The organism is Moorena sp. SIO4A1 (assembly GCF_010672065.1).
In the GTDB taxonomy this organism is placed as follows: domain Bacteria; phylum Cyanobacteriota; class Cyanobacteriia; order Cyanobacteriales; family Coleofasciculaceae; genus Moorena.
Genome location: NZ_JAAHHX010000047.1, coordinates 1 through 51,055, shown reverse-complemented (window position 1 = coordinate 51,055; position 51,055 = coordinate 1). Strand labels below are relative to the sequence as shown.

Sequence of the window (51,055 nt, the reverse complement as noted above, 5' to 3'; positions counted from 1 at the left end):
ATCCAACAAGAACGTCGAGGGAGTTTAGAGCGCATCCTTAAACTGCGATTTTCAGAGATTCCTGTCGAGATATCCGTCAGAATTCAAGCCTTAACTCTCGAACAATTAGAAGAGTTGATGGCCACAGCATTAACGGTTAACTCCCTAGATGAGTTTACTCAACATTTGCCCAATTAATTAAATAAGGCCACACCCCACCTCGACCGTGGGGTGGGCGTAACTCAAAAATTATTCTTGATTCGGTCAATTGTATTGTATGGCAAAACGTGCAGATATTGGTAGCAAACGCCTAATCAGTCTCGCTCCTAATGCTTGGGTGCAATGGGTAACCGGTAATCCCCAAGTGCGGGCATCTCAGTTACTCGATGCTGAGTTTCAATGGATTAGTCGCGAAAGCGATGTGATTGTGAAAGCAAAGAGTCCTCAACATCAAGAATTTCTGATTCTCAATGAATTACAACTACGCTATGACCAGAACATGCCTCAGCGAATGCGCAATTATGTCGCTTTAGCTGAGGAAAAATACAACCTATCCGCTTATCCGGTATTAATTAATATCTTGCCGCCCCCATCCACAGTAACCATTGAAAATTGCTACGACAAGGAATTCATGGGATTAAAAGCCCGTCAAGATTATCGGGTAATTAATCTCTGGGAAGTAGAGGCTGAATTAGTATTAGGACAACCTTTGCCTCCCTTATTTCCATTTGTCCCGATCTTATTTGGAGGTGGTAGTGAATCGAAATTGCGGTCAGCGGTGCAGGCGCTACGAGCGGATCAAACCTTAAATCAACTAGAACCGTTGTTAGCTTTTTTTGCTAGCTTTGTCCTAGAGATACCTTTAATTCAACAAATCATGAGGTGGGATATGACAGTATTACGAGAATCACCCTGGTATCAAGAGATTTTACAAGAGGGTCTTGCTCAAGGAATTCAACAAGGGATTGAACAAGGGATTGAACAAGGGATTGAACAAGGGATTGAACAAGGAATCAAACAAGAACGTCGAGGCAGTTTAGAGCGCATCCTTAAACTGCGATTTTCCGAGATTCCTGTCGAGATATCCGTCAGAATTCAAGCCTTAACTCTCGAACAATTAGAAGAGTTGATGGCCACAGCCTTAACGGTTAACTCCCTAGATGAGTTTACTCAACATTTGCCCAATTAATTAAATAAGGCCACACCCCACCTCGACCGTGGGGTGGGCGTAACTCAAAAATTAGTATTGATTCGATCAATTGTATTGTATGGCAAAACGTGCAGATATTGGTAGCAAACGCCTAATCAGTCTCGCTCCTAATGCTTGGGTGCAATGGGTAACCGGTAATCCCCAAGTGCGGGCATCTCAGTTACTTGATGCTGAGTTTCAATGGATTAGTCGCGAAAGTGATGTGATTCTAAAAGCGTCTAGTCCTGAACACTCGGAATTTCTGATTCTCAATGAATTACAACTACGGTATGACCAGAACATGCCTCAGAGAATGCGCAATTATGTCGCTTTAGCTGAGGAAAAATACAACCTATCCGCTTATCCGGTATTAATTAATATCTTGCCGCCCCCATCCACAGTCACCATTGAAAATTGCTACGACAAGGAATTCATGGGATTAAAAGCCCGTCAAGATTATCGGGTAATTAATCTCTGGGAAGTAGATGCTGAATTAGTATTAGAACAACCTTTGCCTCCCCTATTTCCATTTGTCCCAATCTTATTTGGAGGTGGTAGTGAATCGAAATTGCGGTCAGCGGTGCAGGCTTTACGAGCGGATCAAACCTTAAATCAACTAGAACCGCTCTTAGCGTTCTTTGCTAGTTTTGTATTAGCGATGCAGCGCGGTCTTGGGGGTTTCCCCCATGAGCGACTGCATCAAGAAGAAATACCCTTAATTCAACAAATCATGAGGTGGGATATGACAGTATTACGAGAATCACCCTGGTATCAAGAGATTTTACAAGAGGGTCTTGCTCAAGGGATTGAACAAGGGATTGAACAAGGGATTGAACAAGGGATTGAACAAGGAATCAAACAAGAACGTCGAGGCAGTTTAGAGCGCATCCTTAAACTGCGATTTTCCGAGATTCCTGTCGAGATATCCGTCAGAATTCAAGCCTTAACTCTCGAACAATTAGAAGAGTTGATGGCAACAGCATTAACGGTTAACTCCCTAGATGAGTTTAGTGAACATTTGCCAAATTAATTAAATAAGGCCACACCCCACCTCGACCGTGGGGTGGGTTTTCCTCTTGATTTTACAACTCCGATGGTCAGCGGTCAGTGGTCAGCTAACGTAACTCAGATTAAACTAATGCTTACCTGTTTTATTCAAAAGCTGATAGCTGTTCGCGAAGCGTGCGCGTAGCGCATAAGCTGATAGCTGTTCGCGAAGCGTGCGCGTAGCGCATAAGCTGATAGCTGTTCGCGAAGCGTGCGCGTAGCGCATAAGCTGATAGCTGATAGCTTACCTAAATTATAAATTTTTCCGTGATACTTATATCTCCCAATTTTAATCTGACACTGAATCGTTCCTCTGGTTGGCAACTGAAATCGATTTGGATCTTGTCGTTAGTTTTTCCAGCTTGAGCTTTCATACAAGACTTTCCCGATTCATCCAGTAAATTCACCTGCAAATCTGGTGGTAAATACATTGCATCCCCCGCAGGATATAGCCGCATAAAAATATCGATATCTTCAGTATCAGGAGGTTGGAAATTCACTTGCAGCAGCAAGACTACCCCTTGACCAGCTAAGTCCATTAGCTTGGCTCGCATCGTTGATCTGTCATTACCCCTTAAAGCCTGTATCCTCGGTTCTTGGTTGGAGCGCCGCTTGATACCTAACTCAGATCCTCTGAAGAAAGTAACGGTTTTGAAACTAGACCTGTACCTATACTCAGGTAGCAGTGAGGCTGGTGCTTGCCAATCTGCCTGAAATAGTTCCTCAAACCATTGGGTTACCCTCACCGATTTCTTAATCCAATCAATCTTGTCAATTAGTGTATCGAGAGATTCAAGCTGTTCTAGGGGTAAAGGGTCTAGGGATTTAGCGATCGCATGATACGGAGCAAATCCCAATAACTCTACCTGGTCTAATTGCTCACTGAACTGCACTGCCACATAGCCAATCCGGTCTTCGGTCACTTCTAGTGGCACGTTCAAGGCTGACTCACCTGGTAACACTGGACGACATTCCAATTTACCAATGTTGGGCAAAACCAGATCAGCTACATCAAACAATGCTCTTAAACCGGGATTCCAACAATCACTTTGAGCAAGATTACTGGGAATCTCGAGCCATTTAAGATAGTTGTTAACAGCATAAACTGCTAAAGTATTTAAATAGACGTGTTTTCCCTTCCGAGGGGTGGTTTGTTCAGCAGCAAACTGTGCTGCATAACTATGAGCGTATGGGCTAATAGAAACTTTAATATTAGTTGATTCTGTAATAGTCATGGTTGATATCCAAACGTTTTACCGATGTCTTGCAGCCTTGGCAGGCATTTTTTCTTCCAGTGAGAGTAGAGAGTTTGTTGGTTAGCGTTAAATTCTCTAGCAATGTCAGCAATTCTCTGGGGTGGTTCTTGTACTAGCAACCGCATTGCTAATAACTGACAATTACATTTGGGATATTTGCGGGGATGACAACCGATTAATTTCCGATCTGGATCGTTTTTAATTTCTTCGAGAATGGCTTTACTTAGACGCTGGCGTTCAGCTGTCTGGATTTCTTCAATGTAATCATCCAGTCTACTCAAGGAAGGTCTAGGGTCTGGCAACCGGTCTTCTAGAGTCCTTGAATCTCCCTCACTGTTACCGATCGGTTGATTAGTGCTAATCCCTGGATATCTACTATCTGAGATATATAAATCTCGGATGCGCCAGCGTAAATATCCGTTGATCCAGGTCACTAAGCTTTTTTCAAGGGAGGTTGAAGTTGGCTCAAACTGGTCTAGATTGCGAGTGACCCATTCCCAGGTTCGATTTAACGCCTCTAGAGAGTCTACGTGGGAAGATTTGTAAATGCCAGGTAGATTTTGAACAACGCTCAGGAGACGATTCAAGGCTTTCTGCCGCTCAGGACTTGGGTCTGGGTAGCGGGATACTTCTTCAATTAGGTTTCTTAGGATTTCATCCACAGGAGTCTTTTTCCCCAGCTGCCCTGCCTTTGGCTGCCATAGTTGAGCAACACCAATGCAGCGATCACAAACCAGGATACGAGAGTCTACATGGGTGAATTTTAACTGACTTTTAACTAACCAATTAAACTCCCAGTCGCTGGTATGACTGCTGATAAGCTGGATGCGCCCTGATACATTAACCACCATTGTTAATCCTCTCGATTGCTGACCCGCAGTTGTTGTACCAAGCCTAGATAACTCAGAGGCTGGCTTTGGGTCATTGACCAGTGGGGAAATGGGTAATGGTGGTTTAGGATCATGACTAGTTAGGATCATGACTAGTACTGTTTTGAACTCTCTATGTACTTATCAGCCCTAGCTGATCATTTTATGAATCCGATTTTTGGAATCCGAGCCGGTTGACTGAAAAAACTCTCCTGTGTGTTACTGCTATGTAAACAGCCCAAGAAGCCTTCTTGACTCAGGCTTCTCAAGCTTAGGCTGAGTTTGTGATAATATTGTGAATTTTTTATACTGTCAACTCTCTACTGTTAAGTCTCTAATAATATTTAGGATACTAGCTTTACAGACCATAAAGAATCAACTATACTCCGATTTAATAGTCTCGATTCAGAAGTCAAGATTCCTAATATAGCACTTATCATAGTCATGAGGTACAAAATTCTGGGTGTTAGGGAGCAGGGACTGAGGCCGTAGGCCACGCGGGGCGAGTTCGGAGCAGGGAGCAGGGAAGAGAGAAGAGGCAAGAGGCAAGAGGTAAAAAATCCTGTGTACCTCATAGCTATAATAAACGCTATATATAGCATTTATATCTCGGTTGTAAACACACTTATTGCCGAAAAATGCAAGAGGCAAAATGGGAAAGATATCATGATTTTTATTGGACATAAAAAAACATACAATTTTACATTTAAAATACCAACTATATTTTAGTAAACTCACAATTGGCTGCTATCTCTACACTTTTTACCAAATTTTAAAGTATTTAAAATCTTTGATTGCTGACCTTTAAAAATTGCTTAATTTACTATTCTATTCCCTATTATCCTTTTCCGATTCCCTATTTCCGTTTTCCCTACTCCCTCCTTTGCTCTGGTCACCAGGAAGTATGGTTATTCAACCGGATTTTAGATAATATAGCACTACGCATTAAGGTGTTTGACATTCCTAAACTCCGAAACTTAGTCATAGCTTACTTGCGGACTTGCGGACTTGCGCGTAGCGCTATACCTTTGGGTGGAAGAGCTGAGTTCACCCTGAACCAAACACTAGCGCTATATAAAAACCATGATTTTATCAGTAATTTTGCCCTTGCCATTAACACATTTTCTGTATAAGGTGCTATACTTTAATCTATGAAAACTGTTTTGGTGGTAGAAGATAGCGTAACAGAAAGACAGTACCTAACTCGCTGTTTGCAACAAGCGGGTTTGGGGGTTACTGGCGTGGCTAGCGTTGAGGAGGCTCGGGAAAAATTATCTCACCATACGCCAGATTTAGTGGTTTTAGATGTAATTTTGCCTGGTCAAAGTGGTTTTGAGTTTTGTCGAGCCCTGAAAGTTAATCCTCACACTAGCCAGATTCCTGTGGTGATTTGCTCCACCAAAGGTACTGAGGTGGACAAAATTTGGGGAAAGATGCTGGGGGCTGATGCCTACTTAGCTAAACCAGTGAATCCAGAAGAACTGCTGTGTACCCTAGAGGAGCTGATTCAATAGTTATTGTTTGTTGAGTGTTAACCGTTGAGTGTTAACCGTTGACCTAGGACAATTTTTGATTCCCCCTACCTCTAGACTCTTGCTTCACTTCCGGAGTCTTGCCTTTTTAAACTGGATCGGTCTTGCTGGGCGAGGTTGTATGATACTTGCGCACCTTTGCCACTACTTTCTGATTGTCGATGGGTTTGGTCAGGAAATCAGTCGCCCCAACGATTCTGGCTCGTACCCGGTCCACAATACCATCTTTAGCAGTCAGAATAATCACTGGTGTATTGGCAAACATTGACACCCGGCGGATCTGGGCGCACATTTCGTAGCCATTAACAATCGGCATCACCAAATCCAAGAATATTAAATCTGGCTTATGTTTGAGTAGCAACGGTAGAGCTTTGATAGAGTCTTGGATTCCTAAAAATCGATAACCTGCTGATTGAATCACGTCCTTCATAATTTTACAGGTTTGGGGGTGGTCATCAATACAGACTATTAATGGCTGATCAGACTTCTTGTGGGATTTTTGGGTTTGGGAGTTTTGGGTACTAATGTCTGCCTTGGCGGGGATATCTACAAAGAAAGGAGCTATCAAATCAGGCACTTCTACTAGTTCAATCAGTTGTTTCTGAATATAAGGATTTAGCGATCGCGTCAGCAGTAACAGATCTCGTTTGATCAGGGCTGCTATATCTCGAAGAGTGCGCTTACCGTTGATGAGGGTTACCAAATTTTTGTAGGTGGCCACTGAGGTTTGCTCTTGCAAAGCCGACTTTTGCAACAGCACCGGTGCTAAGTCAGGAGAAACATCCTCCAAACCCATTTCTGACCACTGCTGCCAGACCTGTTGAACTTGCTTGATAGTTGGTTCTACCTCTAACATCCACGTTTGTGGCAAAATCCCCTGGATAGAGGGACGTACTCCCAACTGGGCATTGAGCAAGAAATTGTCAGGCTTCTTGACCGTAGTTTCAATGGTGTTTGACGACACAGAATCATTACTGGGTTGAATTAGGGTTTTCTCCCGAGAAACTAAGGTTAGGCTCTGGAAGATATCAAACAATATTTCTGCTACAGTGCCTTTAATTACAACCACCGTCTGTTGGGGGTTAATCATTCGTTTCCGTGCTAACAGCACCATCAAGTGGTAGTCCCAACAGGACTCTGGCTCTATCTTTTTCAGGGCAATCCGATTAGGATTAACCTCAGGACAATGGTAGAGTATCTGCCGACACCAACGCCTAGTGGGATGAACACTGCCAGATGCCCATACCAAACGGCCATAGCTCAAGTAGAAGCTCCATTGCTGAGCAGTTGACACCTTCAGATCCAGTCGGCCAGTAAATTTTTCCTGACCGTAGCGTAATAGCTTAGCACTCAAGCTATTACAAGTAGATTCAACCCTGGTTTTCATTGGCCCATAAATTCACCCAATTTTAAAAACGTGAGCAATCACTCTAACCAAAATGAAAAATCATTACAAATCAAGCAATTAAATACCTTGGAATTGTATTTATCATAAATTTTTGATCATTTGGATAGTAACTTGGTGTGATGAGCAAAGAGCAGATTTCCAAGACCAGCAAAATTTTACAATTAGCTAAACAGGGAAACCCGAACGTCATCGCTGCCATACTGAATCACAAACTTCAGCACGAAGGTATTATAGCTAAAGTTAAACTTCACGATAGCTGTTTATTGGTTTTACTCGAAGCAGACCCCGCTCCAAAACCAGGAGCTGTGGTAAGATTTATCTACTACACCATCAGCAAGCTAAAACCAAACTCAATTGATACCGTCAAAATTTTGGGGCGTAGCCTAACCGAAAAACAACCAGCATGGCGCAAACAAATTAAAGTAGAAAGCATTCCGGTGGTGCTAGACTTGTCTACTTGGGTAGAGTCAGGCTCAACAGTGAGAACTAATCAAGCTCATTATCCTGTCTCCTGGCAGAACAATGAACATCATTTCCAGGGGAATCAAGCTCAATTACCTCTGGCTACCCCCGTTAAGGTCAGTGTTGATGGCCAACTTCCCCCCCAGGAGAAATTTTTGCGCTTCCAGGTAGGGTCTGGCAATGGGGCTTTGTTAGAGGTAAACTACATCCAAGCAATTCTGAATGTGTCGGTTGCTGAAATTTTGCCAATTCCCCATACTGCCGATAGTGTGATTGGGATTTACAACTGGCGTGGTGAAATGCTGTGGTTGTTAGATCTAAACTATCTCCTAGGATTTCCGGCTGTTTGGCAACCCAAAGACATCTCCAGGACAAAAATCATGGTGATTGTACTTCAACTCAACAGCAAACTTCTGGGACTGGTGGTTTCACAAGTGGAAGAAATAGAACAGCACCATTGGCAAAACTTACAACCCCCTGATCGATTATTGCCCCTCAGATTTGGGGAATTTGTCAAAGCCTATCTTCCCGAAGCCAGTAGTATTATCTTAGATGCCCAACGAATTGTTCAAGCAGCACTTGATATAAAGTATGAAGTATAATTAAAATTTACGACTCTAGGCAGATGTCAGAAGCACAATGGGATGATAACGATTCAGAACTGCTCTTAGAAAATCAAAATCTACTCAAGGAGAATACTCCACATTTTTTTAACTCTCCTCGCCCCAACCTAGAGGGATTTAACGCTAGCCTAGACAGGCTAAAAACTGATCTAGACCAACGCCGAAGGGTAGATAAACTAGAGCTGAAAAAAAGTTTGGAGCAATTTGAATCCTTTGGTCAGGAGGTTGAGCAGTTTACAGCAGGGGTAAATCTGGAAATTCAGCAATTGAAGCTTAGCTACGAAGAGGCACTCCAACAACAGTTCCAAGCCCAGCATGAAAAATTGTTAGAGGTTAGCAAATTAATGAATCAAGCTGGGAACTGGGAAACCTTACTGAACAATACAGTCAATGGGGTGCAACATCTCAGCCAAGCCGAGCGGGTGTTAATTTATCGCTTCAATTCTTCTCGCACCGGAATAGTTTTGGCAGAAGCAGTAGAACGGGGGTGGACTCCTGCGGTCGGGGAAAAGCTAGATGCTACTGCTTTTGGGGCTGACTTGTCCACAGACTATTTGCAGCAGTCAAGGGTAATTATCGATCAGGTCAGCAATGATTCGGTCACTCCCTACCAACTCCAGCTGCTGGAGAAATTTCAAGTTCAATCCAGTCTCAGCTTATGCTTGCCAGTATCGGGTAAAGCCTGGGGTTTGTTGGTCTTGCAGCGATGCCAGGTAAAGACAAACCAAGACAGGTCGGTTCCATCCTGGACTCCACAACAGATTAATTGCTTTCGGACTATTGCCACAGAACTATCCCTTCACCTAGCTACCGACGAGTTACGCACTCAGTTGCAACAGCAGCAGGCACGGGAGGCAACTGTGGCGAAAGTCATTAACAAAATTCGCCGTTCTCTGGATATCAAGACTATTTTCCAGACCACAACTCAAGAAGTGCGACAACTGCTCAAAACTGACCGAGCAGTTATCTATCGCTTTAATCCCGATTGGAGTGGTGAATTTGTAGCAGAGTCAGTGGCTGGAGGCTGGATTTCTCTGCTTCAGAGCCAGACTAATAGCCCACACCTAAGGGCTGATATCAGCGAATGCAGCATCCAAGAATTGGCCACTGAACCAATAATTAACCAGGTCGATACTTATCTTCAAGAAACCCAGGGGGGTGCCTATAGTAGGGGGGAAACCTACCGGGTGGTGGAAGATATCTACAATCAGGAGTTCACCCCTTGTTATCTGGAAGTTATAGAAAGTTATCAAGCCAGAGCTTATGTGATTGTAGCTATTTACCAGAATGAAAAACTCTGGGGATTATTGGCTACCTATCAAAACTCTGATATCAGGCAATGGCGGGAGTCAGAAGTTAGCTGGATGCTGGAGATTGCAGCTGAGTTAGAAGTAGCATTGCAACAAGCTCAGCTACTGGAGGCACAGCGGTTAAAGTCTGAGGAATTACGTCAAGGAGCAGAACGAGAACGAGTACTGAATAAGGTCACGGATAAAATTCAACAATCCCAAGACCTGCGCACTATTTTTAATGTTACCACCAACGAAGTTCGTCAACTCTTAGGGGTTGACCGTGTTACAATATATCGCTTCAATTCTGATTGGAGTGGCTCCTTTGTGGCTGAGTCTGTGGCTAGTGGCTGGACTTCCCTAATCCAGGAACAGACTAATAATCCCCTCATCAACAAAAATATTAGTGAATGTATCGTGAAAACGGTGGCTGGAAATACCCCTGAGCAGTTTAGCCAGCAAGCCCCAACCATCCGAGATACCTATCTGCAAAGCATCCAAGGCAATCTCTCTAGGGAAGAGAAACCCTTCTGGGTGGTTAGTGATATCTATAAAGGGGATTTTTCAAGTTGTTATATCGAGCAGCTAGAGCGATATCAGGCCAGAGCCTATACTATTGTGCCGATTTTCCAAGGGGATACACTGTGGGGTTTACTGGCTGCTTATCAAAATTCTGAAGCTAGGGATTGGCAAACGGAAGAGATTAATTGGATGCTTCAGATTGCCGCTCAGATGAGTGTACCGTTGCAGCGAGCTGAGTATTTGGAACAATTGCGATCGCAATCCCAACAATTAGCAGAATTAGCATCACGGGAAAAGGAGGCTAGGGAATTATTCCAACAACGTGCTATTGATTTGCTCACAGCTGTCCGACCTTCTCTAGACGGTGACTTGACCGTTAGAGCTCCGATTACCAATGATGAACTGGGAACTATTGCAGATGCCTACAATAACACCATTCAGAGTTTACGGCAAATTGTAATCCAGGTACTCTCAGCTTCTGTGAAAGTCGCTGAAACGGCTACAGAGAGTGAAGCAGCAATTACTAAACTTTCTGAAGAAGCCCAGCATCAGTGTCAGGAGTTGACCCAAGCGATGGATCAAATCCAGAGCATGGTTAACTCTACCCAAGCGGTAACTACTAGTGCCCAATCCATCGACCGAGCTGTGCAAGAGGCAAACCAAAAAGTAGCATCGGGGGAAACAGCTATGAACCGCACGGTGGAGGGAATTCTAGGAATTCGGGATAGTGTGGAGGAAGCCAGCCATCAAATTAGACAGTTAAGTCAATACTCTCAAAATGTTGACCGGGTCTTAAATTTGATTAGTGATTTTGCGACCCAAACCCAGCTACTCTCCCTCAATGCTGCTCTCGAAGCCACCAGGGCTGGGGAGTATGGTAAAGGTTTTGCGGTAGTAGCTGATGAGGTGCGCTCCTTAGCTCGACAGTCGGCCAAGGCAACTACGGAAATTTCTAATTTAGTTGCTGAAATCCGCACTCAGACCCGAGAAGTGATTAAAGTGACCGAAGTCGCGATCGCTCAGGTTAATACTGGCACAGAACTGGTAGAAGAAAGCAAGGGCAATCTAAATGCGATCGCATCAGCTACTGCTGAGATTAGCCAGTTAGTTGCAGACATTACCCAGGCAACCCTCGCCCAACTGGAACAATCACAATCCGTCACCCAAACCATGAAAGAAGTTGCCGCCATATCCACCAATACTTCTGAAGACTCTACCGAGCTTTGGGAGTCCTTCAAGGAATCCCTCACCACCATCAAAAACCTACAGGCAGCTGTTGAGCAGTTTACCGTGAACTAGTTATAGCGCTGTGGGTGGGGAGTGTGGAACCTGGGCGCGAGTAGTGTGGGGCCCGGGCGCGGGGAGGTTGGGGAGCAACTGGCGCTTTGAGATTGGTTTTAGGGATTATTATTCCCTTGAATTATATAGCGTTGATTATACTTATCAGGTACAGTCAAGTTTCTACTCCCTACTCCCTACTCCCTACTCCCTACTCCCTACTCCCTACTCCCTACTCCCTACTCCCTACTCCCTAAAAAAATGTCAACTATTGATCCAGAAACCTATCAATATTTTCTTGGGGAAGCCCAGGACTTGCTGCAAGTTATTGAACAAGACTTGCTGGCTTTGACACCGGACAAGCCAAAAAACCAACTTTATGACTTAATGCGAGCGACTCATACCCTGAAAGGCGCAGCTGCTAATGTCCAGCAAGACACCATAAAGAGTGTAGCACATTATCTCGAAGATGTCTTCCGGGCAATGTTAGCCCCTGAGGCAACCATTGATACAGAGCTAGAAACACTAATGTTTGAGGGATATCAGTGCCTCAGGATGGCACTGACCGCTGAAATGACCGGGGAGTTGAACAAGAATACTGAGATTATCAACCGAGCTGCAGGGGTGTTTGCTAAACTGCAAGCTAAATTAGGAAATTGTTTTGACTATCAAGCTTCTCTACCTACATCAGCAGAACTTGGGTTTGATATTGTCCAATCTATCTTTGAAGTAGGAGTTAAACAACGAATCGATCACCTAGCTTCGTTGTTACAGGTTGACAGGTTGGATGTTGAAAGTTCTCAAGGGTTACAGGTTGACAGGTTGGATGTTGAAAGTTCTGAAGGGTTACAGGTTGGCAGGTTGAATGTTGAAAGTTCTGAAGGGTTACAGGCTGGCAGGTTGGATGTTGAAAGTTCTGAAGGGTTACAGGTTGGCAGGTTGAATGTTGAAAGTTTTCCAGACAACCTTCACCCTTCCACCAACACTAACCTTCACCCTTCAACCAACACTAACCTTCAACCTTCAACCAACACTAACCTTCAACCTTCAACCAACACTAACCTTCAACCTTCAACCAACACTAACCTTCAACCTTCAACCAACACTAACCTTCAACCTGCTAACCTTCAACCTTCAACCCAAACTAACCTTCAACCTGCTAACCTTGAACCTCCAACCCCTGATCATGACAAGGCTACGTTGATAGAGATTGCTGAGACCTTGCGAGAACAAGGTGAAATATTTGTAGGGTTGGGGGAATCCTTGAACTTACCAGGGTTTAAAGCAATTGCCGAACATACCCTCAAAGCCCTTGACGCTAACCCTGAACAGGTGATGGAAATTGCCAAGATTGCTTTAACGAATTTCCAGGAAGCTCATACCGCTGTCTTAGCAGGCGATCGCACTCGTGGAGGAAACCCCAGCCTCGCCCTTCAACAATTAGCTGGGTCAGAAGAAGAGTTACAGGTTGTTCGCGAAGCGTGGCCAAAAGGCCAAGGTTGGAACGTTGAAGGTTGGAACGTTGAAGGTTGGAACGTTGAAGGTTGGAACGTTGAAGGTTCAAAACCTTGGCCAAAAGGCCACGCTACGCGAACAACCAACACTAACCTTGAACCTTCAACCAACAATAACCTTGAACCTTCAACCAACAATAACCTGGAACCTTCAACCAACAATAACCTGGAACCTTCAACCAACAATAACCTACAACCTTCAACCAACAATAACCTACAACCTTCAACCAACAATAACCTACAACCTTCAACCAACAATAACCTTCAACCTTCAACCCAAACTAACCTTCAACCTTCAACCCAAACTAACCTTCAACCTTCAACCCAAACTAACCTTCAACCTGCTAACCCTAAACCTTCACCACCTATCGATGAATTACTTGAGGAAACTTTTGGTAATATTTCTCTTGCACAAGAGCAAGCGAATCAAGTGTTTCCTGAAGAGGAATATCTTGAGCCAGATAGTATACTTCCAGATAGTATATTTCCAGATACTATCTTTCTGGATGAATCTTCAGAAACCGTAGCAACAGACAATCTTAACCAAGCTCAGACTGACCCTAAGCAAGAGTCGGAGTTAGCAGTTAACCCTGAATCAGCAAAAGAATTAAACCAAATATCAATATCTCCTCCCGATCGGGAGTCTGCAGAGGCTGGTGTGCCTTTATTAGCAGATGGCTCGATCAAGACATCGGCCACAGTGCGGGTTGATTTAGAAAGTCTGAAACACCTATCTCACCTAGTTGGGGAACTACTAATTAACCAAAACCAGTTAGGATGGCAGGATGAAAACTGTCAAGGGGTAGTTGAAAAACTTTCCAATTGGCTCAAGCAACATCGCCAAACCCTGACTCAACTGCGCACTCAGCTCAAGAAGCATTCCTCTAATCAGCAAATTTCCAAGCTGTGGGATTCCGCTTGGGAAGAAACCCTACAACTGACTCAAGCTACAGAAGACCTGAGCCTGTTAGCCACTACGGCTGCTGCTAGTGTGGAACGAGAACAGCGTTTATCAACTCAGCTCAGGGATACTCTTCAATCTGTTCGGACTATACCTCTGGAACATCTGCTTAAATCCTTTCCCTCCATGGTGCAGCAGTTGTCTAATGTCCATCACAAGTCAGCGAAATTAACCCTCAGTGTGACTAATGTCCTAGTTGATAAAACCATTGCTAATCATCTCTATGATGCTTTACTGCATCTAGTCCGCAATGGTTTCGACCATGGTATTGAATCCTCGGAGGTTCGCCAAGAAAGGGGTAAACCTGCTATCGGTAAGATTGAAATTCGTGCTTTCTATCAAGGAAATCGCACCATCATTGAAGTCACAGATGATGGTCAGGGACTGGACTTGGAAAAGATTTATCATCGTGCCGTGGAAACCAACCTGCTCAGTGTTGAGCACTTGGAAGCCCTGGGCGAATCACCGGAGCCAAATCAGCTATTAGACTTACTGTGTCAGCCAGGATTTTCCACTGTTTCTCAAATCAACGAGCTTTCTGGACGAGGTATTGGCCTAGATGTGGTGCGCTCCCAACTGCAACGGATTAACGGTCGGGTAAAGGTTCGCTTCCAGCCGGGTCTTGGCACGACCTTTTGCTTGCAGATCCAAGAAGCTCTCAGGAATGCCAGGGTGCTAGTGGTTCAAGCTAATGAGAGAGTGTATGGGTTTGTGGCTAATGACATTGAACAGATATTGTTGCCAGCATCTGAGCAAATCCAGATGGTGAGTGATCAAAAAATCCTGAATTGGCATCACAGGGGGAATGAGTATAGCACCCCTGTTTACCAACTCTTATCCTTACTGGAATACTCATCCCAACAGGGATCGACAGTACCAGCTTGGAATCCCTTGCTGACTAAACCTCAAGAGATTAATCCGATCCTATTGATGAATACTGGTGAAGGATGGGTGGGACTAGAAGTGGAACAAGTACTCGAAGAGCAAGAACTCGTGATCAAGCAGCTGTCTAATGCGATCGCATATCCTCCCTATGTTTATGGTTGCAGTATTTTGGCCGATGGTCGTTTGATTCTGGTAATTGACGGTACAGGGTTACTTAAGTATGTACAGCAGCTTCATCAATCTCAGCGATCATTGTTGAAGGTTGGGAGGTTGAAGGTTGAAGGTTCTGAAGAGTTGAAGGTTGGGAGGTTGAAGGTTGAAGGTTCTGAAGAGTTGAAGGTTAGCAGGTTGAAGGTTGAAGGTTCTGAAGAGTTGAAAGTTAGCAGGTTGAAGGTTGAAGGTTCTGAAGAGTTGAAAGTTAGCAGGTTGAAGGTTGAAGGTTCTGAAGAGTTGAAAGTTAGCAGGTTGAACGTTGTTCGCGTTCGCGCAGCGGAGGCCGAAGGCCACGCTACGCGAACGGCTTTGCCGAAAGCGTGGCCGAAAGGCCAAGGTTTTCCAGACAAGCTTCAACCTAATCATAGACAACCTGATAACCTACCCTACTCGAACGCCAAAGGCGAACAACCTGATAACCTTCAACCTAATAACCTTCAACCTGCCAACTTACCCTACTCGAACGCCAAAGGCGAACAACCGGGTAACCTTTATAAAACCTTTTTAGTTGTCGATGATTCCATTACTGAGCGACAAAATTTAAGCCTAATTCTGGAACGAAATGGTAACCAGGTGCTGCAAGCTAAAGATGGTTTAGAGGCGATAGAATTATTGCGCAAAAGTGATGGTGTTGATCTGATAATCTGCGATTTAGAAATGCCACGGTTAAACGGTATTGAGTTTTTGAGTCTTAGTCATCAAGACCCAGCTTTAACTGATATTCCTATTATTATGCTCACCTCCCGTAGTCAAGAAAAATACAAACAACTTGCTACCGAACTTGGAGCTATGGCTTATTTAACTAAACCGTATTTAGAGGAAGAGATTTTAGCAACAATTAATAAAGCCGTCAGCGGTCAGCAGTCAGCCGTCAGCCGTCAGTGATCAGTGGTCAGCCGTCAGTGGTCAGTGGTCAGCCGTCAGCGTTGCTGAATCAAAAAATGAATCGGAGTAGAGCGGGCATCCTGCCCGCCCGAAAATGAAACGGGCAAGATGCCCATTCCACGGCAAGATGCCCATTCCACGGCAAGATGCCCATTCCACGGCAAGATGCCCATTCCACGGCAAGATGCCCATTCCACGGCAAAATCACATTCCACTGCAAGATGCCCATTCCACGGCAAGATGCCCATTCCACGGCAAGATGCCCATTCCACGCAAGATGCCCATTCTACAGGTGCGACCCAAGGGCGCGAGGGATTGCTCGCGGCCTTGGAGGCACGCACCTACCCTTAAAATCATTCCATTATTAAGCAACGCCCAGCTGTCAGCTTTGTGGCACAGGCTTCGACGCTGTGACTTCACTCAGATTAAACCAATGTTTACCTGTTGTCTTGATGCAATAGCGAGTGGTTTGAAGTTACCGTAAGACAGGCTCGCCTTAATCAATAAGTTTTAACCATGCATCTGCATAGCCTACCAACCATAAAGGCTCAACGTAATCAGGTTTCGTCTCCGGGGGAAAACCCCAAGACCGTAATGGTGCGTTTTCCGTAGGCGAATTAAATTCGCCACGGGTCGCACCTCTGCATCGCTTATTCAAAAGCTGATAGCTGATAACTGATAACTGATAGCTGATAGCTTACAAAGCAGGGAGTAATAAAATGAAAAAAGTCCAAATTATTGTATTTAAAATCGCTAAGTATTGGTTAGCCTTACCAATGAAAGTGGTTTTGAAAGTTAGGGATTTTTCCAGCAACATTAGGGATAGTAGCCGGGATAACAGATTAATTCATCTAGACAATCGAACCTTTCCCCTGCTCCCTTTAAAACCAATACTAGTCAAACCTAGTAAAGCTAAGGTACCCCTAGGTCAAGGTTTAGGGTAAACCGCTGCTGTTAGACAATTCCCTATTGATTTATCCAATGTTGGGGAATTTTTGATCATCGTTCAAACTCCCGGGGGAGACGCCTGCGCCATACCGGTTTATCGGCTACCCACTATGATTGATTTGCCTTTATCAACAATTCGTAAATTGCCAGACTCTTACAGTCAAACCTATCTCCTTGGTATGGCTAATTATTTCGCGGTGTGGCAATCCGAAGCAGACAAATTAACCATTTTTTTGCTAGATTTAGAACGAGCATGGAGTGTGGTAATAGGTTATAGTTCAGGGAGTCGGGAGTCGGGAGTCGGGAGTCGGGAGTCGGGAGTTATAATAGGTCAATCTTGATCTAAAATATCAGACGTGAAAGGACAATTATGGGGTAAACTAACAGATGGATAATTCCTGGTAACCTTCTTCAGTGGATATCTGTAGCAATCGGAAAAGACTGATTCAAGATAAGGCTTGAGGCTAGGAGATTCAGACAACAGAATATTAATCTGTTCTCTCTGCTCTTCGATGGTATTTTCCCAGCTTCGATAATCATCTTCTGAATCCACATACTGCCTTTTAAGCAAGTGTTCCATCAAAACTTTAAGTCTGCTCTGAAGCTCTCGTCTATCGGTTCGCGTAGCGTCGGCGAAAGCCGAATCGTCCCAAGGATGTTATCTCCTCAATTAAATTCTCTATGTCCAACTCATCAAAGTTTCTTGTTTTGAGTTGCTGGCAAGTTGTCTCAGTCCACATAACGAAGTCCTGATCATACAAGTCACTATTACTCATTGCTTGCTCCTGCTTTTTGTTTTTTTTTATTGATTATATCATCTCACGTTTTTTTGTAAAGTTGTTGATAAAATTAACTATAATATTGATATTATTATAGAATAAATTAAAAGAAAAGCCTGAATATTCATAATAGCTTGTATAGCGGTTTTCAATTTGGTGAGGTACAAAGTTTATGGTTTTAGGGAACAGGGAACAGGGAACAGGGAACAGGGAACAGGGAATAGGGAAGAAAGAAGAGGGAACAGGGCAAAAATTATGTGTACCTCATTAGGCTAAAAACCGCTGTATCTTACATATATTCCGCAATGGGTAGTGCTATAATTCAGAAACAGCCATAAAAATCTCCCCATCTCCCCATCTCCCCATCTCCCCATCTCCCTATCTCCCCACTCTTTCCCTTTTCCCTTTTTCCCAGCCATGGATACAACTCAAACCCCTTTAACATTATTGCGCCTGTGGACGGTTGAGGAATACCACCGGATGGCTAAGGTGGGAATTTTGCAGCCGGATGAACCAGTTGAATTAATTGCAGGACAGATAATTAGACAAATGAGTCCCCAGGGAACTCCCCATGCTACTGCGATTCGGCTCACTCGCCGATTGTTGGATAATCGTTTAAGAGAGCAAGGGTTAGTTCAAACACAATTACCAATTCAGTTAAGTAATCACTCCGAACCCGAACCAGATCTAGCCGTAGTTATGCCAGATGAACTGCGATACCTAGACCATCATCCGACACCATCATAAATTTATTTAATTATTGAAGTTGCTGATACTACCTTGAAGAGGGATTGTGAACTGAAAGCTAACCATTATGCAGAGGCAAAAATTGCTGATTATTGGGTGATTGATTTAAGTAATCGTCAATTGCATGTTTTTCGAAAATCGACTGTTCAAGGGTATCAAAGTCACGTAATTCTGGCAGATAATCATACAATTTCACCGTTACAGTTTCCAGATTGTTTATTCAATGTATCTGAAATGTTGCCACCAGGGATTCCGGAGTTTGTTGAGGGTTGATACTCTCCAAAATTATCTTATCCTATTCCCCGTTTTTATTTTCCTGTGCTTTATGGGTCTGTATCAAACAAGATATATATAACGTTTATATAGCGTTGATAAATAGGTCATGAACAATCTTGATAATTTTTAATAACACAAAAAAATACTCCAAACTATTTCCTACTGCTCCCTGCTCCCTGCTGCCTGCTCCCTTTTCCAATAACTCCTATGTTCACAAATCAAATACAAACGCTATAATTAGCCCCAAAGATGTTAAACTAAGGGTGATATGCTGGCGATACCAAAGAAAATCAGATGGTATTCCAACTAAAGTTAATGGTCGCCATAGGTGATAAAATATGGATTTTGGAATGAAACTGCTGGAACTACACTTTTATCCCATTAAAGGCAAGCAAGACTATTTCAAAGTTAGTGGGTCGGGTTCCTTAGGAGAAGTCCATTACGAACCTGGTCTGCCTTTTCTCGACAGTAAGACTCCCGATGTCCAGGACAGACGTTTCACGGTAGTTAAGATATTAGAGTCAACTCACTTCAAAGAGGATAACTTTTCGGAAGATGAGCAGGCTTGGATGGTACGTGAGCAACTGCTACTACCGGAGCGCAATGCTTTTGAGCCTGACTACTTGGCTACTATTGGGCGTAGGCTCTATGAAATATTAGGTAAAGACATTCAGCAGGTAATAGAGGCAGCAGTAGCAGAGGCTAAACGCGATCGCATTTTCTTACATATTCGGTTGCGGTTTCCAGCAGAAGACCCCAAACCTGTGCGCATTACTGATTATCCTTGGGAATTACTCCATAACCAGTATGGGTTTCTAGCCCACCAAGGGGTGACCTTCTCGCGCTATATTGCCTATCGTAGTCCTCGTCCTAATTTACCTGGAGTTGAACGGCTCAATGTCCTGTTGATTTCCTCTGGGGCAGGGGATGAGAGAATCGGACTGAAATCGTTACCTGCTGTTGAAGCAGATGCGATCGCAAACGGATTGCAACGGGCTCAGGAACAAGGGAAAATTCAACTGGAAATTCTAGAATCTGCTACATTAAAAGCACTCCGCAGGCGATTGTCAAAGCGCCAAACCTCAGCAGTTCCTCAGGTTCTGCATTTTGATGGACATGGCTTTTTTGGCAAGCGCTGTAATGAAATAGGGTGCAAGAAAGTTTATAACCAGGGTGTAACTCAGTGTGAATGCGGTGCCCCATTGGCAAAAAAACCTCAAGGTTATTTGGTGTTTGAAGACTCAGATGCCAAAGCTGATTATGTCAGTGCCAAGGAACTGGGAGAACTCTTAGGTAATTTGCAGCTTCGAGAGCAACCCCATTCAGCATCGGGAATTGCTTTAGTTGTTTTGAGTGCTTGCAAAAGTGCCATGTCTGGTAAGAGTGAGTCTGTCTTCAATGGGGTGGCACAGAGTTTGATTGGTGCAGGTATTCCTGCTGTAGTAGCCATGACCTATTCCATCAGGGTGGATGCCGCTAGTGCGTTTGCGGAAGAGTTTTATCGTTCAGTGGGGGAACAAGAGTCATTAGCGATCGCATTGGGTCGGGGACAAAGTGCTATGGGTATTGAAGGGAATCAGTGGTATCGTCCGGTGCTGTATCTGCGTTGGGAGGATAATGAGGGAGGACAGTTGTTTAAATCCGTTGAACCTGATGTTTTGCCTCAAACTATGCCTACTCAGCCTCCCAGTCAATCCTCACGTCAACTAACTCGTCTTCAGGAAGACCTTGAAGATTTAGAAGAAGAATACGAAGCGTGTAGAATACAATACCGTGGAGTTATAGATGATGCTGAGCGCATTCGACTGAAAAGGAAACTTAATAATTTGTCTGAGCAAATAGCTGAGATACAAGAGCAGCTTGAACAACTTTGATTGAATAGGAGTTAATTGGAATAGTTGTTCTGCAAAATTATTATTTGATACTTTAAATTAATCCATAGATGTTTTCTGATTCTAATCGACGACGAGAGCTTATACAAGAGATTGCAGACTTAATGGAGGAAGAAGAAGCTTGCAGAAGACAATACCGTGCAGCCATAGATGAAGCTGAGCGCGTTCGCCTGAAAAGAAAACTTAATAATTTGTATCAGCAAATAACAGATAAAGACAATCAACTAAAGCAAAAGGACTCCATTCAAAATGCTAATCGCCGCTTTTTAGCTTTAGAAGACAAACTTTCCAAACTTGACTTTAAAGAGCAAATTAAACTTATAAAAAATATTTTTGATGAATTTGAAGAGAATGGACTAGCATTATTTTTTATCAATGAAAGTTTAAATATGGCAGGAGATTTATTATGTTTAGAAATTCAAAATTTATTAAAAGATGAGACAACCGACTTACAGCATTATGAGATAGCATTTTCGGTTGACAGAAGATTAGATGAAGTAGGGTTTTTACAAGGATTAGGAGGATACTTAGGAATTAATGAAATCAAAGGTAAAGATGAATATTTAAAAATCATTGAAAAATTTTCAGAGCTTATCAAAAATGGAAGTATTATTTTTATTGAATTAAAAAAAATTGATTTACTAGATAATCAAGCAAATTTCTTGGAATGGTTAGTCAATTTTTTTTGGAAATCATTAATTGAAAAAGTCCCTTTGATTTGCAAAAACCAAGATATCGAACAAGTAAAATTTATAATTGTTGTTGTTTCAGATGATAATATATCGGATGAATGTTCAAACTTGTCATTTTTTTGTAACGAAAGATGCTTTGATAAAACTAAATTTTTGGCAATTCCTTTGAAGGAGTGGACTGAGAAAGAAATAAGGCTTTGGTTAACCAAATACTCAAGATTATCTAAAAATATAATTTCTCCCATGGCTAAGAGTGTGTATAAGTCAAGCCGTGGTGGCACCCCTAAACTGATCTGTGATGCGCTAAGGAATAAGCTAAGTTAATTTTTTCATGGAGTAGCTTATGAAGTTACCGACTAAACTGACCTTTGAAAATCATCTTACTCGCAGACCTAAAAATGCTCATAAAGATTCCCCACAAAATCCAGAGCCTTATGTGGTATCTCCAGAATTAAAAAAAGCGGTAAATTTAGCAATTTATCTCAGGCGACCGTTACTATTAGAAGGGGATGCGGGGTGTGGTAAAACTCGTTTGGCTTCAGCGGTTGCCTATGAATTAGGACTGCCCCTTTATCGCTGGGATGTGCGTTCAACAACCAAAGCCGAAGATGGACTCTATGAATATGATGCTATTCTCCGATTACATGATGTACACACTCAAAAAGTAGCACCAGAGCCCACCGTTGCTCATGGACAACCGGAGCCAGAAGACTTGGATCAGGAAGACTTAGACCAGGAAGACTCGGAAGCAGTTAATCGCAATCCCGCTAATGCTAAACACTATCGTCAATTTGGTGCCTTAGGGAAAGCCTTTAGGTTGAAGGATTGTCCAGCTGTGGTATTAATTGATGAGATAGATAAGGCAGATTTAGATTTTCCCAATGACTTACTGACCGTATTAGATGAGCCTTGGGAATTTAAAATAAAAGAAACTGGAGAAACCATTACAGCAACACACAAACCCATTGTGTTCATTACTAGTAATAAGGAAAAAGGTAACCTGCCTGCACCATTTCTCCGTCGTTGCCTGTATCATTACTTAGACTTTCCTAACGACCCCAAGCAGTTACAGGAAATTGTTGATAAACACTACCAGGTTTGTGAGGAAGCACCACCCCCTGCGGATTTAGTCGATACTGCGATCGCCCGTTTCCTGAAGGTCTGGAACGAAGGGGGTCTCTTCAAGAAACCAGGAACTAGTGAATTTCTCGATTGGCTCAAAGCCCTTCATACCTTTGAGTCAAAGCCTTACAATCCAAAACAACTAGAAAAAAACAAGCTGCTCCCCTATCCAGAGTTACTGTTTAAGCTGCAACAAGACTGGAAAAAATATGCTAAAGCCTCATGAACTCCTTTAACCCCCAAGATTGGGTAACTCGTGCTTTCATTAGCCTGCGCCAAAACAGATTTCAGCTTGGCGTAGGGGAACTTTTCGCAGCACGGCAAGCGGTAAAAGGGGGATTTGGAGAGGATGAAACGGCACTGGCAGAGACATTAAAGCTTTTATGGTGTCACTCTCGCTCAGAACAAAGTCAGTTTGACTCCATCTGGGACTCCATCAGGGAGTCCTTGGGGGTTATTTCTCCCTCCAAACAGTCTGAAAGTAGTGTTTCAGAAAAACCCAAGCCTAAACCTGATCAGGAGCAGCTCAAGGTATCCCAGAAATTATTGCAGTCACCACCCCAGGAGGTTGTTACCGAGAGCAAACCAAAACCGGACTGGTCATCCTTACCGGTGCGGGCACCCTCTACCTTTGTAGAAAACGAAGATACTTCTAGCTTACAGACATACTATCCCATTTCCCGCCGTTCAATGGTCTATAACTGGAGGTATTTGCGCCGACCGATTGCCGATGGGTCAATGGATCAACTGGATGAAGCGGCAACCGTTAAGCAAGCAACTCGGCAAGGGTTTTATCTGGCTCCAGTCTACCGCAGACGTGAACAAAACCATGCCCATCTCCTACTAGTCTTGGATCAGAATGGTTCAATGACTCCGTTTCATCGCTTCACCAGTGAGTTGGTAGAAACGGCACAGTATGAAAGCACTCTGCAACCAGAAAAGGTCAATGTGTTCTATTTCCATAACGTACCTGCTGCTAGTGTCTACAAAGACCTCTACTTGACAGAACCCATCCCCCTGCAAACCCTATTCACAATCTGTGACCAGGAAACCAGCGTATTAATAGTCAGTGATGCTGGAGCAGCAAGGGGGTATCGTAAGTTAGAGAGGATTCGGGCAACTACCAGCTTTCTGTTTAAGCTAAAGCGGCACACCACCCTCTTGGCTTGGTTAAATCCAATGCCAGAAGACCGTTGGCTGGGTAGTTCCGCAGAAATTATTGCTAATTTGGTGCCAATGTACCAGATGGATAATGATGGATTAAGTAATGCCATCGACATTGTACGTGGACAACCCCTACAACACCTCCATTCCCCTTGATCATGACAACTGTGGCTGAGGAAGAACAATGGCACCAACAAGCAGCACAGCAAGCCGTCGAGCGGTTTGTAAAACGTTTTGATGAGTCCTATCGGGTCCTGGCCTATCATGCTGCTTTGCCTCTGGTGCTAACACCGGAGCTAGTGAACTACTTGCGCAATCAGTTTTTGCGCAATGAAAACGTTCCGTGGGTGGCAGAGGTTGATTTGTTACTGTCGGATTTGTGTTCTCAGGTGGGCTATGAGCTTTACGCCATGGATACTCATATCCGAGGCTATCTGCTAGAGCAAATGAAACAAGACCCCCGCTTTGGTAAGCCGCGAATGCAGCAAGTGGCTCAGGTTTTAATCAACTATGTCAAGTATCTGAGTCACCTTCATCCCGGTAGAAAGCAAAAGGAATTAGAGGCACAGCGTTGGGCAGCAATGGTGTATTTAGGGGATGAACAGTGCAAACAGGCAGCACGAGAGATTGCCCAGGGGCTCATAGAAACCAGTAGTGGAACCGATTCTGAAAATCTTACTGAATCAGGTATGCGGGCAGAATTAGCACGATTAACACGCATTACCGCAGAGCTATCCCCTCAGTTACAACAGGAACCAACCTTGGTGGAGTACGCCAGACTGATCCAGCGAGTCCTAAGACAGCCAGATACAGTTACTCCAGCTGAACTTAATCCCTATCAATTAGATGATTTGGAGTTGAGAGTCCCAGATTGGTTATTACCAGAAACACTGACAAATACGGTGTCAGTTTCTGGGCAGACAGTGACTGAGGTTGAAGGTTTACCACCCCTGCAAACCTTTCAATGTAAGGTGCTAACCATTGGGCTTAGAACAGGGAAAGAGATATCCTCAGAGATTGACTTAGAACCTTTTGACTTTGAAGTGGCAACGATACAGGTAAAAGACCCCATTCAAACCGCTGAAGAAGCAGTTTTTGGTTCAACAGGACCCTCGTTTACAGACCTGCAACGAAGCATCTTGAGAGGAGCATTAGACAATCAGACTTACCAAGAAATCGCCCATTCACTAGGCTACAGCTCAAAATATTTACAATCTGTTGGCTCTAAGTTATGGAAACTGCTTACAGAAGCCCTGGGTCAAAAAGTTACCAAAACTAATCTTAAGTCTGTATTAAATGCGGGATTAACGATCCACCGTCATCAGCACCAAGCTTATGGTTTTACCCAAGACTTAGGGAATGGAGTTGAGCTAGAGATGGTTGCTATCCCTGAAGGGAGCTTTATCATGGGTTCCCCAGAAACCGAAGAGGGGCATACTAATGATGAAAGTCCCCAGCATCGAGTCACTGTTACATCCTTCTTCATGGGCAAATACCCAGTGACCCAAGCCCAATGGCAAGCCGTCGCCGCCCTACCCCAAGTCAACAGAGAACTTGAACCCGATCCATCCCATTTTAAAGGGAAAAACCGACCTGTAGAGCAAGTCTCCTGGTATGATGCGGTAGAGTTTTGTGAGCGGCTGTCCCAGTATACGAAACGGCCTTATCGCTTGCCCAGTGAAGCCGAGTGGGAGTATGCTTGTCGAGCAGGTACAACTACTCCGTTTCATTTTGGCGAGACCATTACAACCGACCTAGCTAACTATGATGGCAACTATACTTATGGCTCTGGTTCTAAAGGCAAATATGTTCAGGAAACCACCCCAGTGGGGAGTTTTGGGGTAGCCAATGACTTTGGACTCTACGATATGCATGGGAATGTGTGGGAGTGGTGTGCAGACCATTGGCACTCAAACTATGAAGATGCACCAACAGATGGTAGTGTCTGGGAAGATTACAATGATAATGATAATCGCAATAATAAAAGGCGGCTGTTGCGGGGTGGTTCCTGGTACGACAACCCTGGGTACTGCCGTTCTGGGTCTCGCCTCAACTATCTTCCGGCTCTCAGGCACCTCTTCGACTATATTGGTTTTCGTGTGGTGTGTGGGTGTGCGTGGACTCTGTAACCCTTTACCCTTTTACCCTTTTGCCCTTTCCCCTGTTTTCCCTTTTCCCTCTTCCCCTTTCCCCGCCGTAGAACTGGCATCTTGCCAGTAGCCGGAATAGTCCCGCGTAGAACTGGCATCTTGCCAGTAGCCGGAATAGTCCCGCGTAGAACTGGCATCTTGCCAGTAGCCGGGGAATAGTTCCTGTGTAGAACTGGCATCTTGCCAGTGGCTGGGGAATAAGCCCTGTGTAGAACTGGCATCTTGCCAGTGGCTCCAGAATAGCCTTTATGAATGTGTCAATATCAATCAAATTAAATATTGGTCACTGGTAATATGCCATCATATTGGTCACTGGCAAGATGTAATAATCCTGGTCACTGGCAAGATGCCAGTTCTACTCTTATCACCACTGGCAAGATGCCAGTTCTACTTGTACAACCACTGGCAAGATGCCAGTTCTACTTCTATCACCACTGGCAAGATGCCAGTTCTACTTTGATCACCACTGGCAAGATGCCAGTTCTACTTTGATCACCACTGGCAAGATGCCAGTTCTACTTTGATCACCACTGGCAAGATGCCAGTTCTACTTTGATCACTGTGGAACAGCCTTTCAGCCTGTCTCAACGCACTAAAATAAAAAAATATACCCCATTAATGTCTTTAAAAATGTAACTAATGACTACCCCTAACTCTCCATCCTATGGGGCACAGGCTTCGAGGCGGTCTCAAACCAAGATTAATGATTATGACTGGCAGGATGCCAGTTCTACCAAGATTAATAATTATGACTGGCAGGATGCCAGTTCTACCAAGATTAATAATTATGACTGGCCAGATGCCAGTTCCGATTATCACAGGCCAGATGCCAGTTCTACGAATTATAGCAGTTTCAGAAAGTTCAAAAATCTTAAAATTAGCCAAAGGACTCTTCCTCACTGGGAATCAGCAGGAGCAATTTACTTTGTAACTTTTAATACGTTTAAAAAGCTAGAGTTGACCCCAGAAGCCAGACAAGTAGTTTTAGATTCCTGTTTATTCTTCAATAACCAAAGGTACAAAACGTATGCTGTTGTGATTATGCCAGATCATGTGCATTGGTTAATACAGCCTTTGCTAAAATCCGATCAGGAATATTGGAGCTTAGGTAGTATCATCCACAGCATTAAAAGCTATAGTTCTAAGCAAGTTCCTAAAGTAATGAATCATATCGGTATTGTTTGGCAATATGAGCGATATGATCGCATTATGCGAGATGAAATAGAATTTTTAGAAACCTGGCACTATATCCGACAAAATCCTGTAAAGGCTAATTTATCTGAGATGGCTGAAACATATCCTTTCTTCTGGCAAATGGATAGCGTAGAGAAATCTTCTGTAAAATAATCAATGGTAGAACTGGCATCTTGCCAGTGTTCAATGGTAGGTAGAACTGGCATCTTGCCAGTGGTCAATGGTAGGTAGAACTGGCATCTTGCCAGTGGTCAATGGTAGGTAGAACTGGCTAGAAGCCTGTTGCGGGAATAGCCTTCGAGCCTATGTCAATCTCAATCAAACAATAATCCTGGTCACGCGGCTTGATGCCAGTTCTACAATGGTTTTGTCTTAGATAACTTAATCACACCCAACCCAGCTGTCACGCGGCTTGATGCCAGTTCTACCATCTGATCATCTGAGTCACGCGGCTTGATGCCAGTTCTACCTACCATTGGCCACTGGCAAGATGCCAGTTCTACGAGATCAGCGCCAGTTCTACCATTTAATCATCTGGATCACTGGCTTGATGCCAGTTCTACACAAGATGCCAGTTCTACAGGATCAGTGCCATTTCTACATCAGTCAAACCCAACCATAGTGATGCCACCAACAAGTCAAGAAGAACAGCAATCAAACCTTATTATCAATCAGCATTGGCGAGAAATTCAGTACTTTCCTGAAGACTTGGGAAATGGTATCACCTTGGACATGGTTGCCATCCCTGATGGCACTTTCATGATGGGTTCCCCAGAAACAGAAGAGGGGCATAGTAATGATGAAAGTCCCCAGCATAAAGTTACGGTTCAATCCTTCTTTATGGGCAAATACCCAGTTACCCAAGCCCAATGGCAAGCCGTCGCCGCCCTACCCCAAGTCAAAACAGAACTTGAAAGCGATCCATCCGAATTTAAAGGGGAATACCTACCTGTAGAGCAAGTCTCGTGGTATGATGCAGTGGAGTTTTGTGAGCGGCTGTCCCAGTATACGAAACGCCCTTATCGCTTGCCCAGCGAAGCCGAGTGGGAGTACGCCTGTAGAGCCGGAACAACCACCCCGTTTCATTTTGGAGAGACGATTACGACAGACTATGCTAATTACGATGGAACAGATGATCAACAGGATCGTTGGAAAGGGTCTTATGGTAATGGGCCATCAGGGATTTATCGGCAAGAAACAACCCCAGTGGGGAGTTTTGGGGTAGGCAATGACTTTGGACTCTACGATATGCATGGGAATGTGTGGGAGTGGTGTGCAGACCATTGGCATGATAACTATATAGGTGCGCCGACGGATGGTAGTGTGTGGCTAGACGATAACCATAACGATAATCAAACTCAAGGCATAAAAAGGCTGTTGCGGGGTGGTTCCTGGGGCAACTACCCTGTTAACTGCCGTTCTGGGTCTCGCGGCTTCTATCTTCCGGCTCTCTGGCGCAACCTCGGCAATGTTGGTTTTCGTGTGGTGTGTGGGTGTGCGTGGACTCTGTAACCCTTTACCCTTTTGCCCTTTTGCCCTTTACCCTTTTGCCCTTTACCCTCTCCCTCCTGTAGAACTGGCATCAAGCAGCGTGACCGGAATTTCAAATGGGTAGAACTGGCATCAAGCAGCGTGACCAGCAATTTCAAATGGGTAGAACTGGCATCAAGCAGCGTGACCAACATTTCTGTGTTCCCCCTGTAAAACTGGCATCTTGCCAGTGACAACTACCCAGAACCCTGCCTATAGTTAAGCTGTTGCTTAAATAATAATACAACATTAATGTCTAACAACAATAACAGCCCCATTGGATTATCTGAATTTATCCAACAGGTTAAACACGATCTGCTCTCCGTAGCACCAGGTCAGGAAAAAGATGCTCCCTTGTTGTGTGTTGAGTCTGTGGAACTGGAACTACAAGTTAGTGTCAAGCGAACTGCAAAAGCAGGTGCCAAGGGAAATATCAAAATTAACGTACTAGGAACTGGAGGCGAAGTAGGAGGCGAACTGGGTGGCGACTTAGGACGGGATGAGATTCATAAAGTCAAAGTCAAATTATCTCCCCTCTTCGATAAAGAGCGTCTGCTGGAATTTTACCAGACCCTTCATAGAGACAAGGTGCCAACGACGGTCAATAATTCTTTAAGGGCACTGCTTAAAGGCAATGAAGAAAGCAATCTGAATGATGACCTGGGTGACTAACAGCATTCCCGATTCCCGATTCCCGATTCCCGATTCCCGACTCCCGACTCCCTATTCCCTCCCCACACATAACCTCTTCGCCACATGGAAACCAACCAGATAAGCTGTCATCTGAGTGCTAATCCGGGGCAAAGGCACAGAAGAAAGGTCAGCCACATAGACATTAGCTGACCCGTATACTTTCCCAGTATCTATTGCATTGTCAAGTCCTTTATCAATCGCCTTGCCGAATAGGCATCCCCCCGACAAGTGCTGCTCGGACAGTAAAAACCTACGACTGTAAACATCAACATACTCCTCAATCTGGTTCTCCTGGTAAGGCATCTTAGTTACCAGTCGCAAAAACCACTTAACTAACCAATGTGGCTGTTCTCCCAAACCGTTCAACAGTGCCATGTGCTTGGCAATCTCACTGTTAGCTACCACTTTATCCTGATTGAAATGGGATTGTTCCTCTTCTCCAAAGAAATCTAATTCAATCCGAGAGTCGTCCCTTGAATAGCAACCCTCTTTAGCAGCATTAAACTTAATCGCTGCAGTAATCAAGCTTGGGTCATCATGCCATCGTTTCCTTTGAAGTAAGTTATAAAGTCCCCATAACAGGTTAATGATGAAATTGACTGCCTGAAGAAACACCCTAATCACGTTCTTGATGATATTAAACAACCAAGGTAACCTGATCACGAACCTCTTGATTGAGTTTGGTAATAGGAACGCCAGATAAAGGTGGGCAATCATAAACCACAGCCTCTCAAAATTACCGGAAAAGAAATCGAAGCAGCAAACCGTTTCCTGTCCCGGTTGTTCTGGTTCTGGTTGCCATACTGTTGTCCCAAACACAGGGATGTACACATCCCGAGGGGTAACATCAATGCTCTTGTCCACGACATAGAGACCCAGGGGCATGACAATATGGTCATTAACATGCTGCCCGATCTGATCGTTTCCCAATTCCTCGCGGTGAGACCAGAGCAGCCGTGGCGTGGCACCCCCTGCGCACATAATCACCTTTCCACCATCCCTATCCAGAGACAAGTGCTCCGTCATCCCCGTGTCCAGGTACTTAACATGCACCCCCACGCACCGTGGTTTTTGCCCTTGATCCTTAGAAAACTCAAGTCTCTCAACCCTACACCTAGTCTTGATCTCCACGCCCTGGCCAAACCAATCGACAATGGATACTCCGCTGTGGGTTCGCTGCCCAAATGAGTTGAACTGGGTTGGAAAAAGGTGCAACAGGCCGGTATCGGTGACCTCCAAATTAGGAATATTGTCAATAGCGTCTGTGCTCACCACAAAACCAACCTTCTCAGCCGCCTGCAGTACTTGTTTAGTCACAGGTGACGGATCGGTTACCGGGTTTGGTCTAGCAAACTTCTGATTCAACTCTGCCTTCAGGCTGTCCCAATAGGCTGCCGTTTGACCAATATGTGTCGCCAGCCACTCCGAGGACTCATGCATCATGGTATAGTTAATCGAGCCGCCACCACCCATAGTGCAAGCCCGCCCCGATATAATCGGAATTCCCTTGGGGGTCAGGGCATTGTGCAACTTGAATACCTTTTCCTCTGCGTAGGACTTAGTCCAGTTGTTCTGGTGGGTAATGTCGCTAGTAGTGAAGAAATCATCCCCCTCCTCCAGCACTAACACCCGCTCCCGGATAGACCTGTCATTACCAGCTTCTAGGTAATAGCTCAGAAACCCACAGGCTCCATTACCAGAGCCAACCACGATCGTATCGTACATCATCGCAATGGTTTTTTAAGCAAATTATTTTATTGTATCTCTTTCTCGGGAGTCGGGAATCGGGAGTCGGGAGTCGGGAGTCGGGAGTCGGGAGTCGGGAGCAGGGGAAGTGTGGGGAAATGGGGAGATAGCCAGATGAAATTGATGTTTAATCGTGTGAGTGCTAAGAATTGGTATAACCTTAAACCTTAAACCTTAAACCTTAAACCTTAAACCTTCAACCTTCAACCTTCAACCACCCAACCTTCAACGGCCATGGCATCATAGCGACGCTCAAACTCAGCTTGAGTCAGCCTGTCACCGTTTTCCAGAGGAGGAATTGTTGGATTGAGTGCGTACGCATTTCGAGTCATAGTTTTTATAGCAGTTCTCAATTGGGTTAGGTACTGCGTCGGGGGATGTTAGGGAACAGGGAACAGGGAATAGGGAAAGAGAGGGGGGAGTGTGGGAAGTCTGGGAAGTGTAGCAAGTGTGGGGAGATGGGCAGATGAGGAGATGGGGAGATAGCTAGATGAAATTGATCTGTAGTCGTAATTTCCAGCAATTGATAACTATGATATAGCCTTTTCCATACTTATGAGGTGCATTCTACATAGTTACCCCGACTCCCGAGTCGGGAGTCGGGAGTAGCACTGCATCGCTATTCCTTATTCCCTAACATCCACAACTTGTTTACCTCATAAGGTAAACAAGATTTTTTCCCTCTTGCCTCTTGCCTTCCCCTCCTGGGAGGGGTTAGGGGTGGGTTCCTCTTGCCTTCCCCTCCTGGGAGGGGTTAGGGGTGGGTTCCTCTTGCCTGCTCCCTACTCCCTACTCCCTACTCCCTGCTCCCTTATCAGTAAAAAGGATTGATCAAGACTTCTGAACCGCTGCCATTAACCGCTGATTGTTAATCTCAGAAAAGAGTTCTTCGTAACGGTTGAGAGCTTGATCGAAGGAATAATATTGAAGAGCATGTTGTCTACTTCTGTTGCCCAGTAATGTAACTCTTGCCGGATCCTTATACAACTCTAGGATTGTTGCTGCTAGAGTTTCTGGATCCTCTGGGGGAACAACGATGCCACCGCCGCTTTTTTTGATAGCTCTGGCAGCGGTACCATTAGCAGGAACAGAAGCTAGGATGGGGCGACCACTAGCTAGCAGTACTTGGATTTTGGAGGGCATATTGAAAGAAATTACATTGTGCTTTTGTATGACCAAGCCCACATCCGCTGCTCCTAGCATTTCCGGTAGTTTTTCCCGAGGTTGAAATGGTATCAGCTTAACATTATTGGCTTCCCAAGTCTTACAGCACTGCTTTAGTCGCCCTAAGGCTTTCTGTTCTCCGACGATCACAATCACAATATCTCGAACGTGACGCACCCTAGATGCTGCCTTAATCAGAGTTTCTAAACCTTGAGTGAGGGCAATATTACCGGAGTAGAGTATAACGAACTTACCATTAAGGTGATGGGCAGTGCGAAAGGAGTTGTTTTCTTTTGGTAAGGGACGGATGAAATTAACATCAACCCAATTGGGAATCTTGACAATTTTAGAGCTTGGCACACCCTTGCTGCGCAGGTTATTGGCAAAGCCATCAGCAATAACACTGATTTTGGTGACTGTGCGGTAAGCAAACCTTTCTACAACCTCTAATGCACGGATTAGAGCTTGGTTGCTCAGTAAGCCTACTTTAATAGCAGCTTCTGGCAAAATGTCTTGGAGATTTAGAATTACTGGCGTTCGGTGTATCCACCCCAAAACCGCCGCTGGTAGGGAAACTAGCAGTGGTGGACTAGTTAAAATAATGATATCAGGGCGAGGAGAACTCAGAGCCTTGAGGAAGCTGCTAGCAACAAAGCTGGCCTCTAGCAATAATCGGTCGATCAAATTGGGTTTCGGGCGAATCCGCACATAACAGCGATCTACAATCACACCGTTGATGTGTTCGGTAAGATACAATTTCCCTCGATATCCCTCATAAATTTGACGTTGAGGATAGTTGGGCATGGCAGTAATGACCCGAACATCATGGCCTCTTTTGACCAACCCTTCTGCTAGTTCAGTCATCAATGGGGCAATCCCAATTGGCTCTGGATGATAGTTGTAAGAATATATTAGGATTCGCATAATCTGTAGTAGATGTTGCCAGCCGGGTGTAGACTCACCAAATTTGTGTATTGATGATTTATTGGCTTTAGCACTGAGAACTCACGACCATTGTCAAGTCAGGTTGGTGGTGCAAAATGCCCAATCAGGGATTTTAACCCTATAACTATTTATTCGGCTTCAATTCCATATTTTACGCCTGAATGACAGTTTTTGTAACAAAATTTAACATAAACTCCCTTGACCAAAATATCATTATTGTGCATTACTAAAGCGTCTTGAAGAGCTACAGCAAGAATCTTTATGCCAATTCTGATTATGGCTGCAACTAATAAATCCTCCCTTTTGGTAATTAGTAATTGGTAATTAGTAATTGGTAATTAGTAATTGGTAATTAGCGTCTGATTACCGAGCTATAACTAGTTTTTGAAATTAACTGATAATTGGATTTACCAATACTTCTATTAATATCGAAAAAATCACTGTTTTTTCATGGGTGCAATCCCGCTAATTTCAAGAAATAATTTTTTTTATTTCAGAATTTTTACGGATGGCAAAGGAAGTAATATCAAGTCAGGTTGAATACCCATAATTAGAGGGAGGGTGGGGAGATGGGGAGATGGGAGATGGGGAGATGGGGAAATGGGGAGATGGGGAGATGGGGAGATGGGGAGATGGGGAGATGGGGAGATGGGGAGATGGGGAGATTTTTATTAAGGGTAATTATCCCGACATGATATAAATATGTTCATTAAAATTCATTATGCAATCGACAAAGTAGATTTACAAAAAATAAGTAATCTCCTTTCCAAGCTGCGTCGAATTGTATAGCGTTGTTCATAGCTATGAGGTACACATAATTTTTTAACTATTCCGAGATCCGCTGTTCCCTGCTCCCTACTCCCTATTCCCTACTCCCTATTCCCTACTCCCTATTCCCTACTCCCTATTCCCTATTCCCTATTCCCCATTTTGCAGAGTATTGACTACAATTTTCTAGGATGGCTTTGGCAGGTGTTTCAGCTTTGGACTTCGTCTACAAAGCAGCGAGTACACCTTGGCAGAATGTTGTGACCAGTTGCTCAACACCAGAAGGAGGTAGTGGTTTTAGGCCGAGAGTGGGATATTGTTACCAAAAATTCTGGGTTTAAAGCCCCGTCCTTCTAGGACGGCTTTTAGTTGACACTTATCTAGCGCCAGGGTATAATTAAAACATGAGTACAGGCTGAAAAACCGTAGGCTGAGCCGGGAGAGAGACCCGTAACTTATCGACCTAGAAGAAGTAATGCTCGGAGGGTAGGGAAAGTCCTCCTTAAAAACCCAATCATCAATTAACCGTTGGTGTGTGAACCCAGCAAAAATCACGCTTTAAGATAACACGGTACGGTGGGGCACACCGGAACCCGACGAAAAGGAAGAGAAACGGACTTTTTAAGGCACTTCCTATTAAGTAGTCAAACGCCTAAGGAGAATTGCCCGCTGGGTCTGTTGTGAGCTGACTAGAAACTTGGTCTTGACGGGTTTTTGGTTTAGATATTGTCTAATTTTTGGCGGAGTCAAAGATTGGAACACAACGGTTTAAGGTGACTCGTTGATCTAGGAATCCCCGCGCCTTTCGGGCTTTGCCCGACGCTACGCGAACAGGCCGGGGAGTGTCAATGGTCACGTATTTGACGAAGCCATGGGGCACTTGGGAAATCTTTGTTAGGTGCGCTTTCCCCATTAAGAATTAAATTCGCCACGGGTCGCACCTGTAGATAGCTCTGGTAAGGTTTCCCCTAGATAGTCTCGCTAAGTAAGCAGCATACATCATTCAAGGAGAAAACGATGACCATGTCTCGTGTAAAGACAATTTTAGCGACCATGTTACTCAGCATATTATTGCTGGTAACATCCTGCGCTCAAAAAGCCCCCTCTCGTTTTGACCAGGCACAACAGGCCAGCAGCCAGGCTAGAAGTGGTCAGGCTGTTGCCAAGAATGCCACTCAAGGGTCTCAATTCAACAAGTTTTTCCCACCATCAGGGGGCGGTTATCAACGAGTCTATACCCAGGAGAAAAAAGGCTTTGCTCAAGCCAAGTTGAAGAAAAATGGCACTGAGGTGGCAGTGCTCTCAATTTCTGATACCAGCAGCACTCCTACCACTGCTGCCAAATATCAGCAAAGTGGTCAAACCATTGCTGGTTATCCAGCCCGGGAAATTGGTTCAACTCAAACCGCTATTTTGGTCGGTAAGCGCTACCAGGTAAAGATCCAATCCCGAAATCCGTCGTTTACTGCTAGCGATCGCAAAGCCTGGTTAGCAAAATTTAACCTGAGTGGTCTTTCCCGACTTAAGTAAATAAAATGCTACAAGGAAAAAGGTGAATGGGGAATAACCATCCTCAATCACAAGAATCACAAGAATTACAAGTAAGTAGGTCATTAGTCATCAGTCATTAGTTATCAGTAACTACCATCAGTAGCTACGATCAGACTCGGTGTTGGTCACTCAGGACTAATAACCAAGGACTAATAACCAAAGACTAATGACTCGAAGGTATCAGATTGTAAAGGAGTCTGAGTGTGAGCAAACCAATTTATGAAATCGTTGATGATCTGCCAACGAAGAATATGACCATCTCGGCGCTGAAGTCTCTAGACTTTGTTGTGCCTGGAGAGTGGGAAAATTTAGTGGGATTTGAAAATACCATTCGTGGGATCACTGGTGAAGAAGACGAAGAGGTAATTCAGGAAATTGGCGATCGCGCCGTCTATCTGTTCAATGACCGCTCCCAGGGCTACCAACGAGCGCTGTGGATTTACCAAACAATTGATAGCACTGGTACGGCGTTGGGGGCAGCAGCTTTAGCGAACAAGGTTGGTGAAAAAATTCCCTTGTTGGGTTTCTTGAACAGCTTGACTCCGAAAGCTGACAAAGCCCAAACCATTGATCTGTCGATCAAAGTGGTAGGGGAATTGATCGGCTTTTGCCAAATTAATGGTCTGCCTGGAGATAGCATTGGTGACTTTGTGGCTGCCTTAGGTGACTATGGTGGCGCATCTATAATGCGTATGGCAGCGCTGGTTTGTTTTGATGGCCTGATTCCCCTTGGTCCTGACTTTATCATGGGAGTACAGTCAACTCTAGAGCGTCTAACTCCCAACGAGTTGGAAGACAGTGGGAGTTTCAAAGGGATCCAGGATGCGATTCCTGGGGATGATTCCCAGAGCAAGCTCAGCTTTATTGGTGAAAGCTTTGAATCGGTGAAAGGATGGATGAGTGATTTCGTTACTGACCGAGGTGTGACCCCAGAACAAATCGCTAATAACTTGCAAAGTTTTATTGAGTTTTCTGATGACAAGTTAGACTATCTGGCCGCTTTTCTGGATATGTCTACTAACTATTACGAACACACTGGCATTCAAAGTCTGGCGCGTAGCTTAATTGAACGCGCCGCAGCGGAAATCTAGCACCATTTACGCATTAGTAGACAATTACGTTGGTCAGACAGACGTTGGTAGGAAACTTCGTCTGTCAGCTGATTCATAAACATCAACCCTCTACCTCCTTCTTTTTCTAAAGGGTCATACTCCTCTTGGTAGAGGGATTCCAGCTTGGATTGGAAATCAAAAGGCTGTCCATAGTCCCAAAGCCGCATTTCTAATCCATCAGTAAATAACTTTAGCTCCAGCTCTATTACTGTAGTTTTAGGTAAATGTCGATGAGCATGGCGTACTACATTAGTAAAGCCTTCCACCAAAGCAATTTGACACTGCTGCCAAAATTGCTGAGGCAGTAGGTCAGAAGTGAATTCCTCAAACCACTGTAATACATCTTTGACTTCACTCAAGTCTGTTTGGACCATTAGACGAGATTCTCGAAGCGGTTTGCCATTGCACATTAACCGACTGAGTTTCCAGGTTTTATTAATAAGCACCACTATTTTGTAAGATAAAAACAACAATGACTCTTCTGCAACACGGAGGTTACGATGATCATGTCGATGCAGATCGGTCTAGTGGGAACCACTATATTAGCCTAAATTGATCGAATTTGATGGTACTTTTAAAAATTCTGGTGTTTACACGGTCTATGGCATTACACTTGGCGGCAGTTGTCGGGAACTTCGGACAAGGTAACTTCGGATCAGCGGACAAGAATTGAGAAAGACAGCATCAGAAAAATACTTTGGCAAGAGGTCTATTGTGATAGTTTCTTAAAAAATAGTTTTCGATTCTAAGGTAAGCTAGGCTGGCATCTGATCAATTGCCATCACCTTCGCCACTAGGGGCGAAGGTGATTGGTCCAAACTCATCTAACCATAAAACTACATTCCATCTTTACGAACCACCACCAGGATAGTTTTGAAGATCAGTCTGATATCATGGGCTAAGCTCCAGTGATGTTGGTATTTTAAGTCCATTTCAATGATATCCTCAAAACTACGGATTTTTGAGCGTCCATTCACCTGCCACTCACCAGTGATACCCGGTTTTACGTTTAAACGTTGCCACTCCGGCACTTCATAGATTTCTACTTCATTGAGTGTTGGTGGTCTTGTACCTACTAAACTCATCTCCCCTTTCAGAACATTCCAGAACTGAGGCAGTTCATCCAAGCTGGTTTTCCGTAAAAAATGGCCCACTCTGGTGATTCTGGGGTCATTCTCATTCTTAAAAACTTTGCCATCAGCTTGATTGTTAACTTTCTCTTTTAGCTGTTCAGCGTTAGCACACATGGAGCGAAATTTCCAGATCCGAAACCGCTTTCCCATCCAACCACAACGGATTTGACCAAAAAAAATCGGACCAGGGCTATCTAGCTTAATCGCAAGGGCAATGGGAATAAACAAAATAGCAGTAATTCCCAAACCCAAGATTGCACCCACAATATCGATTAATCGCTTCACCGGAGATCTAACGGAGGGATGGGTTGTTGGTAAGTGATTTACTGATTTGTTGGTGCTTAGTGTGGTAATATTCTCTGATGGTTCTATAGCTAACCTTTGGTCTAGTCCTGTTATGACCAATACAGACATGACTTGGGGAGTGACATTTTTAAGCAACGTTTTAACCCCTTGCTCTAGGGCACTTTTGTGATTACTCACTAATGCACCGATACCACTGCTATCGATAAAATTAGTCTGGTGAAAATCAAATATGATTGTTTCAGGCAGAGGTATTTTTTGGAGAAGCTGCTGGAATAGTTGCTTAAACTCCACAGCTTCTAGTACACTGACACGAGTGGGTAATTCCACCACGGGAGTATCTTGTGAGAACACTACCTGGAAATTGTTGCTATTGACTGAATCAACCATCATAGAAAAAAAACCGCTAGATTCTAACCTATAGTATTGACCATTATTTTGTCCTAGAACCCTACGATTCTGCAAAAATTTAGTCATATATCATGAAATCTTTTAAAATGTGAATATGCTCTGTGGGAATCAAGCAACTGCCCGCCTGATCGAAGTTTTTTCTGCGATTCAAGGAGAAGGGCTAAATGTTGGCACTCGTCAGATCTTTATCCGGTTTGCCCTATGTGATCTAAGATGTCATTTCTGTGACAGTTTCCATACCTGGGCTGTCCCTCCTCAATGCCAGGTGGAACATACTCCCGGTAAGCGTGATTTTGAAACTTATCCAAATCCAGTCCCCTTGCGATCGCTACTGAAATGGGTTGACAGACAAAATAAACATCGATTGCACGATAGCATTAGCTTGACTGGGGGTGAACCTTTACTTCATACTCCTTTTCTGGTGGAATTTCTGCCTGAGCTACGACAGTTAACTGGATTGCCCATTTACCTAGAAACTGGCGGTCATCGTCCTCAAGAGATGGCAATGGTTTTGCCCTATTTGGACTCAGTGGGTATGGATATCAAGTTGCCCAGTGTGAGTGGAGAGAACAGATGGGCTGCTCACAAGGAATTTCTCAAGCTGTGCCACAATTCATCAGTGGAGGTATTTATCAAGTTAATTATTGATTGCCACACTGACCCCACGGAGTTGGAACAATCTGCCGATTTGGTAGCAGCGGTTAGCCCGGAAATTCCAGTATTTCTGCAACCAGTGACTCCGGTGGAGGGGTCTGGGCAACCAATAGTTGCTCCTACTCCGGAGCAGGTTCTGGCTTGGCAGGCTTTAATGAAGCTTTTTCTTAAGCAGGTACGGGTGCTCCCTCAGACCCATAAAATGATCGGTCAGCTTTAGGGGTTTGTTGAAGGTTATTTGGTTAAAGGTTATTTGGTTAAAGGTTATTTGGTTAAAGGTTATTTGGTTGAAGGTTATTTGGTTGAAAATTCTTTGGTTGAAGGTTATTTGGTTGAAGGTTATTTGGTTGAAGGTTGTTCGCCTTTGGGGTTCCCTTTGGGTAGGTTGTTTGTCAGAATGCAGAATGTAGAATGAAGAATGCAGAATGTAGAATTCTAAATTCTTAATTCTTAATTCTTAATTCTAAAATGTTGTTCGCCTTTGGCGTTCCCTTTGGGTAGGTTATTTGGGTTGAAGGTTATTTGGTTGAAGGTGAACAAACAACAGTTAACAATCAACAGTTAACCATCAACCATCAACCATCAACCATCAACCAACAGTTAAGTCTTGCCTAGACATCACACTACATTGTTGTGCCTTCTCGCTTGGCTTGGGCTTGGGCTTTGGCTTTAGCAGCACTGCGTTTGAGAGCAGAGAGCCGGTCTTCGTATCTGCGCCGTAGACGACGACTAGGGGTAATTTCAATTAAGGTTTTCAAGGCACTGCCTAGACTCTTGTAGGCATTGGGTAGGGTATAGCCGAAGCGAGTGGCAAGTGCGATCGCTTTTTCGTCAGCTTCGATGGCATATTTGAGGTTTTTCTCCCCATTGTTTTTTTGATACAGTCGCCAACCTGAGACTCCGCATAGGGCTAAGGCCAACAGCAGCAGTAAGCCATCTTGTACCCACAGTTCCCCGACAGCACCCCCTAAACCAATGGCTAGGGCTGCCATTTCCCAGCCTTCTTTAGGAATTGTGTCATTTTGAATCCGGGCAACTTCATGCCAAAACAGGAGGTTACGCTGGTCAAGGGCGAGCTGCTCCCATTTAGTTAGGTCAATTTGAATTTCCACCTCGTCTGAACCCAGTTCTTCACAACGAACCAAGGGGGGATTGACTTCTGTGGACCCTTCCACCATCACCCAGCTTTGTAGCTCTGGTGGTAGTAACGTTTTTAGTCGTCGGAGTTCACTCATTTCTGCTCTAGCAGAAGAGGCTGCATAGGATGTCATTCATATCCTCCTAGAAAAAACTTTTTCAAATTGAGATGTGTTTGACCGGACACTATCTACCGATTCGATTTACCCAAGTTTAAGATGTTGTGTACTCGACGAGAGTGAACTTCGAGGAACCCAATCATCAGTAGTACGTCAAACTAATCCCGTCAGCCGTCAGCCGTCAGCCGTCAGGTTATTTTATTCAAAAGTACCGATCTAGTAGCGTGGCACAGGCTTCTAGCCTGTGACCCATTAGCTGATAGCTGATAGCTGATAGCTGATAGCTGATAGCTGATAGCTGATAGCTGATAGCTGATAGCTGATAGCTTACCTAATCCCTAAGGGTACTACTGGGCACTAAGCGCGATCGCATGGTCTTGCGTTTCTGTATTTAAATTTATAGTAGCGTTTCAGGGCTAGCAGCTCAAAAACCCGATTAACCCATCATAAATTCTCCCCATTAGCCGATCACCCTATCTTCAGATTCCTATAAAATTTTAGCTACCCTGTATCAGTCAATTTCCGGAATATATTGCAGCTGATCTGGAATAATTTTCAGCAAATCCTCTAATCATCCTGATATTCGGATATGACCAAGCCTTCCCAAAATCCTCCCCCTGAACCAAAGGGAAATCAAAGCCGGAGTGCTGTAGCCACTGTACTGCAATGGGGAAAACGCCCCTCTACTATTACCTTTGCCATGATCTCCCTGACCATTGGTCTGGTGGGATATTTTGGGGTCAGGATGTGGCTATACCAAAACTTACCTGGCTGGATTGAAACTGAACTGAGTAAGGTTATCCAGCGAGATGTACGGGTTGGACAACTGAAAGCCCTATACCTGACTAGCCTAGAGTTGGGAGCATCCTCTATCCCAGCTACCACCACTGACCCTGACCATGTGGCTATCAAAAAGATCAAAGTAGGTTTTAATCCCTTGCCTTTGCTTCTAAAACGCCCTTTGCCTGTCACCATTAACTTGGTACATGTGGATGTGTATGCCCAACAAGAGGCGAATGGGGAATGGATTAATTTAAAAGACTTGAATTTCGATAATTCCTTCTCTCCTCCGATTGATTTTGATGCTAAGGTGCGGGTTTGGAATGGTAAAATTGCCCTCTTACCCTATGGTCAGACTAATCCATTCAAAGTCAGACTTGATGCTACTGCTGGGTTATCCGACAACAATAAGCGTCTCAGGTATAACATCACAACGGCTATTGCTGAGGGTAAGACCAAACTGAAGGGAAACACATTGCTGACAACTGGGCAAACTCAAGCTAGGGTCAACGTCCAAAACTTGGCATTGGCGGAGCTGATGCCATTAATCAAAGCGGTTATTCCCAATATCCCAGCTAATCTCCAATCTGGTGAATTAGATGCCAAACTCAATATTTCCCTGCCTTCGGTGAAGGAAATCCCTGATGTTAAGGGTAAGGCGGAATTTAAAGGGATTCAGGTGCAAGTCAACCCGTTGAAGGAACCGGTGAAGGCTAGCGCTAGACTGCGCTTCCAGGGAGACCTGGTGCGCTTGGAAAAAACTCAGGGGAGTTATGGCGCACTTGAGGCGTTGGTATCTGGTGAAGTTGGTTGGAAAAAAGGGTTTGACCTGAATGTTGAGGTCACGCCCTTTAGCTTGGCGAAACTGCTGAAAACTGTTCCGGTGAAATCCCCAGTGCCAGTAGATGGGGAAATGGCAGCAGACTTATCGATTACCGGTCCGATTGACATGCCAGAGGTCACTGGCAAACTAAGGAATACTAAAGTGACCACTATCGACAAGGTTAAGTTGGCTCAGATTCAGGCTGACTTCGCTGGGAATTTTTCCCAAGTGGTCTTGACGGATTTCTTAGTAAGACCTGAGGCCGGTGGGAAAATTACTGGGCGTGGTCAAGTAAGACTGGCTAGTGACCAGCAAGGGGAAACTAAACCTCAGGGAATGCCCCTAGCGTTCGATTTTATCGCTGCCCTTCCGGTGGATGCGATTGCATCTCCCTATAAGCTGCCATCTCAGATTACCCTGGGCAAGCTTAACGCCCAAGCTACCATTAGAGGAAACACTCAAAACCCCCAAGGGAGTCTAATTTGGGAAGCACCAGCCCTATCCACTTCATCTTCAAAGGATATCGGGGTTTCTGGTGCTGGAGAACTCCTGTTGCTCAATCAGAATATTTTGCTGCGTAACACCCAGGTCAAGGTCGGTAAAGGGACAATCACTGCTACGGGTACAGGAAACCTTAAAACCAGTAAGTGGGAAGCTACTGTAGTGGCTAACGCTGTGCCTCTAGACCCCTTCTTACCCCTGTCGGGACAGTTGACCCAAGGAAAAATCAACCTCTCTGGTAGTCTCAAATCCTTTTCTCCTAAATCTATTGAGGCAACCGGAGATATGCAGGTGGGGGTAGAAGGGGGTAAGGTTAAGGCTACAGGTCAGGTAAATCGAGGCATGGTGGAATTGGAGGCCAGAGCCTCTAAAATTCAACTGAATAAGGTAGTGCCCAAGTTGGGTTTACCGATTGGTTTAGATTCTGGCAAAATCAACCTTTCTGGTTCCCTGGAGTCTCTGCTCTCCTCTAGCTCAACTCCCAACCTCAATAGCCTGATGAATACTATCGATGGCAATTTTAATGGGTTGCTCGGGGTGGGTGGGGGTAAGGTGAATGCGACAGGTCAGTTAAATTCAGGGAATCTGGATGTTAATGCATTAGCTGGTCAAATTAAGCTCAATCCCTTAGTTCCCAAGTTGACCATACCAGTAGCGTTACAGTCAGGTCAACTTAATCTTTCCGTAACCCTGGCATCTCTGCTAGCCTCTGTCTTGAATCAGGACTTCAACAGCCTCAATACTATTAAGGCCAATTTTCAGGGAAACTTAGGGGTGGCTGATGGTCAAGTTAATGCCAAAGGCCAGTTAAATTCAGGAAATCTAGATGTCAATGCATTAGCTGGTCAAATTAAGCTCAATCCCTTAGTTCCTAATTTGACCATACCAGTAGCGCTACAGTCAGGTCAGCTTAATCTTTCCGGAAGCCTGGCATCTCTGCTCGCTTCTGGCTTGAATCAGGACTTCAACAGCCTCAATACTATTAAGGCCAATTTTCAGGGAAACTTAGGGGTGGCTGATGGTCAAGTTAAGGCGAAAGGCCAGTTAAATTCAGGAAATCTAGATGTTAATGCATTAGCTGGTCAAATTAACTTGAGTAATAGTATTCCTAATCTAACTCTACCGATAGCTCTCAAGTCAGGTAACGCTAAGCTTTCTAGTTCTTTAGAGTCTCTACTGGCTTTCGGCTCATCATTTAACCTCGACCTACTCAAGCCAATTCAGGCTAGCTTTGATGGAAACCTAGGTGTAGGTGGTGGTGACGTTAATGCTATCGGTCAGTTAAGCTCTGGGGTGCTGACTGCGGATGCGATCGCAAACAGCCTGGATGTAGGGGAAATCGCATCCCAAATGGCGTTGGCTAACTTTCCAAGCTCTATCGACACCCAAATCGGGGGGAAAGTTAAGTTAAAGAGCCGACTTAACACCCTAGACCCCCCAACTCTACTGAATCAGACTGACCTACAAGCAGACCTTAACGGAGTAATAGCCCAAGGCAAACTTAACCTAAATAGCACCCTCAGCAACGGTCTATGGCAAGCTGCCATCAATACTACTAATCTTGATTCCTCCTTACTGGTTAGTCAGTTATTACCGCAGCTGGGTAACCAAAAACTAGAGCTAGGACCGCTGAACAGTCAACTGAATTTATCCGGAAACCTCAATCCCTTGCTCAATCCTGGTGCTATTGCTACCATCAAAGCAAATACTTTATCGCTACAGTTGCCAAAACACTCATTTAATGCTAAAGGAGTAATCCTACTGTCCCATCTCACCAAAACTAATCCTAGTCAGATGCCATGGGAGATGGGCACTGATCTAAACCTAGAGGTTGATTCTGATCTCAGTAGATTACCCTATAACCTGCTATTGAGTCGGTTACCTTTGGAGCAAATTTCCCCAGGGTATCAAATTCAGGTCAACGGTCAAGCTGACTTGAACGGTCGCATCCAAGGAAAAAATTTACTCTCAGCCCCCTTTCTACCCGGAAATGTCAATCTGACCGGGAATCTACAGCTATCGAATTTGAAGGTTAACGACTTAACCTTTGAGCCAGTGTTAGCTGGGCCAGTAACCGTTGCGCCAGGACAAGAATTAGCCATAGATTTACGAGGAAAGAAAGATGCGATCGCAACTCGCCTCCAACCCTGTACTAGAGAAGACTGTCTTGCTCCCTACCTGCCCGCATCCTTTACACTCCAACAGGGAAAAGGGTCAAAATTCCCGATTCTGATCACAGGAGTACGCCGGGGAGATAACTTAAGGGCTCAGATCAAGAATTTATCCCTAGCTATCCTTAATCTCACTCCTGGTTTAAGCTACGGTATTCCCGGTAGATTAGAAGGTGACGTAACAGGGCAAGCAAACCTGAATCTTTTCACCCTAGAAACTTCTGGTCGTAATACTATCGACATTAAGCAACTTGCTGTAGGAGAAATCAACGCTAAACAAGTTAGTGCTAACTTCTCCTATCAAGATGACATTGCCCAGATCGCATCAGCTGCTTTAATCTTGGGTAACAGTCGATATTTATTCAAAAATGGTCGATTTAATCTCAAGTCTCAAGAAATAAACGGCAAGCTTACTATTCCAGAAGCCTATATTGAAGACATCCTGACTATTGTCAAACGTGTTGATATTATCGACATCGTCCAAAGATTCCAAACTACTAATTCCTCTACTACTAATTCCTCTAGTGATAACATTGGTAACAATAAATCTGGCAAAGCTGACCAATTACGACCATTCCCTACTATACCAGCAGGCTCCCTAGCTACTCTCCTACAACGGTTTGCTAAAATTAATGCCCAAGACGACGCTGTCGCTAACCAATTCGATCCTAATACACTCCTCACTAATTTTGATATTCGAGGTAAGTATACTGGGGAAATTGCTGTTGCTGGTATCTTGACTAATCCTAAAGTCAATTTTAATGTCGAGGGCAACAACTGGCAGTGGTATGCTAATTCCCCCAATCAAGTTATTGTGATCAACCAATTGGTTGCTAAAGGAAGTTACGACCAAGGTCTAATTACTGTGCAGCCAGCCCGAATGGAATTGGGCGAAACAGTCTTAGCATTTCAAGGAAAGCTTGCCCAAGAAACCAACTCAGGAGACTTCCTCCTCCAGAATTTATCTCTAGAGACAGTTAGCAACTTAGCAAGCAATTTTGTTACTATTCCCTTTGAGATTGCAGGTAACTTAAATGCCAAAGGCGAGCTGGGGGGTAGTCTCACCAATCCCGAAGTTACCAATGGCCAAGTCGCTGTTGTAGATGGCACTGTCAATGATACCTCTCTAGATGATATTGAGGTGACTTTCGACTATGTTGATTCTCGTCTTGACTTTGATACCAATAAACCAGATTATTTACAACTGTCTGGTAACGTCCCCTTTCCCCCCAAACCCAATAGCGATCGCATCGATATCAACCTCAAGCTGGCCACTCCAGCTATGGCACTCCTGAGTGTAGTGACTCAAGAACAAGTGGAATGGGTGAATGGAGAGGATAGAAGCGCTGATATAGAACTGGATGTTAGTGGACGTTTGCAGTTAGCAGATAGTATCAAAATTAAAGACTTATCAGGAACATCTGAGGTTAATATCCAGAATGGCACTATCAAAACTAAGCTCCTAGAAGATGACTTCACCCTCAATGTTGTAGGCAAGGTTAAGTTAGATCAGCAACGCTTGGAAGTAGTAAACTATCCAGATAAAGAAGGTCAAAAAACTCTCGAAGGTGACCTAGCAGGGATTGGATTCTCCCTGTCTGGAAAATTGCCGATAGTGTCAAATAGGATAGCGTCGAATACAACAAATTACTCCAATCCCCTAACCCTGAAAATTCCTAAAGATAACCTAAAGTTAGCAGGGCTATATGAAGGGGGAGTAGCCGGTAATGTCGTGATTACTGGTTCAGCATTGCGTCCAGTTATTGGAGGAAACATTAACTTAGACAATGGGCAAGCTTTTATCCCCAAAATACAGGAAACCAAAACCAAAACAAGTGACGAAAAAACTGTTAAGAATAGGTCTAATCAGACTCCCTCATTAGTACGTAGTAGAATCAATAATCTGTTTGTGCCTAGGTTAAATAACTTTCAGGTAAATTTGGTAAATGAGTTAAGAGTCCAACAGTTTCCCCTATATGATTTTCGACTAGCTGGTGATTTAACCCTCAACGGTCCTATCAATGGCAATCTCCAAAACTTAAAAGGATTGGGAACAATTAAGCTAGGACGTGGGGAAGTTGATGTATTAGAAACCGAATTTGTTGCAGACAGGCGGTACAATAACACCATTGTATTTGTACCAGAACAGGGATTACTCAATCCCAATTTAGATCTTAAGTTTAACACCATAGCGTTTGAGCCTTCTGGTGCCTTACGTCAAAGACGGATTGATAACGAAATCCTTGAAAATGTCTTGCGTTCTTCTCGACCCGACCAAGTGAAGATAACCCTCGCCATCAAAGGTCAAACTAGTCAAATCCTTGCCCTAGGAGGAGAGAAAGATTATTGTGCTGATCAACAAATTGTTACTAGTGGACAAGATAGTGGACTAGATAAACTTGGTTCAAAAACAACCATCTTGTCTCGGCAACAATTCCAACAGCTTGCTGAATGTGTTTATGGCGAAGCTATAGCTAATAGTGAAGACAAAGCGTTTCTATTTTCTCCCATTGTAACCTTAACCAGTACTCCTCCCCGGAGTGAAAGTGGAATTATCGCTCTGCTCGGTAACAGTTTTGTTACCCAATTTGAAACTATCGCTAACAGCAACGAACGAGAAATAGCTGAGTTAGTGATTACTCAGTATGTTCTTCGACCAATTATCAAAGATATTTTATTTACTGTTGAAGAAAAAGTCAGTAATGTCGGGAGATCCATCGGTTTAGCTGATTTACAGGTTTACCCAACCTTCGATGCCGTTTATGATTTGGGCGAAACTTCCTCAGTTGAATTGAGTTACGACTACGTGTTTAATGAGGTACAAGTTAGATATAAATTGCAATTTTGATTAGCTAAGGGAGTAGGGAGTAGGGAGTAGGGAGTAGGGAGTAGGGAGTAGGGAGTAGGGAGTAGGGAGTAGGGAGTAGGGAGTAGGGAGTAGGGAGTAGGGAGTCGAAAGATATCTTAACCTTTCCTTCGACTACTATAACAATCAATTTCAGTTCTGAAATAGTCAGCTATTATCACTGTTTCCTGTTCCCTATTCCCTATTCCCTGTTCCCTGTTCCCTTTCCTATAACTATTTTTTCAAAATACTACAGATAAGTTCCCCTGGACCATTGTGTTGAAATAGTACAACAGTTCTGTCTTTCTTAACTCTAATACGATTGCGACAATTATATATTTCTATAGGAGTAGCAACGCCATTGACACTAACTGATGCTCGATATTCCCATAGATACTTAGCACTCCGCTTGATGCTAAGGATACAAATCCGGTTGTTATTCTTAGTGCGGCAGTAGGAGAAAGCAACAGCGGGAGGAGCAAAGGCAAAGGATAATGTTAGCAACAGCAATAAAGTAGTGATGTATTTTCTCATTTTTGAAAGTTGTTATCGGAGGGAGTAGGGAGTAGGGAACAGGGAACAGGGAGTAGGGAATCGGGAACAGGGAACAGGGAACAGGGAATAGGGAATAGGGGAAGTGTGGGGAGATGGGGAGATGGGGAGATGGGGAGTAGGGAGTAGGGGAGATGGGGAGAATTTTATTAAGTAGATGTAGGGTGGGCAGTGCAACAGACAGATTGATGTGCTTGCCATCGGGTTGCTAGGCACTGCCCACCAAGGATTAATCACAATAGAACACTTGTTGATCACCTCAAGAGGTCTTGTGTTGATCAGCTGAGCCTGTTAATAACCTACAACATCATAACCTTAAACCTACCCTACTCGAACGCCAAAGGCGAACAACCATCTAACCTTCAAGCAAATAACCTTCAACTTACTAACCTTCAAGCAAATAACCTTCAACTTACTAACCTTCAACTTACTAACCTTCAACTTACTAACCTTCAACTTACTAACCTTCAACTTACTAACCCCAAAAAAAGTAGCCGCAGAACTATGTTCCACGGCTAGGAATTGTTACTTATGTCTCAACTTTGTAAACCCATCCGGATGTGATCCGATGTGATTGGCCTTTGGCCAGGGAGGGAAACCCCCCCAAAATTTAAGCCCTTAACCCAGCATTAAATACTTTGTCATTACCGTGATGAATTGGCCAGGAATGTCAGTCGGTTGAAGGGGCTCCACTCGTAAATTTGGGCGTAACCCCGTGCATAAAGGGTATACATGGTGTTGTTTATTGCCTGGCGGGAGCCTTTCAAAATGTGCTTAATCTGGTATTTTTTTTGGAATGTTAATGATGAGAATTACTAGGATTAATCTCATCAAGATTGTTTTATGGTTTAGGGCGTAAGTTGTAGGACATAGTTAACAATTAGTTGTTATTTTATAAAAATAAACATAACTATTATAATTTCAATTGTCAAGAAGTTTTAGATGTTTTTTCGGATAAGGTATTGAAAGAAAATGTACGGTTATGTAATAAAAAAACAAAAAACAGGTAAAAGGTAACAGTAAAAATAGGAAAGATTAGTTAGCGATCGCGTAGCGTGACCTATGGTCAATCGCGTTTTTTTGGAGTATTTTTATCGATAGCAACGGAAATATTAAATCGATAAAGTAATAAATTGTGATAATTTTTGCTCCCGACTCCCGACTCCCGATTCCCGATTCCCGATTCCCGACTCCCTTTATTTTTTTGTTAGACTAAATCGAAATAGGGTTTCAAGCATCTACTAGTTAATGCTATATAATTAACTGGAGGCTAATCCTTGAGTAATTTAACGGGCTTGATTGAAATCTCAAGCTATCAGGACTTATTGCCCAGTGCCGATGTGGTGTTTGTTCACGGGCTGGGAGGGGATGCTTTAAGCACGTGGCATTTGGGAAAACTCAAAAATGATGCACATGATCATGAGACTGTTATATGAAACCTGTTCTACATCAAGGAAAACTGATAACCTGGAAAGACGATAGAGGCTTTGGTTTCATCAAACCCAATGATGGTGGTAAAGACGTTTTCTTACATATCAGTGCTTTGAAAGGAGCAAGTCGTCGCCCAAAGGTTGGAGATAGGATTTTATACGAGCAAGTTGCTGAACCCGATGGCAAAATACGCGCTGCCAGAGCCTCCATTCAAGGTGTTGCACCTCGACCTTTGCCAACTAAAAGAAAACCGAGGAAAAGAAGTTTACTCGAAACCGTTCTTGGTCTCGTAATTTTAGCTGCTATGGCACTGTTTACAATCGAGTTCAGTCCTAGTCGTTCTCCCTCACCAATCACATCGAGTCCCTCACCAATCACATCGAGTACGAAGCCAAGATGTATGATAAAAGGCAATATTTCCGTCACAACAGGCAAAAAGTTGTATCATCTTCCAGCCATGGAAGATTATGAATCGACAGTTATCGATCCATCCAAGGGAGAAAGGTGGTTTTGCACGGAGTCAGAAGCGATCGCAAATGGTTGGCGTAAAGCACCAAGGTAACCACAGCCGCCCAACACTCCGTAAAATAGAGATACATTAAGGAAGCGATGGATATGGCTCCAGTTTCTAATAGAAACACAGCTATAGTAATACGCACAGAATGGGGATTAACCATTGCCGGAACACGCATCACCCTCTACGATGTGATGGATTATGTCACGGCTCAGTATCCACCCAAGTTTATTGGCGATGTTCTTAACCTAAGTAAGGAACAAGTAAGCGCTGCGCTGTCATACATTGAAGACAATCGTAGCCAAGTCGAAGCAGAGTATGAAACTATTTTGCAGGAGGAACAGGAAAACCGACAGTATTGGGAAGAGCGGAATCGAGAACACTTTGCTCGCATTGCAACAATGCCCCCTAAACCCGGTCGAGAAGCGTTGTGGGCAAAACTCCAGGAACAGAAAGCAAGACACGCAGAGAAAGCATGATTTTCTTGATTAGACTTCGCGGCAGTTGTCGGGAACAGGGAACAGCGGATCTGGGAACAGTGGACAAGAATTGACGTAAATACTATCAGAAAAATACTTTTGCAAGAGGTCTAATCAATAGCAGTAGAGTGGGCATCCTGCCCGCTGCGCGAATCAATAGCAGTAGAGTGGGCAGGATGCCCGCCCGGAAATGAAACAGGCAAGATGCCCATGCCACCAACATGCCCATTCCACCCTATGGTCCGTAGTCAGCATTGCGCCTTACCAGAATTTCATGGAAAATCTAGCTGTAACATCTCCAGAGCAACTGATCAAATAGAATCAAAGAAATGACCATCAGGAAAATTAATAAATTTATTTGTGCTATTTTAGCAGCAGCTTTATGCTTCAGTTTAATCGCCTGTGGAGCACAGACCCCAAATGGGAGTCAATCCACAGCAGGTAAAGGAGTAAAGGTCCGTTCTGCATCCTCCGTTTCCACCTATGCCTTATTTGTTTCCGAAATCATCAATATTGGATTGGAAAAAGTTGGTTATAAACCTGCAGCAATAAAACAACTTAGTATTCCCCTGGCACACATTTCTGTCAGCAATGGAGACGTGGATTTCTACAGTGTTCATTGGGAAAAACTACACACCAAATTCTTTTTAGAAAACGGTGGTGACCAAAAATTAGAAAAGGTGGGGGTAATTATTGCTGATGGTTTGCAAAGCTATCAGATAGATAAAAAAACTGCTGAACAATACAAAATCAATAATTTGGAACAACTAAAAGACCCCAAGATTGCCAAACTTTTTGACTCTGATGGAGATGGCAA

49 protein-coding genes and 3 pseudogenes are annotated in these 51,055 nt (G+C 44.0%); 33 read left to right on the top strand and 19 right to left on the bottom strand.

The genetic code is table 11. From position 1 onward, the window contains the following. The 3 genes from F6K53_RS25460 to F6K53_RS25450 all read left to right on the top strand — a co-directional run bounded on the left by F6K53_RS25460 (position 1) and on the right by F6K53_RS25450 (position 2,198). The gene (locus tag F6K53_RS25460; RefSeq protein WP_293082600.1) at positions 1–177 is read left to right on the top strand and encodes a DUF4351 domain-containing protein; all 177 of its coding nucleotides are present in this window, start codon (positions 1–3) and stop codon (positions 175–177) included. A gap of 79 nt (positions 178–256) precedes the next feature. Continuing rightward, positions 257–1,168 carry an Rpn family recombination-promoting nuclease/putative transposase gene (locus F6K53_RS25455; RefSeq protein ID WP_293070004.1) on the top strand — a complete coding sequence of 304 codons (912 nt, stop codon included), beginning with the start codon at positions 257–259 and terminating at the stop codon, positions 1,166–1,168. A 79-nt stretch (positions 1,169–1,247) separates the two neighbouring features. After that, on the top strand, positions 1,248–2,198 hold the full coding sequence (locus F6K53_RS25450; RefSeq protein ID WP_293070002.1) for an Rpn family recombination-promoting nuclease/putative transposase: 951 nt from the start codon (positions 1,248–1,250) through the stop codon (positions 2,196–2,198). 105 nt (positions 2,199–2,303) lie between these two features. Here the strand turns inward: F6K53_RS25450 and F6K53_RS25445 are convergent, their stop codons facing one another. The 4 genes from F6K53_RS25445 to F6K53_RS25430 all read right to left on the bottom strand — a co-directional run bounded on the left by F6K53_RS25445 (position 2,304) and on the right by F6K53_RS25430 (position 4,915). Further along, positions 2,304–2,441, bottom strand: a complete 138-nt coding sequence (locus F6K53_RS25445) for a hypothetical protein (protein ID WP_293027424.1) — start codon at positions 2,439–2,441, stop codon at positions 2,304–2,306. Between the two features lie 22 nt (positions 2,442–2,463). After that, positions 2,464–3,450 (bottom strand): DUF1822 family protein, encoded by a 987-nt coding sequence (locus tag F6K53_RS25440; RefSeq protein WP_293070001.1) that lies wholly within the window; start codon positions 3,448–3,450, stop codon positions 2,464–2,466. After that, positions 3,447–4,451 carry a hypothetical protein gene (locus tag F6K53_RS25435; protein WP_293070000.1) on the bottom strand — a complete coding sequence of 335 codons (1,005 nt, stop codon included), beginning with the start codon at positions 4,449–4,451 and terminating at the stop codon, positions 3,447–3,449. The genes F6K53_RS25440 and F6K53_RS25435 overlap by 4 nt, the downstream gene beginning before the upstream one ends. Positions 4,452–4,684: 233 nt before the next feature. Continuing rightward, on the bottom strand, positions 4,685–4,915 hold the full coding sequence (locus tag F6K53_RS25430; RefSeq protein ID WP_293082595.1) for a hypothetical protein: 231 nt from the start codon (positions 4,913–4,915) through the stop codon (positions 4,685–4,687). 219 nt (positions 4,916–5,134) lie between these two features. Between F6K53_RS25430 and F6K53_RS25425 the strand changes: the two genes are divergently transcribed. Further along, positions 5,135–5,473 carry a hypothetical protein gene (locus tag F6K53_RS25425; protein ID WP_293069997.1) on the top strand — a complete coding sequence of 113 codons (339 nt, stop codon included), beginning with the start codon at positions 5,135–5,137 and terminating at the stop codon, positions 5,471–5,473. Between the two features lie 18 nt (positions 5,474–5,491). Next, positions 5,492–5,854: a response regulator gene (locus tag F6K53_RS25420; RefSeq protein ID WP_293069995.1), complete on the top strand. Its 363-nt coding sequence runs from the start codon at positions 5,492–5,494 to the stop codon at positions 5,852–5,854. A gap of 106 nt (positions 5,855–5,960) precedes the next feature. Here F6K53_RS25420 and F6K53_RS25415 read toward each other — a convergent pair whose 3' ends face one another. Then, a complete protein-coding gene (locus tag F6K53_RS25415; RefSeq protein ID WP_293069993.1) occupies positions 5,961–7,259 on the bottom strand; it encodes a response regulator in 1,299 nt (432 codons plus the stop codon). Between the two features lie 140 nt (positions 7,260–7,399). Between F6K53_RS25415 and F6K53_RS25410 the strand changes: the two genes are divergently transcribed. The 4 genes from F6K53_RS25410 to F6K53_RS25395 all read left to right on the top strand — a co-directional run bounded on the left by F6K53_RS25410 (position 7,400) and on the right by F6K53_RS25395 (position 15,912). After that, positions 7,400–8,344, top strand: coding sequence for a chemotaxis protein CheW (locus F6K53_RS25410; RefSeq protein ID WP_293035850.1), 945 nt, complete (start codon positions 7,400–7,402; stop codon positions 8,342–8,344). Positions 8,345–8,367: 23 nt separating this feature from the next. Continuing rightward, a complete protein-coding gene (locus F6K53_RS25405; protein ID WP_293069991.1) occupies positions 8,368–11,475 on the top strand; it encodes a GAF domain-containing protein in 3,108 nt (1,035 codons plus the stop codon). Between the two features lie 86 nt (positions 11,476–11,561). Continuing rightward, positions 11,562–11,711, top strand: coding sequence for a hypothetical protein (locus F6K53_RS25400; RefSeq protein ID WP_293035846.1), 150 nt, complete (start codon positions 11,562–11,564; stop codon positions 11,709–11,711). Positions 11,712–11,715: 4 nt separating this feature from the next. After that, positions 11,716–15,912: a response regulator gene (locus tag F6K53_RS25395; RefSeq protein ID WP_293069989.1), complete on the top strand. Its 4,197-nt coding sequence runs from the start codon at positions 11,716–11,718 to the stop codon at positions 15,910–15,912. 35 nt (positions 15,913–15,947) lie between these two features. Here the strand turns inward: F6K53_RS25395 and F6K53_RS25390 are convergent, their stop codons facing one another. Further along, the gene (locus tag F6K53_RS25390) at positions 15,948–16,253 is read right to left on the bottom strand and encodes a hypothetical protein (protein WP_293069987.1); all 306 of its coding nucleotides are present in this window, start codon (positions 16,251–16,253) and stop codon (positions 15,948–15,950) included. A gap of 378 nt (positions 16,254–16,631) precedes the next feature. Here F6K53_RS25390 and F6K53_RS25385 point away from each other — a divergent pair, with 378 nt between their 5' ends. Together F6K53_RS25385 and F6K53_RS25380 are read left to right on the top strand one after the other, a co-directional pair. Further along, positions 16,632–16,856, top strand: a complete 225-nt coding sequence (locus F6K53_RS25385; RefSeq protein ID WP_293069985.1) for a hypothetical protein — start codon at positions 16,632–16,634, stop codon at positions 16,854–16,856. Positions 16,857–16,907: 51 nt separating this feature from the next. After that, positions 16,908–17,201, top strand: coding sequence for a hypothetical protein (locus F6K53_RS25380; protein WP_293069983.1), 294 nt, complete (start codon positions 16,908–16,910; stop codon positions 17,199–17,201). On the opposite strand, the gene F6K53_RS25375 is transcribed toward F6K53_RS25380, so the two are convergent. After that, positions 17,192–17,440 carry a DUF29 domain-containing protein gene (locus tag F6K53_RS25375; protein ID WP_293070021.1) on the bottom strand — a complete coding sequence of 83 codons (249 nt, stop codon included), beginning with the start codon at positions 17,438–17,440 and terminating at the stop codon, positions 17,192–17,194. The two genes, F6K53_RS25380 and F6K53_RS25375, sit on opposite strands and share 10 nt — an antisense overlap. 31 nt (positions 17,441–17,471) lie before the next feature. Next, on the bottom strand, positions 17,472–17,636 hold the full coding sequence (locus tag F6K53_RS25370) for a DUF29 family protein (RefSeq protein ID WP_293035832.1): 165 nt from the start codon (positions 17,634–17,636) through the stop codon (positions 17,472–17,474). A gap of 420 nt (positions 17,637–18,056) precedes the next feature. Here F6K53_RS25370 and F6K53_RS25365 point away from each other — a divergent pair. From F6K53_RS25365 to F6K53_RS25340, 6 genes and pseudogenes are all read left to right on the top strand, one after another. After that, positions 18,057–18,659, top strand: a pseudogene (locus F6K53_RS25365) (Uma2 family endonuclease). 341 nt (positions 18,660–19,000) lie between these two features. Further along, positions 19,001–20,536, top strand: coding sequence for a CHAT domain-containing protein (locus F6K53_RS25360; protein WP_293069981.1), 1,536 nt, complete (start codon positions 19,001–19,003; stop codon positions 20,534–20,536). Positions 20,537–20,604: 68 nt separating this feature from the next. Continuing rightward, a complete protein-coding gene (locus F6K53_RS25355) occupies positions 20,605–21,570 on the top strand; it encodes a hypothetical protein (RefSeq protein WP_293069979.1) in 966 nt (321 codons plus the stop codon). A gap of 19 nt (positions 21,571–21,589) precedes the next feature. Further along, positions 21,590–22,594 (top strand): MoxR family ATPase, encoded by a 1,005-nt coding sequence (locus tag F6K53_RS25350; protein WP_293069977.1) that lies wholly within the window; start codon positions 21,590–21,592, stop codon positions 22,592–22,594. After that, positions 22,591–23,688, top strand: coding sequence for a VWA containing CoxE family protein (locus F6K53_RS25345; protein ID WP_293069975.1), 1,098 nt, complete (start codon positions 22,591–22,593; stop codon positions 23,686–23,688). The genes F6K53_RS25350 and F6K53_RS25345 overlap by 4 nt, the downstream gene beginning before the upstream one ends. A gap of 2 nt (positions 23,689–23,690) precedes the next feature. Next, positions 23,691–25,661, top strand: a complete 1,971-nt coding sequence (locus F6K53_RS25340) for a formylglycine-generating enzyme family protein (RefSeq protein ID WP_293082593.1) — start codon at positions 23,691–23,693, stop codon at positions 25,659–25,661. Here F6K53_RS25340 and F6K53_RS25335 read toward each other — a convergent pair. Further along, positions 25,616–25,903 carry a hypothetical protein gene (locus tag F6K53_RS25335; RefSeq protein WP_293082590.1) on the bottom strand — a complete coding sequence of 96 codons (288 nt, stop codon included), beginning with the start codon at positions 25,901–25,903 and terminating at the stop codon, positions 25,616–25,618. The two genes, F6K53_RS25340 and F6K53_RS25335, sit on opposite strands and share 46 nt — an antisense overlap. A gap of 58 nt (positions 25,904–25,961) precedes the next feature. On the opposite strand from F6K53_RS25335, the gene F6K53_RS25330 reads away from it, so the two are divergent. The 5 genes and pseudogenes from F6K53_RS25330 (at position 25,962) to F6K53_RS25310 (ending at position 29,181) form a co-directional block, all read left to right on the top strand. Then, positions 25,962–26,174, top strand: coding sequence for a hypothetical protein (locus F6K53_RS25330; protein ID WP_293082588.1), 213 nt, complete (start codon positions 25,962–25,964; stop codon positions 26,172–26,174). 147 nt (positions 26,175–26,321) lie between these two features. Further along, on the top strand, positions 26,322–27,029 hold the full coding sequence (locus F6K53_RS25325; protein ID WP_293082585.1) for a transposase: 708 nt from the start codon (positions 26,322–26,324) through the stop codon (positions 27,027–27,029). A gap of 549 nt (positions 27,030–27,578) precedes the next feature. Then, positions 27,579–28,388, top strand: a pseudogene (locus F6K53_RS25320) (formylglycine-generating enzyme family protein); the annotation flags it as partial. Positions 28,389–28,658: 270 nt separating this feature from the next. Further along, positions 28,659–29,078: a trypco2 family protein gene (locus tag F6K53_RS25315; protein WP_293082583.1), complete on the top strand. Its 420-nt coding sequence runs from the start codon at positions 28,659–28,661 to the stop codon at positions 29,076–29,078. After that, positions 29,059–29,181, top strand: coding sequence for a hypothetical protein (locus tag F6K53_RS25310; protein WP_293070125.1), 123 nt, complete (start codon positions 29,059–29,061; stop codon positions 29,179–29,181). Before F6K53_RS25315 ends, F6K53_RS25310 begins: the two co-directional genes overlap by 20 nt. Here the strand turns inward: F6K53_RS25310 and F6K53_RS25305 are convergent. Then, complete coding sequence (locus tag F6K53_RS25305) at positions 29,130–30,827, bottom strand: GMC family oxidoreductase N-terminal domain-containing protein (protein WP_293082580.1); 1,698 nt, start codon at positions 30,825–30,827, stop codon at positions 29,130–29,132. The genes F6K53_RS25310 and F6K53_RS25305 overlap by 52 nt on opposite strands. A gap of 221 nt (positions 30,828–31,048) precedes the next feature. Beyond that, positions 31,049–31,177 carry a hypothetical protein gene (locus tag F6K53_RS25300; protein WP_293070121.1) on the bottom strand — a complete coding sequence of 43 codons (129 nt, stop codon included), beginning with the start codon at positions 31,175–31,177 and terminating at the stop codon, positions 31,049–31,051. Between the two features lie 352 nt (positions 31,178–31,529). Here F6K53_RS25300 and F6K53_RS25295 point away from each other — a divergent pair, with 352 nt between their 5' ends. After that, positions 31,530–31,676, top strand: a complete 147-nt coding sequence (locus F6K53_RS25295; protein ID WP_293070119.1) for a hypothetical protein — start codon at positions 31,530–31,532, stop codon at positions 31,674–31,676. Here F6K53_RS25295 and F6K53_RS25290 read toward each other — a convergent pair whose 3' ends face one another. After that, positions 31,677–32,933 (bottom strand): glycosyltransferase family 4 protein, encoded by a 1,257-nt coding sequence (locus F6K53_RS25290; protein WP_293039556.1) that lies wholly within the window; start codon positions 32,931–32,933, stop codon positions 31,677–31,679. A 590-nt stretch (positions 32,934–33,523) separates the two neighbouring features. Here F6K53_RS25290 and F6K53_RS25285 point away from each other — a divergent pair. From F6K53_RS25285 to F6K53_RS25275, 3 genes are all read left to right on the top strand, one after another. Then, positions 33,524–33,649, top strand: a complete 126-nt coding sequence (locus tag F6K53_RS25285) for a hypothetical protein (protein WP_293025913.1) — start codon at positions 33,524–33,526, stop codon at positions 33,647–33,649. Positions 33,650–34,739: 1,090 nt separating this feature from the next. Continuing rightward, a complete protein-coding gene (locus F6K53_RS25280; protein WP_293025910.1) occupies positions 34,740–35,252 on the top strand; it encodes a hypothetical protein in 513 nt (170 codons plus the stop codon). Positions 35,253–35,476: 224 nt separating this feature from the next. After that, positions 35,477–36,364 carry a hypothetical protein gene (locus tag F6K53_RS25275; protein ID WP_293025908.1) on the top strand — a complete coding sequence of 296 codons (888 nt, stop codon included), beginning with the start codon at positions 35,477–35,479 and terminating at the stop codon, positions 36,362–36,364. On the opposite strand, the gene F6K53_RS25270 is transcribed toward F6K53_RS25275, so the two are convergent. Further along, complete coding sequence (locus F6K53_RS25270) at positions 36,361–36,831, bottom strand: ATP-binding protein (RefSeq protein WP_364303572.1); 471 nt, start codon at positions 36,829–36,831, stop codon at positions 36,361–36,363. The two genes, F6K53_RS25275 and F6K53_RS25270, sit on opposite strands and share 4 nt — an antisense overlap. A 390-nt stretch (positions 36,832–37,221) precedes the next feature. Continuing rightward, positions 37,222–38,211 carry a sugar transferase gene (locus F6K53_RS25265; RefSeq protein WP_293025914.1) on the bottom strand — a complete coding sequence of 330 codons (990 nt, stop codon included), beginning with the start codon at positions 38,209–38,211 and terminating at the stop codon, positions 37,222–37,224. A gap of 115 nt (positions 38,212–38,326) precedes the next feature. Here F6K53_RS25265 and F6K53_RS25260 point away from each other — a divergent pair, with 115 nt between their 5' ends. Then, positions 38,327–39,106, top strand: a complete 780-nt coding sequence (locus F6K53_RS25260; RefSeq protein ID WP_293070116.1) for a 7-carboxy-7-deazaguanine synthase QueE — start codon at positions 38,327–38,329, stop codon at positions 39,104–39,106. An 18-nt stretch (positions 39,107–39,124) separates the two neighbouring features. Then, positions 39,125–39,301, top strand: coding sequence for a hypothetical protein (locus tag F6K53_RS25255; RefSeq protein WP_293082578.1), 177 nt, complete (start codon positions 39,125–39,127; stop codon positions 39,299–39,301). 208 nt (positions 39,302–39,509) lie between these two features. On the opposite strand, the gene F6K53_RS25250 is transcribed toward F6K53_RS25255, so the two are convergent. Continuing rightward, positions 39,510–40,157, bottom strand: a complete 648-nt coding sequence (locus F6K53_RS25250; protein ID WP_293025904.1) for a DUF3318 domain-containing protein — start codon at positions 40,155–40,157, stop codon at positions 39,510–39,512. Between the two features lie 574 nt (positions 40,158–40,731). Between F6K53_RS25250 and F6K53_RS25245 the strand changes: the two genes are divergently transcribed. Next, positions 40,732–47,265 carry a translocation/assembly module TamB domain-containing protein gene (locus F6K53_RS25245; RefSeq protein ID WP_293070114.1) on the top strand — a complete coding sequence of 2,178 codons (6,534 nt, stop codon included), beginning with the start codon at positions 40,732–40,734 and terminating at the stop codon, positions 47,263–47,265. Positions 47,266–47,269: 4 nt separating this feature from the next. Here the strand turns inward: F6K53_RS25245 and F6K53_RS25240 are convergent, their stop codons facing one another. The 4 genes and pseudogenes from F6K53_RS25240 to F6K53_RS25225 form a co-directional block, all read right to left on the bottom strand. Further along, complete coding sequence (locus F6K53_RS25240) at positions 47,270–47,413, bottom strand: hypothetical protein (protein WP_293070112.1); 144 nt, start codon at positions 47,411–47,413, stop codon at positions 47,270–47,272. Between the two features lie 83 nt (positions 47,414–47,496). Next, positions 47,497–47,796, bottom strand: coding sequence for a hypothetical protein (locus F6K53_RS25235; RefSeq protein WP_293025898.1), 300 nt, complete (start codon positions 47,794–47,796; stop codon positions 47,497–47,499). 12 nt (positions 47,797–47,808) lie between these two features. Next, the gene (locus F6K53_RS25230; RefSeq protein WP_293039561.1) at positions 47,809–48,072 is read right to left on the bottom strand and encodes a hypothetical protein; all 264 of its coding nucleotides are present in this window, start codon (positions 48,070–48,072) and stop codon (positions 47,809–47,811) included. Between the two features lie 360 nt (positions 48,073–48,432). Next, positions 48,433–48,640, bottom strand: a pseudogene (locus F6K53_RS25225) (hypothetical protein). Between the two features lie 451 nt (positions 48,641–49,091). On the opposite strand from F6K53_RS25225, the gene F6K53_RS25220 reads away from it, so the two are divergent. The 4 genes from F6K53_RS25220 to F6K53_RS25205 all read left to right on the top strand — a co-directional run. Next, positions 49,092–49,250, top strand: a complete 159-nt coding sequence (locus F6K53_RS25220; protein WP_293070109.1) for a hypothetical protein — start codon at positions 49,092–49,094, stop codon at positions 49,248–49,250. Then, the gene (locus F6K53_RS25215; protein ID WP_293070107.1) at positions 49,247–49,807 is read left to right on the top strand and encodes a cold shock domain-containing protein; all 561 of its coding nucleotides are present in this window, start codon (positions 49,247–49,249) and stop codon (positions 49,805–49,807) included. Before F6K53_RS25220 ends, F6K53_RS25215 begins: the two co-directional genes overlap by 4 nt. A 53-nt stretch (positions 49,808–49,860) precedes the next feature. Then, positions 49,861–50,238, top strand: a complete 378-nt coding sequence (locus F6K53_RS25210; protein WP_293039564.1) for a DUF433 domain-containing protein — start codon at positions 49,861–49,863, stop codon at positions 50,236–50,238. Between the two features lie 329 nt (positions 50,239–50,567). Next, positions 50,568–51,055: glycine betaine ABC transporter substrate-binding protein (locus F6K53_RS25205; protein ID WP_293082575.1), on the top strand; the 488-nt coding region annotated here is incomplete at its 3' end.

Excerpts from the sequence above, each read along its gene's own strand:
- F6K53_RS25455 (WP_293070004.1), top strand. The coding sequence starts at position 257 with ATGGCAAAACGTGCAGATATTGGTAGCAAACGCCTAATCAGTCTCGCT.
- F6K53_RS25450 (WP_293070002.1), top strand. The coding sequence starts at position 1,248 with ATGGCAAAACGTGCAGATATTGGTAGCAAACGCCTAATCAGTCTCGCT.
- F6K53_RS25445 (WP_293027424.1), bottom strand. The coding sequence starts at position 2,441 with ATGCGCTACGCGCACGCTTCGCGAACAGCTATCAGCTTATGCGCTACG.
- F6K53_RS25440 (WP_293070001.1), bottom strand. The coding sequence starts at position 3,450 with ATGACTATTACAGAATCAACTAATATTAAAGTTTCTATTAGCCCATAC.
- F6K53_RS25435 (WP_293070000.1), bottom strand. The coding sequence starts at position 4,451 with ATGATCCTAACTAGTCATGATCCTAAACCACCATTACCCATTTCCCCA.
- F6K53_RS25430 (WP_293082595.1), bottom strand. The coding sequence starts at position 4,915 with ATGAGGTACACAGGATTTTTTACCTCTTGCCTCTTGCCTCTTCTCTCT.
- F6K53_RS25420 (WP_293069995.1), top strand. The coding sequence starts at position 5,492 with ATGAAAACTGTTTTGGTGGTAGAAGATAGCGTAACAGAAAGACAGTAC.
- F6K53_RS25415 (WP_293069993.1), bottom strand. The coding sequence starts at position 7,259 with ATGAAAACCAGGGTTGAATCTACTTGTAATAGCTTGAGTGCTAAGCTA.
- F6K53_RS25410 (WP_293035850.1), top strand. The coding sequence starts at position 7,400 with ATGAGCAAAGAGCAGATTTCCAAGACCAGCAAAATTTTACAATTAGCT.
- F6K53_RS25405 (WP_293069991.1), top strand. The coding sequence starts at position 8,368 with ATGTCAGAAGCACAATGGGATGATAACGATTCAGAACTGCTCTTAGAA.
- F6K53_RS25395 (WP_293069989.1), top strand. The coding sequence starts at position 11,716 with ATGTCAACTATTGATCCAGAAACCTATCAATATTTTCTTGGGGAAGCC.
- F6K53_RS25385 (WP_293069985.1), top strand. The coding sequence starts at position 16,632 with ATGAAAAAAGTCCAAATTATTGTATTTAAAATCGCTAAGTATTGGTTA.
- F6K53_RS25375 (WP_293070021.1), bottom strand. The coding sequence starts at position 17,440 with ATGGAACACTTGCTTAAAAGGCAGTATGTGGATTCAGAAGATGATTAT.
- F6K53_RS25370 (WP_293035832.1), bottom strand. The coding sequence starts at position 17,636 with ATGAGTAATAGTGACTTGTATGATCAGGACTTCGTTATGTGGACTGAG.
- F6K53_RS25360 (WP_293069981.1), top strand. The coding sequence starts at position 19,001 with ATGGATTTTGGAATGAAACTGCTGGAACTACACTTTTATCCCATTAAA.
- F6K53_RS25355 (WP_293069979.1), top strand. The coding sequence starts at position 20,605 with ATGTTTTCTGATTCTAATCGACGACGAGAGCTTATACAAGAGATTGCA.
- F6K53_RS25350 (WP_293069977.1), top strand. The coding sequence starts at position 21,590 with ATGAAGTTACCGACTAAACTGACCTTTGAAAATCATCTTACTCGCAGA.
- F6K53_RS25345 (WP_293069975.1), top strand. The coding sequence starts at position 22,591 with ATGAACTCCTTTAACCCCCAAGATTGGGTAACTCGTGCTTTCATTAGC.
- F6K53_RS25340 (WP_293082593.1), top strand. The coding sequence starts at position 23,691 with ATGACAACTGTGGCTGAGGAAGAACAATGGCACCAACAAGCAGCACAG.
- F6K53_RS25335 (WP_293082590.1), bottom strand. The coding sequence starts at position 25,903 with ATGCCAGTTCTACACAGGGCTTATTCCCCAGCCACTGGCAAGATGCCA.
- F6K53_RS25325 (WP_293082585.1), top strand. The coding sequence starts at position 26,322 with ATGACTACCCCTAACTCTCCATCCTATGGGGCACAGGCTTCGAGGCGG.
- F6K53_RS25315 (WP_293082583.1), top strand. The coding sequence starts at position 28,659 with ATGTCTAACAACAATAACAGCCCCATTGGATTATCTGAATTTATCCAA.
- F6K53_RS25310 (WP_293070125.1), top strand. The coding sequence starts at position 29,059 with ATGATGACCTGGGTGACTAACAGCATTCCCGATTCCCGATTCCCGATT.
- F6K53_RS25305 (WP_293082580.1), bottom strand. The coding sequence starts at position 30,827 with ATGATGTACGATACGATCGTGGTTGGCTCTGGTAATGGAGCCTGTGGG.
- F6K53_RS25300 (WP_293070121.1), bottom strand. The coding sequence starts at position 31,177 with ATGACTCGAAATGCGTACGCACTCAATCCAACAATTCCTCCTCTGGAA.
- F6K53_RS25290 (WP_293039556.1), bottom strand. The coding sequence starts at position 32,933 with ATGCGAATCCTAATATATTCTTACAACTATCATCCAGAGCCAATTGGG.
- F6K53_RS25285 (WP_293025913.1), top strand. The coding sequence starts at position 33,524 with ATGGGGAGATGGGAGATGGGGAGATGGGGAAATGGGGAGATGGGGAGA.
- F6K53_RS25280 (WP_293025910.1), top strand. The coding sequence starts at position 34,740 with ATGACCATGTCTCGTGTAAAGACAATTTTAGCGACCATGTTACTCAGC.
- F6K53_RS25265 (WP_293025914.1), bottom strand. The coding sequence starts at position 38,211 with ATGGTTGATTCAGTCAATAGCAACAATTTCCAGGTAGTGTTCTCACAA.
- F6K53_RS25260 (WP_293070116.1), top strand. The coding sequence starts at position 38,327 with ATGCTCTGTGGGAATCAAGCAACTGCCCGCCTGATCGAAGTTTTTTCT.
- F6K53_RS25250 (WP_293025904.1), bottom strand. The coding sequence starts at position 40,157 with ATGACATCCTATGCAGCCTCTTCTGCTAGAGCAGAAATGAGTGAACTC.
- F6K53_RS25245 (WP_293070114.1), top strand. The coding sequence starts at position 40,732 with ATGACCAAGCCTTCCCAAAATCCTCCCCCTGAACCAAAGGGAAATCAA.
- F6K53_RS25235 (WP_293025898.1), bottom strand. The coding sequence starts at position 47,796 with ATGAGAAAATACATCACTACTTTATTGCTGTTGCTAACATTATCCTTT.
- F6K53_RS25215 (WP_293070107.1), top strand. The coding sequence starts at position 49,247 with ATGAAACCTGTTCTACATCAAGGAAAACTGATAACCTGGAAAGACGAT.
- F6K53_RS25210 (WP_293039564.1), top strand. The coding sequence starts at position 49,861 with ATGGCTCCAGTTTCTAATAGAAACACAGCTATAGTAATACGCACAGAA.